Here is a 55822-nt window from a genome sequence, read left to right as displayed (position 1 = left end):
ACCCACGCACCGGCGGCCAGCTTGCGGCCCACGGTGACCAGCTGGGTGCCGCTCAGGCTCTTCATGCCGTTGGCGAAGTTGCTGGCTTCACCGCTCAGCTTCTGGCCTTCGGCAGCGGACGCGACCAGGGCGACCAGGCCGGTGGTGTAGTGCTGCTTGGATTCGGCGCTCAGCTCCGGCTGCGCGGCCACGCGCTCATCGATCGCAGCCTGGGCCGCTTCGCTGACCGACACCGACTTCTTCATCTGGTCCACGTTGACCGAACCGGACGACAGCGCCATGCGCTCGGCTTCCAGCAGCTTGACCTGCTCGGCCAGGCCGAAGGCCTTGGCGAAGGAGGTCTGCGCGTCGATCGAGTGCGACTGCGAGGACACGAAACGACGCACCAGCGCTTCCTGCGCGGCTTCGTCCGGGGCGCCGGCCGAAGCGGCCGCGGCGCTGTTGCCGCCGCCAGCCAGGTCCTTCAGCTTGCCGAACTGCGCGTGCGCCGGGGCGGCGAAGGTCGTGGCGATGGCCAAGGCGATGAGGGTCTTGCGGATCATTGGGTAATTCCTTGTTGGAAAATGTTGGCGCGAACCGGTGGGTACCGACCGTTGGTCGGTACGCCTTAACGCACGGCCTTGACGTTCAATTCGTTGATCATCTGCTGCGCACCCTTCTCGGCGGCGATCTGCAGCGCATTGGTGCGGGCCACGGTCTCGTTCGGACCGGTGCCGGAGAACTGCACCGGGCCTACCGACGACACGGTCTTCGGGAAGCGACCGCTCACGTCCAGCACCTTGCCGGTGACGGTGACGAACACGCGGGTGTTGCCGCTGACCGGATCGCGGTCACGCATGCCCACGTCCAGCGTGCCTACGGCCAGGTACGGGATGTTGGCCGCCTTGATGCCATTGGCGGTATCGCGCAGGGTGGCGGCCGACAGGTCGTTGCCGGTGCTGAAGTCCTTGCGGATGCGCTCGATGCTCAGCAGGCCACGCGATTCGCCTTCCACGTATTCCGCTTCCACCACTTCATAGCCGGCTGCGCTGAACGCGCCGGTCATGGCTGTGTTGATCTCGTTGGCGTTGGCCACCTTCCAGGCGATGTTGTCGCTGCGCGCGGTGGTGCTGCCACCGGCGGTGATCGACACCGACGCGTTCTGGTTGATGCTGCCGTTGGTGCTCACCGAGTTGCCACGGAAGCTGTCGCCTTCGCGGGTCTTCTCGTCGTAGCTCTGGCTGGCGTCGACCCGGCGGTATTCCTTGTCCTGGAACGACTGCACGGTGTCCTGCGAGCGCGCCATGAACAGGAAGGTCAGCATCGACCGCTCGTTGCTGCGTGCACCGGCGGTGGCCGAGCCGGCATCCAGCTTGGTCTGCAGCAGGGTGGTATTGATCTCGGCGCGGACGCTGACGGTGTAGGTCTTGGCCTTCTTGTCTTCGGTGTCCGACAGCGGCACCGCCGACAGCACGTAGCGGTCGATTTCACCGATGAACTCGGCGCGGCGGTCTTCGAACAGGCGCAGCTTGGCCGCGCCGGATTCGGCGATGTACGCCTCCAGTGCATTGACCTTGGCCTTGTTCAGGGCCTGGGCGCGGGTATCGGCACTCAGGCGCAGGCCATAGCTGGCCGAACCGGTACCACGGGAGCTGGCGGTCTGCGCCGCAACCGGCGCGGCAACCATCAGTGCAATGAGAATCAGCAGTACGGCACGAATCAACGGCATGAGGTGATCAACTCCTGGAGGGCTTGGGTCTGTTGCTGCAGCGGCTTGCCGCCGGGCTTCTGTTCGTCCAGCCACGCTTTCGAATCCGCGCGCTTGGCGGCGGCGCCGGCGAAGGCGTCCAGGCCGGCCAGCGTGGTTTCGTAGCTGGCCGACCACTGGTCAACGTGCCACTGGGTCGACGGCACCACCTTGGTGGCGCCCTTGCGCAGCGGCTGGTCGAAGAACACCTTGCCCGAGAACGGCTCCACCACCGTGGCCTGGAAGAACGCGCCGAACAGCATCGTCTTCATCGCCGGGGTTTCATTGATCACGCCGTTCTTCAGCGCATCCAGGCGCAGCTTCACCACGTAATCCGGCTCGGGGATCTTCAGCTGGTACACCTTGCCGTCGGCAAAGCGCGCGGCCATCGCACCGCCGATCGCCTGGCCGGTGGCCGGCGGCAGCAACCCGATGCCGGTGTTGGACGACAGCGTCTTGGACAGTTCATGGGCCAGCGTGGCGCGCAGCACCTGCTCATCCACCGCATCGGGCAGCTTGGCGCGCACCGCATCGGAAAGGGTCACCTCGCCCACCTGCAGGCGGCGCGTCGACGCGGCCGGCAGCTTCGCCTTGGCCAGCGTATCGGCCAGCACCTGCGGCAGGCCGGTGGCGGCCTTGCCGTACAGCAGGTCGGCCACGATCGCGTCGATGTCGTCCTCGTCCGGCAGGAACTCCATCACGTCGATGCGCTGCAGCGTGATCGGGTAGGACGCCACCACCTGGCGTTCGCGGAAATCGAAGAACAGCGCCTGCAGCGCCACTTCCACCAGCACCTTGTACTGGCCACCGATCGGTTCGATGGACACCAGCTCGCGGTCCAGCGCGGTGGCCAGCACCGTGGCACTGGTGGTTCCATCAAGCATCGCCAGCGGCTGGTCGATCAGTTCCAGGCTGGCCGGGCGCTGCGCCTGCAGCCGGGCCCACAGGGCCTGGTTGAGCGGGGCCAGGCCACGCGCCTTGAGCACGGCGGCCGCGCGCGGGGTGCTGGCTTCAACGGCGCTCTGGTCGGCGGTGTAGGCAAAACCGGCCCAATAGGCCTGCTGCGATTTGTCGGCGGCCTGCGCGGCGCTGGCGAAGGTGGCAGTGCCAACCAGTACGAACCCGCACAACAACAGCCACGCGCTACGCGCGCGCGTACGCTTCTTCCCTGAAACCATCGTCCCGCAATCCTTCTCGAACGGACCCGGCAAGGCGCCCGGTCACTTTTGTGAGGCGCCACCATAGTGCCTGTTCAGGTTTCGGGCAAGAGGAGAATTGTGTCAGTCCGGCTGCAGCTGCGCCGCCCGCGCCTGCAGCAGCGCGCGTTCGCGCGCGTTGGGAGTAAGCCGCGCCGCCCGCGCAAAGGCATCGGCCGCCTCTGCGTGCCGGCCCATCTGCGACAAAAGGTCACCCTGCACCGCCGCCATCGGCGCGTAGTCGCGCAACCGTGGATCGTCGGCCAGCTGCTCCACCAGCGGCCATGCCGCTGCCGCCCCTTCCGCGCGCGATACCGCCACCGCGCGGTTGAGTTCCACCACCGGTGAGGGCTGCACTTCCGCCAACCGCGCATACAGCGCGGCCATGCGCGCCCAGTCGGTCGCATCGGCGTGGCGCGCGCGCGCGTGGCAGTCGGCGATGGCCGCCTGCAGCACGTAGCCATCATCGGCCCCACCCAGCGCCACGGCCTGCTGCAGCGCCGCCTGCCCGCGCGCCACCTGCAGGTGGTCCCAGCGGCTGCGGTCCTGGTCGGGCAGCAGGATCGGGTTGCCGTGCACATCCACGCGCGCGGCCGAGCGTGAGGCCTGCAGTTCCATCAGCGCCAGCAGGCCGTGCACCTGCGGCCAGGTCGGCAGGCGCTGCTGCAGCACCCGGCCCAGCCGCAGCGCCTCCTCGCACAGCGCCGGACGCATCCAGTCATCGCCGCTGCTGGCCGCGTAGCCTTCGTTGAAGATCAGGTACACCACCGCCAGCACCGAGCCCAGCCGTTCCGGCAATGCCGCCTGGCGCGGCACTTCGAACGGCACCTGCTTGTCGGCCAGCGTGCGCTTGGCGCGCACGATGCGCTGGGCAATGGTCGGCTCCGGCTGCAGGAACGCGCGCGCGATCTCATCGGTGGTCAGGCCGCCCAGCAGGCGCAGGGTCAGTGCCACCCGTGCATCGGCCGACAGCACCGGGTGGCAGGCCACGAACATCAGCCGCAGCAGGTCATCCCCGATGTCGTCCTGCAGGGCGTCGCTGTCGTCGGGCAGCGGCAAGGGCTGCGGCTCCAGCTCGCTGCCCCATTGCGCATGCTGGCCGGCCACGCGCTGGTGCTGGCGCAGCACGTCGATGGCGCGATTGCGTGCAGTAGTCATCAGCCACGCTCCCGGATTATCCGGAACGCCCTGGCTGGGCCAGCGCTCCAGCGCGGCCAGCCAGGTGTCCTGGGCCAGTTCTTCGGCACGCCCGATATCGCCGCCCAGCATCCGCGCCAGGCGTGCGATCAGCGCCGGCGACTCCATGCGCCAGAGGGTATCCAGTCGTTGTGTCAGCGCAGCTTCCATGCGGCGAATGAGAGCATCCGTCACCGCGCCGCACAAGGTGCGGCGCGGCACTTGGCATCAGCCGGGTTCGCCATCCATGTGCGCCACTTCCCACAGGTGGCCATCGAGGTCCTCGAAGCTGCGCTGGTACATGAAGCCGTAATCGCGCGGCGGGGTCGGTTCACTGCCGCCGGCCTTGAGCACCTTCTCCAGGGTTTCATCCACCGCCGGGCGGCTGGGCGAAGACAACGCAAGAATCACCTGCGCCTGCTTGCGCGCATCGGCGATGGGCCGGTTGATGAAGGTGGCGAAGAACGGCTCCAGCAGCAGCATCAGCATGATGGTGTCGCTGATGTTGAACGAGGCCGCCTTGTCATCGGTGTAGGTCAGGTTGGGCGTGAAACCCAGCGCGGTGAAGAACGCCTTGCTCCTGTCCAGGTCGCGGACGGGCAGGTTCACGAAGATCATCTGGGGCGTGTCGGACATGGTGGGTTTCCCGTAATCAGTAGGGTTTCATGCAGTTGACCATCCACGGCTTGCCGTAGCGGTCTTCCAGCATGCCCCAGCGCTTGGCCCAGAACGTTTCGCCGATCGGGAACGTGACCTTGCCGCCCTCGGACAGCGCCTTGAACACGCGCTCGGCTTCTTCCTCGGTTTCCACCTCGATGTTGATCGTGGTGGTGCCTTGGCCCGAAGAAGGCGGGCCATCGGCCGCCATCAGGATCGCGCTGCCCACTTCCAGCTGGCTGTGCGCGATCAGGTTCGGATCGGACGGGCCGGGGTTGTCGCCACAGCCGTCCATGTTGTCGCTGGGCGGCATGTCGCTGTACTTCATTTCCGAGGTGACCTTGCCGCCCAGCACCTGGGCATAGAACGCCATGGCTTCGTGGGTCTGGCCGCTGAAGCCAAGGAACGGGATCAGTTTCATGGGAATCTCCTGAAAAGCACGGGGGGGGTGGGTCAGTCGGCCTGGCCGATCTGCTCGCGCAGACGCTGTTCCTGCGCACGTAATTCCGGGGTGAAAACCTCGCCAAAATCTTCTTCGGTATAGAACGGGCGGATCTCCACCACGTCGCCGGGCAGGAACGGGGCGCGCTTGAGCCATTCGGTGGCTTCGTCCACCGAACGCACCTGCCACAGCCAGAACCCGGCCACCAGCTCGCGGGTTTCGGCGAACGGGCCGTCGATCACCTGCGGTGCCGTGCCTGTGTAGGCGACCCGGCGGCCGTGGCTGCTGGGGCGCAGGCCATCGCCGGCCAGCATGATCCCGGCCTTGACCAGCTCCTCGTTGAAGGCGCCCATGTCCCGGAACTGCGCCTCGGTGGGCAGCACCCCGGCCTCGGTGGCCTCGGTCGCCTTCACGATCACCATGACTTTCATCGGCTTTCCTCGTTGTCGGCCCGGTTGGCGGGCCCTTCATGAGATACGACGCCCCAGTGGAACGGAAATCGACAAGCCTGCCAAAAAATATTCCGATGCCGGCAGCTGTTGACGGTCACGGCCCTGAACGGGCCAGCAGCGCTGCACTGCAACAGGACCGCAGCGCAGGCTGGGGCATCATGGGCATCCCCTGCCCAGCGGTGCGCCGGCCATGCAATTCCTGCTGCTGATCTATATCGACGAAGCCCTGATCCAGGACGTGCCCGCCGAGGAATACGACGCCATGATGCGCGGCTGCATCCAGCATGCTGACAAGCTGAAGGCCGAAGGCACGCTGATCGCCTCGCAGCAGCTCGAGCCGGTCGCCCAGGCGCGCACCCTGCGCACGCGCCAGGCGCAGGCGCGCATCACCGACGGCCCATTCGCCGAAACCCGCGAACTGCTCGCCGGCTTCAACCTCATCAACGCCAGCGACCACGATGAAGCCCTGCGCATCGCCCAAGGGTTCCCGTGGTCGCGCTACGGCAGCATCGAAGTCCGCCCGGTAGCCGACTTCGAAGCAGAACGCCGCCGGGTCGGCGCCTGAGGTTGCCTGGAAATCACGGCAACACCGTGACCTTCAACTCGCGCTCTCCGATCGCCTCGTTCCCGCTGTAGTCCCGCGCGCTCCCACGAATGATGTAATCCCCCGCCGGCAATGCCTCCGGCTGCCAGCGCCCGGTCTCCACCAAGCCATCGCGCACGGTATTGGTCACCAGGTAGCGGAACCGCGTCACCGCACTGCCGTGCACGGTAATCCCACTGTCCGGCGCATACGCCACCACCGTGGCACTGTCCTCGCGCGGCATCCGGTTGAACACGATGTTGAAGCGCGGCTGCTCGTACCCCGCCAGCGGCGTACCAGCCGCGTCCAGGATCTGGTACCCCACCTGATACGCCCCCAACCGACGCCGCGGCAGGTTGTTGTCCACCTGGTCCCACGCCTCCACCACGATCTGCACGCCCGGCCCGACGCGCGGAATCGGCACGCGCCCGTTCGCCCCGGCCTTGATTGGCTGGTCCAGGTCATCCAGCACCGCGACGTCCGTAATGCGCGGCGCAAAGCTGTCGGCGTAGCCCACGAAGCCCAGCGCCACCGCATTGCGCTGGAATCCACCCGCGCCGACGCTCAAGTGAACGTGCGCCATGCGGTTGATGCTGCCCAGCGGCTCGCCGGCCTTGAAGCGCGTGCCCCGGCGAACGCGTACCCGCTCCAGCTTGCCGTCCAGGTCGCGCAGCTGCGGCCAGCGCGCGTCGAACGCGCGGTCACGCGCATCGCGGCCCACCTTCATGTGGATGTAGCGCAGCCGGTCCAGCGACAACCCTTCTGCCTGCCCGCCCACCGACCAGCTCGGGAAGGGACTGCTCACCTTCGCATCGGCCATCGCCAGCACCGTCTGCCCGACATCGCCACGGATATCAAAGCCATCGTGCAGGTGGTGGCGGCTCTCACCACTGAAGTTGCCGCGCACCTCACCCAGCGTGCCCACCACCTCATGCCAGCCGAGCTGCGGAGCCAGTGGCCAGCGCCCACCGGTGTGCGGCAGCGCGGCATCGGCGGCCGGACCGATCAATGACGGCGCCGGCGTGGCGCCGGCCGCCAGCGCACGCAGGCGATGCACGCGGTATGACGCCGCATCGGACACATACAGCCCGCCATCGGCATCCAGCGCCAGCCCGCCCGGCCGCGAGAAGCGTGGCTGCGCCGACGCGCCGGTGAGGTCCACCACATGGCCCAGTGCCGACAACTGCACTACCTTGCCGTCGAAATCGCTCACATACACCACGTCATCGTGGGTCACCGCCAGCGCCAGCGGCCCGTTGAGCAGGCTGCCGCGGGCCAGCAGCGTATCCAGCGTGCCGTCCGGCGCCAGCCGGCGGATCGCGGCGTTGAGCAGATCGGCGATCAGCAGGTTGCCGTGCGAATCCAGCGCCAACGCCACGGGCGTGTCCAGCCGCGCACCCACCCCTGCCCCATCCACGTTGCCCGGCGTATCACCGCCGGCCAGCGTGCGCACCTGGCCATCGGGCTCGATCACGCGGATGCGGTCGTTCCAGGTATCGGCCACGAACACACGGCCACCGGCATCCACCGCCACGCCCATCGGCCCGTCAAAGCGCGCCTGTGCGGCCGGGCCATCGGCGTAACCGGCGGTGCCATCACCGGCAATCGTGCTGACCACACCATCGGTGCCGATCCGTCGGATCACATGGTTGCCGGTATCGGCGACGAACACATTGCCGGCACCATCCAGTGCAATGCCTGACGGCGTATTGAACTGCGCCTGCAGCGCCGGGCCATCGCGCCAGCCCTCGCCCTGCCCGGCCAGCGTGTCCACCCGCCCATCGGCAAACACCCGGCGGATGCGATTGTTGTCGCCCGCATCGGCCACATACAGCACGCCGTGCGCATCCAGTGCGAGGCCATAGGGATCAGCAAACTGCGACTGCGCCGCCGCGCCATCGCGCAGGCCGCCCACGCCGTCACCGGCCAGCAGGCTGACCTGCGGGGTCCAGCCCAGCACCGTGGCCACCGGGCCCGGCGGCGGAGCCGGCGCGGCCGGTTCGCGCAGAAAGGTCCACGTCAGTGCCGCTGCCACCGCCACGCCTACCAGCGCCACCATTGCCCATCGTGCGCGCGTCATCGCTGTCCTTGCCTGCTACCCGTTCGGGACACGACCTTAGCCGCTCGCCGCGTGCCTGCAAACCCTGCGTGCGTCCGCATCGACTTGTGTGGATGCCGCGTTCCGGTTTCAATCGTGGCTCAGACCAAGGAAGGAAGCACCGCATGACCTGCCATACCGGCACTGCCCTCGTCCTGCTGCTCTTGCTGTGCGGGGTGCCGGCCGCAGGCGCGGCCGCCGTTGCCAGTGGCGCTACCCTGGATGCTTCCACTCTTGAGGCATCGCCCGCCAACGCCACGTTCCTGGCCGAAGTAGGCGCCGCCCTGCAGCAGTCCGACGCGGGTGACAGCCTGGGCGCGGCCATTACCCTGGATCGCCTGCTGGTCGATCCGCGCATGGCGCAGCTGGAGGTGGCCCAGCGCAGCGACGTATGGGCATCGGCGGCCATGGTGTCCGGTGCACAGAAGCAGGACGACATCGCCCTGCAGCGCCTGCAGCAGGCGCTGGCGATCAATCCACGCAACGCCTACGCGCGGCTGCGGCTGGCGTGGACGCAGATGGTCGATGGCACGCCGGAGAACGCCGCCGACAACGTCATTCTCGCGCTGGCCGATGGCGAAGGGCAGCCGGACATGTCCGCCGAGATGGTGTGGCAGCTGGACACGGACCTGAAGCACCTGCCGGCCAAACGCCTGGCTGTGCTGCAGGGTCTGTTCGACCGCGAGTGGAAGATCGACGGCATCGAACCGGTTGAACTGTGGTCCATCCTGGCCATCCTCCAGGTCGAGGCCGGCCAGACCGACAAGGTCGCTGCCACGCTGGAGCGCATCGATGCACCGATCCCGCTGGTGCGTCTGCGCGCCGACAAGCGCTTTGACCGCTTCCTGCGCCGCGATGATCCCCGCTACGACCCGGTGGCCGCCGCACGTCGCCATATCGACCGGCTTCGCGTGGACACCATGCTGTCACCGGGCGTGAATGAAACCGCCGTTGAACTGACCTCGGCGCTCATGGTGGCCGGCGAGCTGCAGGAAGTAGTGGGCATGACCGCACCCATCGCCGAGGCTGCCGCAGCCGCGCGTTCGGCGCCGCCGGAGATGGCGCGCCACATTGCGTGGATGCTCGACACCCGCAGCCGCGCCTACCGGCGCCTGGGCAAGGCCGACGACGCGGTAGGCGCGCAGCTGCTGGCGATCCGCATGGCTGACCCCGAGGGCGATACGGTCAGCCAGCGCCTCAACCTGGCCAACCTGTATGCCGCACTGCACCGTCCGTTGATGGCACGCGAAACGATGCAGGGCCTGGACAACATGAGCACGTATGGCCGCAGCACGAAGGCGGTGATCGAACTGCAGGCAGCCCTGCAGCTCGACGATGCCGCCGCAGCGTCGCGCGCGCGCGAGCAGCTGTTCACCAGCCGCGTTGAAACCCCCGGCCACTACCGTGAGGCGCTGTTGCTGGAGGATCGGATGGATGAAGCCGCGGCCGGACTGATCGCCCAGCTGCAGGACCCGATGGACCGCAGCGATGCCCTGCTTGAGCTGCAGGACACGCGCGATGCGCCACCGCTGCCGGAGGAAGTCCTGCTTACGACGCGTTGGAAGCAGCTCAAGCAACGTGCCGATGTGCAGGCTGCGGTGCGTCGTGTCGGCCGCATCGAGTCCTACCCGCTGTTCACCTTCTGAGCGCAGGTCAGCGCGCCGGGGTTTCCGTCTTGAACCCCATCGCCTCGCGGTAGCGCGCGTACAGCGCGCCCACCTTCTCCACGTAGGCCAGCGTTTCGGCATACGGCGGCACGCCCTTGTAGCGGGTCACCGCACCGATGCCCGCGTTGTAGGCGGCCGCCGCCAGCGTGCGGTCGCCTTTGTAGCGCGCCAGCAGCGCCTTCAGGTACCGCGCGCCGCCATTGATCGACTGCTCGGCGGAAAGCGGATCGGACACGCCCAGTTCGGTGGCGGTATCGGGCATCAGCTGCATCACCCCCTGCGCCCCCTTGGGCGACACTGCGCCGGCATCGAAGCCACTTTCGGCATGGGCGATCGCGCGCAGCCAGGCATCGTCCACGCCCGTGGCCCGCGCCGCCGCCTTGAACTGTTTCGCATGCCGGTTGAGCTGCGGCGCGCCGACCTTGCCCAGCCCTTCATGCGCGGGTTCGCCCGGTGGCGTGGCGACGGTGAATTTCAGGAACACCCGCGAACCGGGCAGGTTGCGGGTGGAGTACACCAGCTGCCCATCCTGCTCGCGCTCATACAAGGTGCCGCTGAACACCCCCATGTTGCCCCACAGGTTGGGCGCCCGCACCGCGTTGTCGTCGATCTGCTGCGCCTTGCATTTCGAACCCGGCTCCGGCGCCGTGGCCAGGCTGACGGTGTTGTTCTGTACGCAGCGATACACCGTGCGCGCGGCCACCGTGCCGGGCAACAGCAACGGCAACAGGGCCAGCACGGCAGGCAGCAGGGGCTTCATGGCTCCGGGGCCGCCCGGGGGCGGCCAGATCGAGGGGTGGCGCGATCATCCGGCGGGCAGTGCGAACCGCAGGTGAAGCCTATGCGGGTGGTGAAGAATATTCTCCTGTTGGCCGACGGGGTGGACGAAGCAAGCCCCAGCCATGGCTGCCGGGGTGACGGCTTCACCTCCCCCTTGCGACCTGATGCCGACACTGGGGAAATACCGACAGGAATCTACGTGAAGCCCTGTTCCAAACGGGCGTTCCAGATGGTCATATAGGGCTCAATCCACGCCCGCCGGGCAGAGAGGTCCGCTTGAAGCGCGCCAGCACCATCGCCGCCATCGCGCTTGCCGCCCTTCTGGGGGCCATCCTGCCTGTGGCCGCGCTGGTCTACATCAGCTGGAGCCGCGCCCAGGTCGCCGAGACCGACCGCCTCGAGCGCACCGCCGAACGTACCCTTCAACGTGCCCACCGCGCCTACGAGGCCGGCCTGCTGGCCCTGCGCAAGCTCAACCAGGCGCAACTGCCCGGCTGCTCGCCCGAGCACCTCAAGCTGATGCGCAGCCTCACGCTGAGCACCACCTCCGCCGAACAGGTGGGGTATTTCGAGGAAGGCCGGCTGCGCTGCACCTCCTGGGGCATGGTCGAGGACCTGGTACCCGAACCCACCCCAGACCACATCACCGCCGACGGCGCTTCCATCACCCTGGGCGTGCGGCCGGTGGCCGGCGATGGTGCCGCCTCGCTGCTCTCCCTGCAGCTCGGCCGCCACGACATCCTGATGGACCCCTCCCGGTTCGTGGATGTCATCGCCGAACCCAACGTGCGGCTGGCGGTGGCCACCCCCGATGGCCGCCTGATCGCCCAGCAGCCCATGGCCGACCCGGAACTGCTGCAGCGGCTGCTGCGCGAACCGCATAACGGGCATACCCCACGCACGCTGTTTGCCAGCGCGCAGGACCAGGAATGGCTGGCCATCGCCATCGCCCCCCGGGTCGGGCTGCTGGCCGCCTTCCAGCAGCAGCTGTGGCAGCTGGTGCCGCTGGGCCTGGTCGGCGCGGTGCTGGCCAGCGTCGCCGGCGTCTGGCTCTCGCGCCGCCGCCTGTCGCTGCGCAACGAACTGGCCAGCGCGGTGCGCCGCCGTGAGTTCCGCATGGACTACCAGCCCATCATCGAACTGGACACCGGCATCTGCGTGGGCGCCGAAGCGCTGGTGCGCTGGTCGCGCGCCGACGGCACCCAGGTGCGGCCGGATCTGTTCATTCCGGTCGCCGAAGAAACCGGCCTGATCGAAGCGCTCACCGACCACGTGATGGACCTGGTGATCAGCGACATGCGTGAGCTGCTCATCCATGATCGCAGCGCGCATATCGCCATCAACCTGTCCGCCGGCGATGTCAGCAGCGGGCGGGCATTGAAGGTGCTGTCCGGCAAGCTGGTCGGCAGCGGCATCCACCCGCAGCAGATCTGGCTGGAAGCCACCGAACGTGGCTTCCTCGATATCCAGGGCGCGCGCACCTCGCTGGCTGCCGCGCGGCGTGCCGGGCACTGCGTGGCCATCGATGATTTCGGCGTTGGCTATTCCAGCCTGCAGTACCTGCAGCAGCTGCCGCTGGATGCGTTGAAGATCGACAAGTCGTTCATTGATTCCATCGGCACCCACAGCGTGACCAGCCCGGTTACCTCGCACATCATCGACATGGCCAAGACGCTGGGCCTGTTCACCGTGGCCGAGGGTATCGAAACCTCGGCCCAGCTCGCCTACCTGCAGTCGCGCCAAGTGGAGTTCGGCCAGGGCTGGCTGTTCTCTCGGCCGCTGCCAGCCCCGGAGTTCGTTGCCTTTCATGAGCAGCGGCGCATGCAGTATGGGAAGGCGCCGGAGGACATGCAGAACCCCAATTCGATCACCGAATAGCGGGTTCATCGGCCGGTTGGAATGCAGCCCTATAATGGGCACGCGGCATCCAGCCGCCCCCGTCATGAGGTGTGCCTGCATGCGCCAGTAATGCCGCCGTCGTTGGACGGCCAGTCTCCTTCCCGCCCTGTTCGCAGGGGGAGTCCTTGGCATTGCTGGAGGTCGCATGACCGCATTCACCCTCACGCTCGACCGCGTGACATTCACCCTGCCCGATGGCCGGGTGCTGTTCCCTGAACTTTCTGCCTCGTTCGATACCACCCCTACCGGCCTGGTGGGTCGCAACGGCGTGGGCAAGAGCGTGCTCGGCCGCCTGCTGGCCGGGCAGCTGCAGCCCAGCAGTGGGCACATCCAACGGCAAGGCCACGTTCACCTGCTTGCCCAGCACAGTGGCGTGCTGCCCGGCCGCATCGCCGACCTGGCCGGCGTCGCCCCGCAGTTGGATGCATTGGACCGGATCGAAGCCGGCAGCGTGGACCCGCACAACTTCGCCGTGGTGGGCGAACGTTGGACCCTGCGCGAGCAGTTGCAGGCGCAATGGCAGCGGCTTGGCCTGCCCGAACTGGATCCTGCGCAACCGGCCGCCACGCTCAGCGGCGGCCAGGCCATGCAGGTGGCGTTGGCCGGTGCCCTGCTGTCAAACGCGGATGCACTGGTGCTGGACGAGCCCAGCAACCACCTCGACAGCGCACATCGCACCCGGCTGATCGATGCGCTGGCGCAGTGGCGTGGCGGCCTGATCGTCATCAGCCACGACCGCGCGTTGCTGCGGGAGATGCGGCGCGTTGTCGAACTCACGCCCAGCGGGTTGCGCAGCTACGGCGGCAACTACGACCTGTATGCCGCGCAGAAGCAGGCCGAACAGACCAGCGCCGAAGCCGAGCTTGCCCTGCGCAAGCGCGAGCGCCGGCAGGAGCAGGCGGCACTGCGCGAACAGCGTGAGCGGCAGGAACACCGCCAGTCACGCGCCCAGCGCGATGCCCGCACCGCCAACCAGGCACCCATCCTGCTGGGCGGCATGAAGAACCGCGCCGAGCACAGCGCCGGCCGGCTGCAGGCGCAGCAGCTTGAACGGCGCGCAGCGGCCGACAACCGGGTACGGGAGGCGGCAGCGGGGGTTGATGAGGCGGCCCAGGTTGCGATGCTCGGGCCCAGCCTGGCCGCGCCCGGTCCGCAACAGGTCGCCACGCTCACCAACGTGCACCTGCCATGGGTGGAGGCGCCTTGGCAGCACGTCACCCTGCACCTCCAGCGCGGCGACCGCATCGGCGTGCGTGGCCGCAACGGCAGTGGCAAGTCCACCCTGCTGCGGGTGCTGGCCGGTGAGGTGGCGCCGCTCAGTGGCGAGGTCAAGCGCGCGGCCAGCATCGCCCTGCTTGACCAGACGTTGTCCGCGCTCCCCGCGCAGGATTCCGCGCTGCAGCTGTTGCAACGCGCGAACCCGATGGCCAGCGAGGGCACCCTGCGCACCCGGCTGGCCCTGCTCGGCCTGGATGCCGAGCGCAGCCTGCGCCCGTTGGCCAGCCTGAGCGGTGGCGAACGGGTCAAGGCCGCGCTGGCGGCCGTGCTGTATGCGGACGTCCCGCCGCAGCTACTGCTGCTCGACGAGCCGGGCAACCACCTGGACCTGGCCTCGCTGGCCGCGCTGGAGCAGATGCTCAATCAGTACCGCGGCAGCGTAGTGATCGTCTCGCACGACCAGGCCCTGCTGGATGCGGTGCAGCTGACCCATCATCTGGATGCCGGCGAGGAGGGGTGGCAGTTGAAGCTGCTGTAGTCGCGTACCTCAAGCACGCACCCAGGCAACCGGCAGGCGGGAGTCGAAAGGGATGGCAGAGGCAGTCATGGTGGCGAAAGCCTGGAAGTGGATTGCAATGTTACTATATAACACCCACCGTTCCAGACCCTTCCTCCATGAAGACCACCAACGCCCTGCTCGACGCCGGCGCCATCGCCCTTTCCAGCCTGTGCCTGCTGCACTGCCTGGCCCTGCCGCTGCTCGCCGCCGCCCTGCCGCTGATGGGGGTGTGGGCCGAAGCGGAGTGGGTGCACATCGTGTTCGTGGCCATCGCCGCCCCGACCACCGGCTTCGCGCTATGGCGCGCCCACCGCAAGCAACCGCTGCCGGCCGCGGCGATCGTCAGTGCAACCGCCGGTCTGCTTTTGCTGCTGGCGGGCGCAGCCGGGTGGCCGAGCCACGAAGCGGAGACGCCGATGACGGTAACCGGCAGCCTGCTCCTCGCCAGCACCCACATCTGGAACGCCTGGCGCCGCCACCGTCATTGAATCCGCATGGCCCCACGCCGCATGCTTGGCGTTACAGGCGGAGCAGCATTCCCGCCAGGAACAGCAGCAGCGGCAAGGCGCTGATGATCGCGCCCACAATGCCCACCCACGGCCAGCGCTCGCGGCGTACGCGCGAGCCGATGGTCAGCAGCAGGCCCAGTACCGACGACGCCAGTACGCCCACCGCTACTCCGGCACTTCCGACCAGTAGGCGCCCCATTTCAGGTGATGCCTGCGCCACTGCATAGGCCGCCGCCAGAATCACCGGGGCCACCAGCCAACTGGCGGTGCCAAGCAGCGGCCAGCGCTGGCCAGCGGCGCGGGAATCGACACGGGTGTGCAGCGGCTGGGAAGTCGGTTGCGTCATGTACGTGCTCCGTAGGTCTCTCCCACCGTACACCCAACGCAACGCGTACACACCGCCTGCGCAGGTAAAGGCTCACGATGCCCGCAAACCTGTCCCTGGGGGGATCCGCCATGCGCACACTACCGTTCATGCTTCTGCTGCCCGGCCTGCTGCTGCTCTCAGCCTGCGGCGACCGCGACAATGCCGCCGGGATGTTCTCTTCCGACCCGCTGCTGGGCTGCTTTGCCACCCACCCCCGCAAACCGGCGGAGTTCCGCATCGAACAGCAGCAGGGGCAATACTTCGTTTCCTTCAACCGCGACGAGCAATGGCAGCGTGACGCCACGCCGCTGCAGCTCTCCTCGCGCGCCGATATCGCCCGCTTCTTCAACGATGATGCCGACCAGATCGACAAGGCGCTGGTGCGCCCAACGGGCGGCTTCGGCATCTTTCACTTCAATCCCGGCGCCACCCTCAAGGGCAAGGACAAGGACAGCGACTACATGGCGCTGGTCCTGATCGGTGCCGGCCCGGTGTTCCAGGTGACCTGCCCTTGAGCGCCTCACCCAAGGCGCCGCCCTGCGGCGAACCGCGGATATGCAGTTGCCGCCGGGGTTTCCTCGTCGGCGCGGATCCCCACCGCACCAAACCCCGGGCTGACTTCCGCACGTAGCGGCGCGTATTCCGCCGTGCTCCCGCTCCCCTGTACCGCCGACCCGCCCAACGCCACGTACGACCCCGTTGCACGGCCACCCCCGGTAGCGGCATACGGCGGCGCGCGTCCCTGCGCACGGGACGCGCCAGCCATCCGAGTCGCCCACCCACCATCCAGCGCACGCCGCGCGGCACGGCCCGCCCGTACTTCAGCATGGCCCGCCCTCCCTGGCACAACGGCGGTGGATGGAACTGTAGGGCCACTCGCAGGCCTCGCGCACGAACCCGTGCTGCACGGGATAGCTGTGCACGTAGGCGATGTGGCGCTGCACGTCATCGGCGTCGACCAACCGTCGCTCACGGAAGTCGGTGTGCCATAGCGGCCGAACCGTGCGGTCACGGCGCACCATCGCGCGCGGTGGATGACCCGGCAGCTGGCGGTCGAACACGGCCTGGATCTGCAGCCATCGCCGGTGGCCCTCTTCGTCCCCATCCGGCAGCGTCCACACGCCGTGCAGATGATCGGGCAGCACCACGATCGCATTGATCCGGAACGGCCGCGCCTGCTGCGCTATCCGGAATGCCAGCCGCAGTAACTGCGCGTGCTCCACCAGCAGGCGGCTGTAGCGATCACGAAGATGCGCGCTGAAGAAGTACGCGCTGCCGGGTTGCCAGGAGGGGTTTTCAGTAGCCATGCGCGCAGTGTGCAAATCTGCGCGAGCGCGAACGATCGGGGCAGGCCGCACGCAGGCGTCAGTGCGCCGCCCGGCCCGCGGTCAGGATGCGGCGCGTGGCGGTCCCAGTTCGCTTTCACATGCCTGTTGAGCTGCGTGCCTGATCTGCTCGCCCAGCATCAGGGCGTTCTCTTCGCCCAAGCGCTTCGCCGCCAGCGAAGCAGGCGGCAGCAGACGCCGCAGGGCATCGCTGACCGGCACCGACCAACTGCGCGGCGTGGAGGGTACATCCACTTCCGGCAGGTCACCCAAGGTCCACGGCAGCATCTGCAGCTTCTGCGATCGCGACGAAATGACCTGATCGGGCGCGTCGCGGAAACGGATGACCACGCGCATCATGGGGTAGTCGTCGGTCCATTCCATCTGCGTGTAGTACGTATCCAGCTGCGCTCGCAACGCGCTCCCCTTCATGAGGTCGAACATCCGATTGCGGATGTTTTCGGCGGTACACGCAGGTACGTTGCGGCTCGCGCTGGGCGCTGCGCTTTCCAGCATCCCGAGCGGGCGCACCCGCCGCGCCATCACCTGCATACCCCGCTCGCGCGGCCAGGGTGGTGCCGACAGCGCCCACACCAGCTCGCCCACCCGCTGCGCCGGCACCGTGGCCTGCGTGGTTTCCACTCCCTCTGCCGTTTCCACTTTCGAGGTACGGGTAAACGCACGTTGGCCACCGCTGCGCTGCAGCCGGTGTACTTCGTCCGCACGGCTCCAGCCGCTGTACTGGTACTGGATCTCCACCGAGCGCACGTTGTCTATTGCAGCGGGCGGCGGCCCGCTGCCCGGTACCGTGCACGCCACCAGCAGCAACACGGGAATGCCGGCAAACAGGCGCAACGTGGTAAGGATCGAAGGAGTCATGGCGGCATTCTAGACCTGCGTGAACCAGCCCGGCGGCCATCTCGGTTACGATGCCCACCCCTTCCTGTCCGTCGACCGGCTGCCCCGCAGCACGGTCCGCCCTGATCCCGTGACGCACTACACCGGCCCCCTGCTCACCCGCCCCCTCGCCGAATCCCTGGTCCGCGCCCGCGATGCCGGTGCGACCGAGTGGACCGGCTCGCTCGATCTGGCACGCTCCACCGGTACGGCCACGCTAGGCGCGAAAAGCTGGCAGTGGAAGGGTGAAACCTACGCCTACCCGGGCAAGACCAAGGACCGCACCCTGTACTACTGGGATGGCGAGGAATTCCTGGCGGTATCCCGGTTCGGCTCGGCGCTGATCAAGCTGGTGCCCACCGAGTGGGACGCGCCCACCTTCGAGATCGACGGCATCAAGATGCTGCCCAGCGCGCAGGTTTCGCCCTACGAGGATGCGCGCCGCAAGGTGGCGCTGGTGGCCCCGGCAGGCAAGACCGTGCTCGATACCTGCGGCGGGCTGGGTTACTTCGCTGCCTGCTGCCTGGAAGCCGGGGTCACCCGCATCCAGTCGTTCGAGAAGAACCCCGATGTGCTGTGGCTGCGCACGCTCAACCCGTGGTCGCCCGACCCGGAAGCGGCCAGCAGTGGTGGCCGCCTATCGCTGACCCACGCCGATGTCTCGCAGGCGATCGAGGGGCTGGAAAGCAGCTCGGTGGACGCCATCCTGCATGACCCGCCGCGCTTCGGCATCGCCGGCGAGCTGTACTCGCAGGTGTTCTACGACCAGCTGGCGCGGGTGATCCGCAAGGGCGGGCGCATGTTCCATTACACCGGCGCGCCCAACAAGCTCACCAGCGGGCGCGATGTGCCGCGTGAGGTCGCCAAACGGCTGGAAAAGGCCGGCTTCAAGGCCGAACTGGCGCTCGACGGGGTGCTGGCGGCCAAGCGCTGAGAGGTACCGGAACCGCACGGGCGGGTGAATGCGCAGGCGCGCCTCTACCCGGACTTAACCCGCGTCCTGCGCAGCTGGCCTAGGCTGGGCCATGCCCTACGCTTCCAAGGTATCTGCATGATTCAAATCGCCAACGGCATCAACGAAACCGAGCGCCAGCGCGCGCTCGACGCCCTGCACATCGTGGGCAGCCTGCCCGAGCCGGCTTACGACGACATCGTCAAGGTCGCCGCTGCCGTCTGTGGCACCCCGATGGCCCTGGTGAGCCTGGTCGACCGCGACCGGCAGTGGTTCAAGGCTCGCGCCGGCTTGGAGAGCGTCCAGACCGAGCGCAACGTGGCCGTGTGCGACCACGCGATCCGGCAGCCCACCCAGCTGATGGAAGTGGGCGACCTCAACCAGGATGCGCGCTTCGCCGACAACCCAATGTTGAAGGACCTCGGCGCCCGCTTCTACGCCGGTATGCCACTGGTAACCGAAGGCGGTGCCGCCGTGGGCAGCGTGTGCGTGATCGACGTCAACCCACGCGAGCTCAACACGACCCAGCGCGAAGCCCTGCAGGCATTGGCCCGCCTGACCATGACCCTGATGGAAAGCCGCAGCCGCGAACGCGAGCAGCAGGTGGCCGCCATCCTGGACCATGGCGTGGCCGAGGAAACCGCCGTTGCCCCCGACGCTGCCGGCAGGTACACCGTGGTGATCCTGGAGCTGCAGGACCTGTCGGAGCTGGCACAGCGACTCGGCGAGCGCACCCTGGACCGCCAGCTGCAGCAGCTGGACCAGGCGCTGGAACACTGCCTGCAGCCAGACCGTGGGGACAGCATCAACCGCGTGACCGGCAGCGGCGAGTTCATCGCTGTGCTCGGCGGCGACCACGTGGACGATACCGTGGAGAAATTGCAGCAGGTGGCTCGTGAAACGAGCCAGAGCCTTGGCAGCCCGCTGCTGCTGGGCGCCGCGTCCACCAGCACTGGCGAAGCCACTACCGCTGTTTTCCTTCGGGCCGACCAGGCATTGAGCGCCGCTAAAGACGCGCTACGCGCCTGAGGAAAGACCACCATCGTTGAGCCAGGCTCTGCCTGGCTTCGCGGTGCCGGAACGGAAGGCTGACACGCATGGCGTGTCACCACGCGGTTTCGTCCCCGCATTACGTGGTTTAGTCCCCAAAGGCCGCATTTCAGTCTTCGGGTGGCGTGTTTTAGTCGCCGCGTGGGAGCTTCTTGGCCCACATGTTGTCGACCAGATTCGGGTACGCCCGCCCGTTCTCTTCAGCCCGCTGCCGCGCCGCCGCCTTTTGCGACGGCGACAGCGGCTGCGCCTTCTTCCCCTTGGGATTGGGCTTATCCCACGGCGGCGTTACTGTCTTTCGCATTCAATCACCTTTGCAACCCGACCGGCCTCACCGCGCCAGAAACGCAACCAACGCCGCATTGAACTGCTCGGCATGGCTGGCATTACACCCATGCGGTGCATCCTTCAGCAGCACCACCTCGCTGCCGCGAATCGCCTCATGCGTACGGCGGCCCGAGCCTTCATACGGCACCGTGCCGTCGCTGTCACCATGCAGCACCAGCGTGGGCACCGTAACCTTCTTCAGGTCCTCACGGAAATCGGTGGTGCCAAACGCCTTCATGCAGCCCAGCGCCGCAGTCTGATCCGACTGCTTGCACAGTTCGATCGCTTCCTGGCGCTGCTTTTCAGTGACCTTCAACTCGCCCTTGGCGCTGAAGAAGTCCTTGGTGAACCCGTCGAAGAACTCGTCACGGTGGTTCTCCAGCCCCATCCGCATCTGCTCGGCCTTTTCTTCGGTCAGCGGGCCGTCCGGGTTGTCGGCGGTCTTGAGCATGTAGGGCGGCACCGCCGCAGCGAATACCACGCTGCGAAGGCGCTGTTCCCCGTGGCGAGCGATGTAGCGCGCCACCTCGCCGCCGCCCATCGAGAAGCCCACCAGCGTCGCGTCCTGCAGGTCCAGCTGTTCCAGCACCCCGGCAAGGTCGTCGGCCAGCGTGTCGTACTCATAGCCATCGGCCGGCTTTTCCGAACGGCCGAAGCCACGGCGGTCATAGGCCACCACGCGGTAGCCCGCGGCCTTCAGCACCGGTACCTGGGCGCGCCAGGATTCGGCCGACAGCGGCCAGCCGTGGATCAGCACAACCGGGCGACCGGTGCCGCCGGTGTCTTCAACGTGTAGACGTACGCGTGTTGCAGTCATGGATAGCTCCAGATTCGCCAATGGACGGCCCATGCTAATCCGCTGATGCGGGCGCGACGTGAGCATTTCTTTGCTTTGAACTTACAGACTGTGCACAAAGTGCACGCGCGTTTTTACCAAGCTGATTTCAGGCATCTCATGGCGGCAGAATGGTGACGGCCAAGTGCTGCCGCTCAGCGCGGGGCGGCTCGTGTCACCGGATATCAATGGCTGCAGGTGGAGGCCCATCGCGATGCGCGCGGGCAGGTGAGCGCGCTGAGCGTGGTGCATGGGGAGGCGCGCGTGCGGTTTGTGCGGAAGCGGACGTAACGGGCAGGGCATTACCCCATTCGCCGCACGGCAGCCTCACGCTCCTGCGATTGCGTCTGTTCGGCCTGCGCCGCCAGCTGCTGGGTCTGCTGGTTGGCGTTGGCCAACTGCTCGCCACGTTCCAGCGAAGCTTCAACCGGGGTCTGGGCGGCCTGCGCGGTGGGCATGGAAGCGCGCAGATGCGCTGGGTCGTTGCGCTCGCCCTGCACGACGAAGATGTTTTCAGCTGCCGTCGCGTTCGGGGTGCGCTCACTGAGCATTACGTGGTCCACGCGCGATAGCCCATTTTCCTTGGCGAGCACATACAGGCTTGCGCTGACCCGCTCACTGGTGGGGTCGAAGGTTCGGCCATTGCCGGCGTCCAGTTCTGCCACCTTCTCCCGGATCTGCGACAGCATGGGGTCGCCCCTGATGCCTTCGTAGGAATCATTCTCGGAGATCAAGCGCTGCAGCAGCGTCCGCTTTGGAAGGTCATTGTTGATTTCGGTGTTGAGCTTGCTGCCCGGAACGGGATCCGGAATGCTCTCGATTTCACGCTTGTTGTTGAGTGGTTTGACCGCCCCCTCGAAACCTTGATCCTGCCCCGATCTTGTTTGACGGTGCAGGCCCGCGTGATTGAGTGCACCCCAGGTAAAGTCGATGCAGCTGTTGGACAGGCCGCCGTACTCCATGCTGAACCCATGTTTGGCAGGATCTTTACCGTACTCAACGATGCGATCGAACTGTTGCTTGGTGATCTCCATTGTCCGCGCGTAGTAGGGATTCTGGTAATTCTGGCTATCGCGGTAGGTGATCGCACCCGGGCCGCTGGTAGCGCCATGCTCGATCGGTGCGAAACCATAACTGCGTGACCAATCGCCGTGCTCAACCGACAGATACATGTGTCCTGCGGCTGATGTCCCTCCCCCGTCCAACGGCGTCCCGGGCGCGGCAACGTAAACGGTAACGGTATAGGGTGCGTCCTTGCTCATCGGTCACTTTGCCTTCTTGAAATAAGCGACAAGCAGCTCAGCGGTATCGTCGCGGAACTCCGGATGCTCGCCCGTCAGCTCAATGGTGAGGCGATAATGTCCAGGCTTGATGTTCTCTGCATACGCAAACTGAAGAACGTCATAGTAGAGCGCGGCATCAACAAGGCCGGCGCTCTCGAGCAGTGACGGTTCAACTCCCGACATGGTCAAGCCAGGTACGGTTCCGTCAATGGGGACCGCTATCCGTTCGCGAAGATTCGCCGCATCCCTCGTCAGGGGCACTGTCTTGATTGCACCTTCCTCCATGCGAATCAAGCTGACTCTGGCAGCGATCCCTGCTTCGACGAGCCTGATGGAAAGCGAGGTGCCGGATTCCGCGTCCGGCCTCACCAACCGCACACCCAGCATCAACTCGGGTGAGGCGTTGGGTCCGGGCGCTGGAAGCTCAAACTCCACATTTGCTACCTCGCCCGCCTTGTCCAAGGCAATGGGCCGGGTAAGAGGAACCTCAGTTCGCATTGCAGCGTTCTCCTTGTTTGCTTCCACGCTGGGCTTGGCGGTTTCCGCTTCCCGCCCGCACGCGGCGAGGCCGGCAATGACGAACAGCGTCCCGGCGCCCATCAGCATCGATCTTGTTGCCCAAAGCTTCATGGTCAATTCTCTTCCTGGTAACGAGCGCCCTTCACGCCTCTTCAGCGGTCTCCTGGGTCTTCTTGTACGAATCCCCCCAATCCCGCATCGCCAACAGCACCGGCACCAGTGTCCGGCCCAGCTCCGAGAGCCGGTACTCCACCTTCGGCGGCACCTCCGGGTACACATGCCGCACCACCACGCCATCGGCCTCCAGCTCTCGGAGCTGGCTGGTCAACATCGATTGGGTGGCGTTGGGGATGAGCCGGGTCAGCTCCATGAATCGCCGGGTGCGTGACACCAGGTAGAACAGGATCACCGGCTTCCACGTCCCGCCGATGACCGACAGCGTGGCTTCCACGCTGCAGCCGGTTTTGCCATATACGCGCCGCGCCATTACGGGATACTCCTGAAAACCATAGTACCTACGGGAAAGCATAGTTCTTGTGGCAACCACGGTGCGACCATAGCATGCAGGTCATGTCCCCCGAGGTGATCGATGCCCATGAAATTCAATGCCCTGCTGGCCACCAAAGAAGACGGCCAGGTCTCCACCCAGCTGGTGGCCTTTGACGAAGCCGACCTGCACGAAGGCGATGTGCTCGTGCAGGTGGACTACTCCACCCTGAACTACAAAGACTCGCTGGCGATGACCAACGCCTCGCCGGTGATCCGTACGTTCCCGCTCATTCCCGGCATCGACCTGGCCGGCACCGTGCTGGAATCGGGCAATGCCGGCTTCCGCCAGGGCGACCGCGTCGTGCTCAACGGTTACGGCCTCAGCCAGACCCACCACGGCGGGCTGGCCCAGCGCGCGCGCGTTCCCGGGGAGTGGCTGGTGAAGCTGCCGGACAGCATCAGCAGCAAAGACGCCATGGCGATCGGCACGGCAGGCTACACCGCCATGCTGTGCGTGCTGGCGCTGGAACACGGCGGCGTGAAGCCCGAGCACGGCGACATCCTGGTGACGGGTGCCAACGGCGGCGTTGGCTCCATCGCCTTGGCCATCCTCTCCAAGCTGGGCTACCGCACGGTGGCGTCCACCGGCCGACCCGAACATGCGCAGTACCTCAAGGACCTGGGCGCCGACGAGATCATCGACCGCGCCACGCTGGCCGAGCCGCGTACCCGCCCGCTGGATGCCGAACGCTGGGCCGGCGTGGTGGATGTCGCCGGCAGCCACACGCTGGCCAATGCCCTGGCGCAGACGAAATACCGCGGCGTGGTGGCGGCTGCCGGACTGGCGCAGGGTACCGACCTTCCCACCTCTGTGCTGCCCTTCATCCTGCGCAACGTCACCCTTGCCGGTATCGACTCGGTGCAGGCACCGCATGCCGTGCGTGCTGAAGCCTGGACGCGTCTGGCGACCGATCTGGACCTGGGCAAGCTGGCCAGCACCGTTGAAGTGATCGGACTGGAAAGGGTACTGGACGTGTTCCCGGCATTCCTTGAAGGCAAGGTGCGTGGCCGGCTGGTGGTGGATGTGAACGCCTGAGCATTTCGCCGTAACATCGAAGCAAAGAGCACCGCGGCGCCTTCGAACCAGGCCGCACCACGGTAGGGTCGCACCCCCGTCGACTGCACGTAACCGTGCAACAACCGATTACGGCATGACCCGCAACGAAGGCGCCGCACCCCAGGCAACCACGGAGACCGCAGGTGGCAAAAGCTAAAGGATTAGCAGTACTACTCACCACAACAGCACTAACCGCAGCCTGCATATTCCCAACCCTGGCCGCCCCGTCTTCGCGCGCAAAGGGAACGCCAGACGTACGCGAGACCATCCTCAAGCTGCTCGAACAACGCGCGTTCCACAGCGACCAGATCGATTGGCCTGCAGCACGCCGGCAGCTCACGCAGGCCAGCAGTACGGACGAAGCCGACAAGATCGTCACCGAACTGATCGCCCGCAGCACAGCCAACCACGGCCACTGGATCCGCACACAGGCGGTGCCCGGCGCTGCTGAGGAGAAGCCGCGATCTGCCAGCAGCCAACAGGTTCGTCAGCGCAATGCGGAAGCAGATCCACCCGGGCCGACGCGTGGTCCTGAGGATGCAAACGACCCCATCGGCTGGATCCGCGTACCGCCTTTCCTGGACAACCCTTCAGCGCCGCGAGAACTCACACGTCAGCGGCGTCAGGCCTTCGCACAGATGCTGCAGTCGTGGCTCCGTAGCGAGGACCAGCGCCCCTCTGCGGCTGGATCGTGGACCTCAGGCAAAACGGCGGCGGCAACATGTGGCCCATGCTGGCCGGCATTGCACCCCTATTGTCCACAGACCCGAAGCATCGCGAGGTCATCGGCGCCTTTGTCCGTGGCGCGGAGCACCAGACCTGGAGTGTCGAATCCGGGCAGGTCCTGCTCGGAGATCGCTCACCCGTCAGCTTGGATTCTGCGGCTTATGTTCTGCGGCAGCCCGCCCCGCCGATAGCCGTCTTGTTCGGACCCAGAACCGCAAGTTCCGGGGAAGCACTGGCATTGGCCTTTAGGGGCCGGCCTGCTACGCGTAGCTTCGGTGAGAAGACAGCCGGCTATTCCACGGCCAACGTGCCAACGCCACTTCCTGACGTCAGCAGGTTGCTGCTTACCGTATCGGTTTCTGTCGACCGTAACTTGAAGGGCGACGGCGGGAAGCTTACGCCGGATGAGAAAACCAGCGACGCGGAGGTAACCGAGGCCGCAGCACGCAAGTGGCTACTACAGCAGCCAAGGTGTCTCGCGACAGGCTGAGGGTCGCAAATGACGCGATTGGTTCGCACCCGAGAACACTCCTAACCGGTATTCCTGAAGCGGTTCGCAGCCATTCGTAACATCAATTTGAACCATAACATCTGCAGATGCTACGGTTGATTCTAGTGTTACGCAGCGTGTACCCATAGCTATTCGACGACCACTCGACGCGCACATTTCCTTCAGGAACTTGAGCTACTTGAGCCGCCATCCAATCCGTAAGGTGCTGGTTCGCGGCAATGAACGCCGAAGGAAACCCATCTAAACGGAGCAAAGAATGACGCCAGACCGTCCTCTTCCGCATATCTACTTCATGGATGCGCTGAAGTTTGTTAGGCAACACAGCTGGATTTCAGGGGCCGCAGCTACACTGCTACTGCTTACTCACTTCTCCAAAATTGGGTACCTTCCGGCTCTATCGTTAGCGGATTTTGGCTTGGTTGGCGCGGCGATTCTCGCCTTCACAGTCATCACTGCCTGCCTTTTCGTCACGGTGTACCTGCTTCCGGGTGCCTGCTACGAAGCTTGGGGTTCTGCCCGTCTCATTCCCCGACAAGAGCTCCCCAAGAAGGGGGCGAGATACCAGCGCCTCAACTCTCGAAAGGGTGACCCAGGCGCTGATTCGTCGAATCCTGGGTCAACCAGCACACCGAGCAGAAAGTTCAGCATGCTCGCCGTTCTAGGAATTTCCTACGCCGGATTCTTCCTGGCTGTGATATCGCTGGCTTCGACGATGCTCGCTCCAGACAGCATGCGCGACAACCTCTTCGTGGCCTTCTTCTTGGTGTGCTTTGGCCTATCAGCGGCAGTCGCAGCGCAAAGCAGAGGCAAGTTCACTCGTGGCGTCCGAAAAAGCCGGTTCGACTGGCGCTTGCGCCTTCTACTCTTTACATGGCTGCTTTATGGCGCTGCTATCCCTTTCGCACTGATCATGCTCAGCGTTCTGCCATCTGCAGACGTTTTCAAAGTGCAGCCCATGGGAGTAGTTGCACTTTTGGCACTTCCGCTCGCCCACTTCTGCTTCTACTCAACTTCGCGCCTTCCAAACCCAGTCCGGGCGAATGCACTCATATTTGTAGGCATTTACATTGTGGTCTCCCTCGGGGTTGCATCCGCCGCGATCGATACTGCGGCGTCGCGCCTGCGCGTAGGTATGATGAACAATCAGACGGTCATCTTGACCGTGCGTGGGTGCAGCGCCTTGATGGCGGCACGCATTACGGAGAACTGTGCAGTAGTCCCAGGCGAATCGACACTCAGATCCGCAGGCCCCGTCGACATCCTTACCCGCTTGGGCAGCCACGTGGTGATAAGTCAGCCTGGCTGGAGTCACAAGGGCAAGAAGATTTCTGCGCCGATCAAGGCGTCTGAAGTCGATACCTGGTTCCCAGCTCCGGAGCTAGAAGAGCCCAATGAGAGTGCGCAGACTCAGAATTGAAGCCACACCCCCGCCGACATCGATACGCCTGCATTTCCTTTGAGCCAGGCCGCCCCGCAAGGCGGCCCGGAACGTTCAGAGGTTAAAGCGCAATCCGCGCCACAGACTCCTCACTTCCCTTCTCGTCCTTATCCCCATTCTTGATGGTCACGTACAGGACGTTCTTCTTCGCATCCAGTGCCAGGCTGTTCGGGTGGGTCGGCACGTCATAGGTGCCCACCTGCTTGTAGCTCTCGCTGTCATACGCGGTCACCGTGCCCGCTTCGCGGTTGGTCACGTAGAGCCGCTTGCGCGGTGCATCGAGCAGCAGGCCCAGCGGGCCGGCATCGGTGGCGATGCTGGCCAGTTCCTTGCCGGTGGTCGGGTCCACCACCAGCACGCGCTGGCCCGGGTGCTTGGAGACGAAGCCCGGAATGCTGCTGCCCTGGTACTTGCGGATCATCTCCAGGCCCTGGTCGGTCACGAACAGGCGCTTGCCGCTCGGGTCCAGCGCCAGGTTCATCGGCTGCTCCGCACTGACCTTGAAGCGCTGCTCCACCTCGCCGGTGTCGGTGCCCACGGTGACCACTTCGCCCAGCAGGTTGGAGGTGAGCACGCGCTTGTTGGCCGCATCCAGGGTGAGGCCCGGTGCCTTGGCATTGCCCAGGCCCGGAATAGTGTTGATCAGCTTGAGCGACTGGGTATCCACCACGAACAGGACGCTGCCTTCGCCGGAGTGGCCGGTCACGTACAGGCGGTTGTTCGGGGAATCCACCACCAGCTCGCGCAGGTCGTGGGTGTAGCCGGCCTTGCCGTCCTTGCCGACCTTCTTCTCCATCAGCTGCACGATTCCCACGGCCTTGTTGGAGGCGGTGTCGACCACGGTCACCGAGGTGTCCACGGTGTTGCCCACGTACAGGCGGTTATGGGCGTCATCGAGCACCACGCCGAAGGCTTTGCGTTCCAGCGGGATCTTCGCCTCAACGGTCAGCGAATCCGGATTCAGGCGCAGCACCTGGGCCGGGCCGGCGGCATCGCCGAAGCCGCCCGAAGAGGCCACGAACAGCGCGTTCTGGGTGGGGCTGAAGGCCAGCTCGTACAGCCCCTGGGCAACGGCGGCGCGCTGCACGGAGGAAGCGGCGGCGGTGGCGGCGGCCTTTTCAGCGGCAAAGGCAGACGGGGCGCCAAGGGTCAGGCTGACGGCCAGCGCCAGGGCGGCCGAACGGAACAGGGAACGAGGGTGCATGCGAGCGTCCTTGTGAGAGGCAGAGGAAGGATCCTGGCTCGCGTGGCCGCTGGGAGGAGCGGCCAACCACACGGTCGAATGACGTGGGAAGGCTGGCTGGCCCGGACATCTTAACAGGGGTGGCCAGCGGCGGGATTCCTCCGTCCCACGCCGTGAGACGCCCCTGCGCGATCCTGCGATCCGCTTCGGAGGATCAACATGAACAAGATCGACCTTGATTGGCTGGAAGAGTTCGACCAGGCCATGCTGGGGCTGTACGCCATCAACCACAGCGACGCCGGCATGGACGAGCAGCTGCTGGTGAGCTACTACGACCTGGAGCCGCGTGAGGCGGCGCTGGCCTTCGGCAATGACTACGACCTGGACCGGATGAATCCGCTGTGGCCGCCGATGGGGCTGGCGTTGAACAGCTGAGCGCAGTGGACGACGGCGCGAGGCTCAGCCCTCGATCAACCGCAGTATCTCCGTCACCCGGCGCTCCAGATCCCTTCGCTGCGCTTCGTTCATCATCTCCCGCTTGAGGTAGGACTCGAAGCCCTCCCCCGTGCAAGCGTTCTGCAGCAGGCACAGCGTTCCCATGAATTTCCCGGTGGGCCCGCAGTCGTATCCCATGCGGCAGCCAGCCACCATCCATGCCTCGCCGGCATGATCCCCGGTCATCAAGCCCGCCGCCAGCCCTTCCGCGCTGGCGGGGTAGTTGCTGTGCAACGTGCTGCCCATGGCAAACACGGCCGCTGGATCATTGGAGCCCAATACCTCTTCAAGCTGCTCGGCAGCTTCAGCCGTATCCAGCCTCCTTCGCTTGAACGCGTTGTCCATCAACCGGGCGGCCAGGTCACCGTTCTCGGCGGCCTGTGCGTACCAGCCCGTGATGAGCTGCATCGGCACGATGGCGCCACCGTCCACTGCCCCGCATTGTGCGAAACGTTCGTCCGCTACCTGCTCCAGCACAGAGAGCTGCGCGGGCGCCCTGATCATCTGCTTGTTGAAGTCGAGACTGCCCATGAACCTGTCGCGGTCGATATTGACGAAGTAACAGCCCTCATAGGTATCGGCCAACAGGCGCTGGGCCACGGCATCACCCGCCTTGGCCCGCTGCTTCAGGTCTTCGAAGGCCTTTACCCGGTCTACTTCGGCAGGGCGGGCGTGGCTGGGACGGGCTACGGTTCCATGGGCGCGCACTTCGGCCGCAGCGGGCACCTGTGCCGCCTGAGCTGCCTTTCCCGGTGCGTCACGCTGCGTCGCTGGAACCACCTGCCACAGCGCTACTCCCGCCAGCACGGCGACCGTGCCAACCGCCAACCAGAGTCTGGCTCTTCCATCCATGATGCATGGCTCCCTTTGCCATCGCGGCTACAGCGGTTGAATACCACGGAAGGGCAGCCTCAAGCACCCCACTCCTGTCCCGTTGACGCAGCATTCCCTATAGTTGACCCCAACCACTGCAATGGAATGGCCCATGAGCGTGATGTCATCCGGCCGGTGCCTGACAGTTGCACTCGCCGTCGCCCTGAGCGCCAGCGCCTGCGCACGGACGCCGCCCACCGAACACAAAGGGACTTCGAACATGTCGGAAGCCACAGAAACCGGCCGCACCCTCAACGGCCATACCTACACCGATGCACCGGTGGACGTGAAGCTGGGGCCGAATACCTTCCGCATTCCCGCCAACTACCTGGACAGCCAGATCGCACCGTGGCCCGGCGAGGGCGTGAGCCTGGTGATCGAGTGGCCGGACATGAAACCCACGCCCCCGGGCGCCCGCGCCAACCCCCGCACCAATGATTTCCGCAAGGAGATCCGGATCCTGGTTGACCACATCGACCGGGTGCCGATCGACACCCTGCTCCAGCGTCAGGTGAGCAACGACGCCATCACCGTAGAAGGCTCATTGGAGCGCAATGACCCTTCCAAGCGGCTCGACCTGCGCGTTGCCCAACCCGAGCAGCTGGGGCTGACCCCCTATGCCATCAACGAAGCGCTGATGGCCGATTATGCGCGCGCCTATGAGGTCAAACATGGCGCTCCGCATCCCCGCAACCCCGCATACGAAGATGACTGGTACATCGGCCGCGACGCAGCCGGCCAGCTCAGCACCTTCATCAAGTGCGACAGCCGCAAGCATCGCGAGGACGGGCTGCAGATCAACGGCAGCGAGGTCGTCAACACCGATTCAAGGACGGTTGCCAGCTGCACCCACTACATCGTGGATACCGAAAACAGCCTGTCAATCAGCCTCCACTACAACCGCGTGTTCCTCAAAGACTGGAAGGCCATGGAAGTGGCCGTACGGGACGTCTTGAACCGCTCCAAGGTCAAGTAGTCCCGATAGATACAGGAGTTTTCCATGAGTGGATTGACTGCAGACAACCTGCGCGTGCTCGGGCATTACGCCGCCACCGGCAACCGCGAGCTGTACTGGAACTACCTTTCCCAGCTGCCCGGCGCCGATGGCTACGGAACGCTGGCGCTCGGCGTGGTGCGCAACGACAGCCTGCCCGGCCGGGTGGCAAACAGCTATGCCCAGTCGCACGCGTCAAGCCAGGGCGATTCGGGCTCGCAGTTCGCCAACGCCAACCTGAGCGAGCGCGAATGGGAAGAGTTCGGCCAGACGCTGCTGAAGAAGGACCTGGAGCTGCGTTCGCAGCAACTGCAGGCCGGGCGCGGCGACCTTGCGCTGAACCTGCCCGGCAAGGACGTCATGCTGGCCCATGACCAGGCCTTCGTGGAGCACCGGCTGGACCCCAACTGCTGGACGCCCCGCGTACTGCTTCAGGCAGCGCGTGAGAACAGCGGGCCGGAAAAGGTCGAGCAGATATGGGCCAACATGCTGGATAACGGCTACGCAGGCGCAGTGCGCGTCGGCAAGACCAGCTACGACACCTTCGCCCAGATGGGCGCGGCGGAGGGAGGCAAGTACCTGGCCAAGCTCACCGCCATTGAGGCCACCCAGTTCCTGGAAGGCCGTTCGGCCGTGGATCCCAACGTCATTGGCGGCAACAGCCACTACGCCATGTACTTCGAAGCGGACCAGAAGTGGGCGAACGTCAGCACCGGCGGCGGCCACGTTTCCATGCGGGAAGAGACCAACCCCAGCCGCATTGCCGAACTCAACGACGCCCGCGCCGTGCGCCTGGAGCGCCAGCAGAAGGCCACCCAGTTCCACGAGGATGACCCGTACCGCACCATCACCCGCAGCCCGTTCACGGCCTCGATAGACGGCGCGCCGGGGGACCGGCAGCAACCCCCCACCCGCCTGGCCGACATCGGCCCGGGCCATGCGGACTACGCACTGGTGCAGCAGGTACGCGAAGGCGTGGCCGCCATCGACGCCAGGCAGGGCCGCGCCCCGGATGAGAACAGCGAACGGCTCACCGCCAGCGTGGTGGCACTGGCCCGCCAGAACGGGCTGGACCGCGCCGACCACGTGCTGCTGAGCCAGCAGACCGCCGACAGCCCGGCCGGGCGTAATGTGTTCGTGGTGCAGGGCGACCCTGCCGATCCGGCGCACCGCCGCGCCGCCATGCCCACGGATGTGGCCGTGCAGACGCCGGTGGAGCAATCGCTGCAGCGGTTGGACGAGGTGGGACAGGAGCGCCAGCAGCAGATTCTGGCCCAGGCCCAGCAGCAGGAGCAGGACACCCGGGTGCGGGAAACGCAGTCCCCGGCGATGCGCATGGGCTGAGGAAAATTGCCTATAGTTCGCCTACCGGCACCCCGGCCCAGCACAAGGAACTGCCATGGCCCTCCCCACCCAGGAAGCGTCCGTCGCCATCCTGATTGACTGCGACAACGTGTCACCAGATATCGTTGATTTCGCGCTGTTGATGGCAGCGCAAGCAGGCCGCGTGACAGTTCGCAGGGGCTACGGAAACCGGACAACCCTGGGCGCCAGCTGGGAACATACGCTGGTGCGCCAGGCATTTACACCTTGCCTCCAGTTCCAATACGCCGCAAAGAAGAACACTTCTGATATCGCGTTGGCACTGGATGCGCTTGAGGCGCTTTTTGACAAGCGTGCGGACACATTCTGCTTGGTGACGAGCGATAGCGACTTCGCCTACCTATGCCGAAAATTGAGGGAACGGGGTTCAACTGTCTACATCGTGGGTGAAGCCAAGTGCCCCGATGCGTTGCGCAATGCGTGTGACCAATTCTTCGAGTGGACGCCGGAAGCGCAGAGCGACCCGAAAGCCAAGGATCTCGATACACCCGAAGCCAAGCCAGCGGTCCCAGTGCAGAAGCAGGAAGCTAAGGCCGCTCCATCTGGACCGCTGCCAAAGCGACGCCCGGGCTTCGTTGTCAAAGCGGTAGCGTTGCTCGCGTCTTCCAGCCCGGATGGCAGGGTAATGCTGACCTCTCTGGGGGCTTACCTAAAGCGCGCTGACCCGGCCTTCAATCCCTCCGCATACGGCCATTCCGGATTGCTGAGCATGGTGAAGACCTACGACCTTCTGACACCGCATCGGGAAGAGGGCGGCCACTGGACGGTGAGCTTAGCGTCCCGGCCAGAGCCTTGACGTTGAACACGCCAACGGCGGCATTGCGCCGCAGCCCACCGTCAACCCGCAGCGAGCTTTGACGCCCACTTGAACTTCGGATATGAATGCCGACAAGCGCTCACAAGGAAGGGAAGATTCAATGTTGAAGAAGCATGCGTTTCTCGAGTTCGGCGTAGCCCTGCGGCCAGATATTTCCTCAGTCTCGGGCTTTACAGAGTCTCCCAAAGAACTCGTGGTTAGTCTCTGGTCACATGATTTTTCAGAAGACATGACCAGATACAACGGACGAATCTCAAACTGGAAGGGTCCGGGTGAGAAGAAGTTTCGAAAGCAGGTCATGGAGGCTAATCGCGAGCGCTGTCCCATTCGCGTTGTCCTTGCCACCTCACAGCAACCCGAGCTAGTGAGGGCTGGCCGCGCTACCGAAGCCGACAACGATTTTGCTCCTCGCTTCGACCTGATTGGGCGCCTGATAGGGCTGGACCGAGATGTTGTTGAGTTTGCATTCGAGAGCGGCGGCCTCCCCCCGCACGGACTCAGACCCACTGCACCCGCGAGCAGCTCTATCAACCGCAAGCCGGATTCCAGTACGGTGACTGATGGATCGGCAAAGACCACTCGCGCACGGTACTGGCGTGTCGTTGAAGCTGTTGAGGCCCTCGGCGAGGCAAGCGTTGCCGAGGTGGTCTCCTGGCTTGAGGATCGCTACCCGGGTGATCCATTGGGGGATCCACGTGCTGACCTTGAGCATGTAACCGTGAACTCTGCTAGCCGACCTCACTACGACACTGCCAGATCCAACTGGCGAAGTGACAGTGGTCATGAGCGCGACCGCCTGTTCAAGGTCCATATCCTAGATACTCTGGAAGCTCGCTACGTTCTGTTCGATCCATCTGTCCATGGCCACGTGGACTTGGAGCAATCGAAAGATGGAAAGTGGCTGGTTGTAAGCCTAATGTTGGGGGCGCTTGCACAAGCGGAGAGAGAGGGTTTTGGACAGGTACTGCGGCCGCCTATCGATTCTGATCATGATTCTCGTGTATGGATGATGAGAGCTATCGCGCAACGACAGGGTCAAATCGCCTTCAGAGCAGACCTGGTGGAAGCATATGAGGGCCGCTGCGCGGTCACGCGGTCGAACGCAGTAGCAGTACTGGAAGCCGCACACATCCGGCCCTATCGGGGCGAGCACACCAACCGGGTGGATAATGGCATCTTGCTGCGCAGCGACATCCACACCCTTTTCGACCTCGGCCTGATCTGGATCAGTTCCGAAAACCTCGTATGTACTGCTCCCTCCTTGCGAGGCACGGAGTACGAAAAGATGAGCGGACAGCCGCTCTGGCTACCTCAACGAGCTGATCAGCGCCCCGACCCAAGACATTTGAATGAACATGCTCGCCTATCGAAGGGGCGCAACGGAGTGGGCTAATGATGCACGCGCGGGAGCTGGAGCGTCCCACCGGTCTACTGGGACTTCCTTCTCGAGCGCCATCAGGTTCCTGAGATGAAGCCTGGTCCTTCATAGCAGGGCGGGGAGCTACGCTACCCACGCGCACGCAGCAGAACCAGCAGGAACTGGAAGCCCGCAGCATGCGAATGGGGTGAGGCCATCATCCCTCCGGAAGCCACGTGCACATGGCTTCGCGGAATTACCCATCAGGGCCGGTGGCGCAGGCCGGCCCGCCACCCGCTCAGCGGGGCCTGCCCTGCCCCTTCGGTACTTCGCTCCCCACCGGGAACGAATCCCCCCAAACGTAGAGATCAACGCCTTGGGCGCTCCGATCCAGGTTCACGCAATCCTGGATCAACGACCGCAGCACGTTCGTTGGCGAACGCTCGCTACGCCACGCCGAAAGCTGAAAGGCGCGGCGTAGATCGGGGTCCAGCTTCACCCTCATGTACACCTGCTTCTTCATTGGATCACGTCCTCGGGGACGAACTGCCCCGACTCGGAATTGATCTCACCGTGGTAGATCGTGCGCTCCACGAACCGGGGCACCCGTGGGTCTTCCACCGCCGGCGGACCCAGCAGCTTGATGGTGATCACCCCAGCGCAGGCTTCGATCTGCAGCTTGCGGCCCACGTCGAAGCCCATCTGCCGCAGCCAGCGGCCGCGGATCTTTAGGTAGGGCACCTTCAGCTCCTCGTGGAACTCCGGCGGAGGTGAGCAGGCTGCTGGCTTTGCGGTGCCGGCCAGATGCGCCCGGCGCGCGCGCCGGCGTGAGGGCAGTTCATCGAAGGACATGTCGTCCCAGTGCGTTTGCATGTTGGACCTCCTGTAAGGATCGCCCCTCGTCGGGATGGCGAGGGGGTCGGGAGGTTAGAAACCGACTAGCGAGATGCGGCGGGCGTATTTCCACGAGGGTGTTGTATTAGCCACCCTCCCGACAAAGGGACGTGCAACATTGTCTCGCTAGAGGAGTTTCTACGCTCCGAGGCACACCATGCATGGAATTGCCAACGATTAACAATCGTTTGTCTCTCTCGATTTGCCAAGCTCGGTTGACGCAGCCTAACCCCCCCTACAAATGACCTACATACGTCAGCCAGTGTCGTACTCTGCTTGGTGGTGTTATCTTTGCGTGCATCTCTCTAACGCGGATTTCTAGTGGATCTACCTTTCGAGATTGGCGCGCTTTACAGCAGGCGCGCATTCATCCATCCGCTTCTTGGTGGACAGCAGCAGGGAGGCATCTCTACCCCAAGCAATTACCCAGTGGTCCTAGCATTCACGGGTGAGGCCGGCGTCGCTCACGGATATCGCGATTTCTGGGATGACGATGAAGTTCTTCACTACTATGGCGAAGGCCAAAATGGTGACATGCGATTCACCGCGGGCAATCGTGCGATAGAGAATCACGTCAGTGAGGGCAAGCATCTGCTTCTCTTTCAAATGATGGGGAAAGGGCGCCCTTACCGATATCTGGGGGAGTTCGAATCGCTTTCGTCATATCTGCAGCCTGATACACCGGACACTCTCGGCCGGGGTCGAGTTGGAATTGTTTTCCGGCTGCGGCGAGTTGGAAGCCGAGCGACTAGGAACACGTTCTTTGATGGGGCCGACGGGCAGTCCTTTCAGGACTGCGTCGATGTGGGCGAGACGAGCGCCCGTCGAATGGTAGAGGTGCGCACCAAACAGCGCCTCTTTCGGGAGCGACTTATTGGAGTTGAGAGGGGCTGCCGCGTGACTGGCGTTGAGGATTTGCGCTTTCTTCGTGCGAGCCATATTAAGCCCTGGGCATCAAGCACATCCGCCGAGCGAGTCGACGGTCAGAATGGCTTGCTGCTAGCGCCCCATGTGGATCTACTCTTCGATCGTGGGTGGATAAGTTTTGAGAACGATGGGAACTTGCTCGTTAGCAACGATCTACCTGAAGGGATTCGTAGCGCGCTCTCTGTTAATTTGGCCCCCAAGGTTCGCCCCGTTGCGCTGACAGAAAAACAGATAGAACACATGGGTTTCCATCGGGATGTCATATTTCTCCGGTCCACCTAGGTATCAGTAACCCAAGAGGGAACCTTAGGCTCGGCCGCGAAGCAATCATGAAGCAAGGAGCAAACCATGAATTTGAAGGAAGAAGGCGTCGGATTCGTCTCGTACGAATGGGAGGGTGCACCTTCCGGCGTAATTGATGCATCAGCCGGGGGCCAAGCACTCCTCGGACTCGATGATGCAATTCGGTACTTCAATCGCCGACAGAGCCCGGGCTTTGGAGTCACTCCGTACGAGATCCCCGTGCTCACAGGTAGCGGCTCCTGGATTGCTGTTGTCTTAGGCGTAATTGCTATTCCCGCTACAGCGTTCGGAATGGCCTATGCAAAGAAGGCCGGGGAAAAGATGGCGGAGAAGGACTTTGCAGATATCGGGTTCAAAGACGTAGCTTCCCGATCAATGGATGCGCTGGTTAAGCTTGTTCGCCTGGTCAAATCTAAAGGCGGAAAGTTGGATGTTCGAAAGTTGGAAGTAACCTGGTCGAGTGACGCCACGGTGGCTACAATTCGGACGGGCGACGGAGACTCGTTCGTAGTCCCCGCAGAGTACCTTCAATGGTACAGCTCACTACCAGCCACCACGCTGAAAAGATTAACGTCACCCGTAGCACCCGGAAGGCGCATGACGGTGGGCGCCCGTCAATCGGACGGCAGTATCGACACTGTCATTTTCGAGGATCGTGATCGACAGCTGTTGGTGAGTAACGAGCTAGAGATGGAATCCGAGTTTCTTTTTCCCGAGCTCGAGCACGGATTGGAGGTCGTACTCGAAGGGATTGTGACCCGGGGGAATCAATCTACAAACTCAATGGGACTTCAGTATCAAGGCCACATCCTCAACTGTACGCCAGAGACCGGGAGCGTGAAGCGGTTCAAGCCAGCGCTGTTTGAGCAATGCAGGGTGTATGCCACTGTAAATCGGCATGTCTCTTCACTTACTGCGCTCGATTACAGACCTACGCTCTTGGTCAGCGATATCATTTCATTAGAGAGTCCATCAATGCAGGGCGGCCTCTTCTGAAATGGGACTGCAAATGCAGAGGCGCCGCTCTGCAACACCTATCCCGCGCGCAGGTTGTATTTCACAAGAAGTGATCTTTAAACGCAGGCGCATCAGCTTCAAATTGACCTTGTCACCGGATATCAGCCAAGCTGCAACTTTGCTGCAGCACTTGGCGAATTCGAAAGCTCACACCTGTCTAAAGTCAACAACTATTCATCATCACTTGGAAGAGAGTTTAGATACTCAGCTATAATGTCGCCATGACACGCTTCGGGTTTGCAATGACAACCTAGAACCAAGCCACGCAAAGTTCGGATATCACGGTTCCCCTGAGCATCATCAATGAACTTGTTCTTGAAGTATTGACGATATTCCGAAAGAACCTGCTTACGATCCATGCCGTTCTCGCCAATGGCAAAAGGATTTCCCCAAGGCGTGCCCCTACCGATATAGACATCGTGTTCAGCGCCTTTGTCCTTGTTCACTACCCTAGTAGTTTGGACGAAGACTGTCTTGACCGGCTTCCCGCTAACACTCGATAGATGGACAAAATCGGAGATTGAGGCCCCATCCCAGAAGTAGACGAAATGCGACGCCTTGGCTACAAGGCGTCGCTTTTCTCGCAATGGCATGTACGGCGATAATGAATCCTGCTCCCCGCCGTTGAAATAGCGAGAAAGAACTCCAGAAGCATCGTTCAGGAGAATGACATCCGCATTCGCCATTCGAGATAAGTACAAATCCAACTTATCACGAACCAATGCCTCGTCCCTAAATCCGTCCGACACACCTATTAGAACAAATCCAGCGTTCACAAATGTATTATCTCAACCTCTGCATTCGTCATCGACTTAAGAAACTCGGCAGCAATGCGCCGATGGCATTTATGGGGGAGATGCTCACTACAAAGCAAACAGGCGCCATCCAAGCTATTGATGTTGAGCTCTCCCGCCCCCCTTGACTTGATCAGCGTCTTGTAACCGTCTGCGTACTCATCCCAACTTACTTGCTTCTTCTTGTATGCGTCCAGGAGTTCAGCTGTAGGCGCAAGCATCTCCTCCGGACCGTAAGGGATGCCACAAATCCTCCTTAGAAAGTATGGTAGATCCGGCACCTTGGCGAAGCCAGACAATTGTGAATTAGCTCGAAGCCTGACGTCGACCACTCTGGAAACGCCGGCACCCTCCAGCGCCTCAAAGAAGCCCTGCGCAGTCCTCTTAGTAAAACCGATCGTGTACAGCTTCAAGGCGCATAGCCCCTTATCTTGTTCAACTTACTTGGAAATGAGTATATTCCGTTCACCTGCATCCAATATCCATTCCGGCCATCTTGCGCCTTGTAGGCACGACTTACTCCGAGCCTCAGATATATCTCTGTCGCACCGTGGAAATGCGAGTTGACCTCGTCAACTGGATTATTCGAAGAACCATCTACAGCACGAATATATTCATGAAAGCCTAGATCAGTTATCGGAATGTACCTATAACTCGCTCCAGCACTGTCCGTGAAATGTACTTTGTATTTTCCGTAGTTATCTTTGTCTATCCTTATACCGCCGGGCCCAACCTTCACGGTTATTATTGACTTCTGCGCAGCAGTGCCGGGCGGCAAGAATTTGATCCCATCGAAATCGGAGCCAAAGCCCTCCTGCACGCTCGGTGAGAGAGAGGCATCTAGTACACGGCGGAACTCTGCTGCATTCACGGCCCCAGTAAGCTGCAGCCCACGATGGTCACAATCTTCGCGGTGCGGCTTTCCTGCCTCGGCAGAAGAAATGAACTCTCCCTCTATTATCGCACCCGGAATCATTCCTAGCGCTTTCACTCTCTCATAGGTGAAGTATGGGATTGGCCTGACGCATGCGCCTGTCTCGACATCTATAAGTGCGGTGCATACATCCTTGCTGCCTTCCCTAAATCGGGTCAGATCAGTGACGACGTACTTACCCATTCCTTGGCCCCCTTATGCCGTAGGTCGTACAAAGGCCCGTACTACTCTTACGAGCCACTCCAGCCAAGCATGCACAAAATCTGGGATGGGCGAAAGTGCCCTTAATGGATTGGTAGACATACGCCCAACCTGGCGCAGGGGTTCCCATGGCAATCGAAGTAGTCTGCATGAGCTCCATGACGTAGGCGACAGCTGATGAAAGTTCAACTTCCCGAAGACGCCGCGAACGAGTGGCCGGTGTCTCGAGTCGTACGGCCCTTTCCTACGCGCGAGCCTGAAGGGGTGTCGAGCTTAGGGGTGTCGATGCAAGCCGACACAGTACCGTTTTTACGCCACTGATCCGTCAATCCCCGCCTGCGCCTCTTCGGGCGATTTGGAGAACCAAATCGCATAGGCATCTGGATCATAGAAGGAGGCGGATTCAACTTCCTTGATGCTAATTACTTTGATCCAATCCTCCACGTCAAAGTCCTTTCTACCTTGGAATTTGTCCACCACCTCGGCTGCATCCTTACGCTGCGACTCAAGCATTCTGCGGGCGCGGCGCAAGAACTTCGCTGCCACAGTTGCGTCGAGCTGGGAACTGATCATCTTGGAGTACAACTGAGCTGACTTGAGATCGAAGAGCCGGATGTTCTCCTGGAGCGTATAGAGCCTCTGCCTTGCGATCCAAAGTTCGATGACCGGATACTCTGTTCTGGCGCTGCTCATCCGCAGACTGTCCTTGTCGCGATAGGCAGAGAATGACGGCAGAAGCTCGATACAAGCATCCGCAGCATCGATATTAGGCGGAACTTCAAAGACCCGTCCGCAGTAAATCTTTCTAGACTTGAGAGTCAACATCACTAGACTCTGATTATCCGCTGCGCGCCTGAACAATTGCGCCATGGAACTGCCGTTCCAATCCGTCAGGCGATCATAGACTCGCTGCGCTTTCGTTCGGTAGTTGCCCTTCAGAAGCTTCTGCTTCGCCGTCGCAATTCCCACAATCCACACCGAGATCAGATTGAAAATTAGAGCGAGCGCAACCGAGCCAACCAGCGAGAGGATCAATCGGAAGGCGTAAGGGACTGGAATAGACTGATTGACAAACTGTGCAAGCCTCAGGGGCCAAGAATCAGCAGGGAGGTATGGCTTCAGCCATGATACGGCCAGAAAAACCAATGCTCCCAGAAGAATGCCGGATCCCGCCGACATGAAGAACAACTTCTGACCCTCCGCCCGGCTAGAAAAGTACCGAACGGGATGAAAGATCAGGTTGAAGATGAAACCGCTGATCACAAGGACCAGCACCGCTATGGCCGAGCTTCCTGCCCCCATGGAAACGCTCCCTTATTTCAATCGCTGCCTCAACTTCTCGATGGCCCTTCTTCCTTCTGCCTCACTGATCACGACGCGGTCGTGATTGACCTTCAGAGCTCCATTGAAGCTCTGAACGGTCTGGCGCGCCTGAAGCTCCCGCATCACCTCTCCGGCGAAGTCACGCAGATCGCTTTTGATCTTTCGCGTACCCATCGACATACATGCTCCTTCAGTAGGTGGCCCATCACGCAGGGGCAGTGTATGCCCCTGCGTTCTCGCCACTTGAGACGCCTATCGCAGGATAGGCAAACTCAATCAAACCCCGACAGGATTAGCCTTCTCAGGATCAATCTTGTACTGCTTGATAGCCCGGGCCACATCCTTCCCGGTCATCTTCCCGTCCTTGGCCAGTGCCGCAATCGCGGCATGCGCGATGTAGTACCGGTCCACTTCGAAGAAGCGACGCAGGTTCGCACGGGTATCCGAACGGCCGAAGCCATCGGTGCCCAGCACGGTGAAGGTGGCCGGCACGAACGCGCGGATCTGGTCCGCGTACGCACGCACATAGTCGGTTGCGGCAATCACCGGGCCCTGGCGGTCTTCCAGCAGCTCGGTCACGTAGGCCTTGCGCTGCGGCTCTTCCGGGTGCAGGCGGTTCCAACGTTCGGCGTCGAAACCATCGCGGCGCAGTTCGTTGTAGCTGGGGCAGCTCCAGATATCGGCGGTGACGCCGAAGTCCTTCTCCAGCAGCGCGGCCGCTTCAATGGCTTCGCGCAGGATGGTGCCCGAACCCATCAGCTGCACGCGCAGCTCGCCCTTCTTCGGCTTGCCGGCGTCGGTGAGCAGGTACATGCCCTTGACGATGCCTTCGGCCGCACCTTCCGGCATTTCCGGGTGGGTGTAGTTTTCGTTCATCAGGGTCAGGTAGTAGTACTCGTCTACCTGGTCTTCCATCATCCGCTTGGTGCCGTGCTGCAGGATGACCGTGACTTCGAAGCCGAAGGTGGGGTCATAGCTGCGCACGTTCGGAATCCCGCCAGCGGCCAGGTGGCTGTGGCCATCTTCGTGCTGCAGGCCTTCACCGTTGAGCGTGGTGCGGCCGGCGGTGCCGCCGAGCAGGAAGCCGCGGGTACGCATGTCGGCGGCCTGCCAGGCAATGTCGCCCACGCGCTGGAAGCCGAACATGCTGTAGTAGATGTAGAACGGCAGCATCGGCACGTTGGAGACCGAGTAGCTGGTACCAGCCGCCATCCAGGAGCTGATGGCGCCCGGCTCGCTGATGCCCTGTTGCAGCACCTGGCCGCTCTGGTCTTCGCGGTAGAACATGAGCTGGTCGGCGTCGACCGGCTTGTACTTCTGGCCGAACGGCGCGTAGATGCCGATCTGGCGGAACAGGCCTTCCATGCCGAAGGTACGGGCTTCGTCGGCCACGATCGGCACGATGTGCGGGCCCAGTTCCTTGTCGCGCAGGGTGATGTTCAGGCTCTGCACGAAGGCCATGGTGGTGGAGTAGCTGCGCTCGCCGCTGCTCTTGAGCAGGCGTTCGTAGGTTTCCAGCTTCGGTGCGTTGAAGCTCTTGGTAGCCTTGCGGCGGCGCTGCGGCAGGTAACCGCCCAGTGCGGCGCGGCGCTCCTGCAGGTACTTCACTTCCGGCGAATCCGGGCCCGGGTGGTAGAACGGCACCTGGCCATCGGCCAGCTGCGCATCCGTCACCGGAATGTTGAAGCGGTCGCGGAAGTGCTTGACCGCTTCGTCGTCCAGCTTCTTGGTCTGGTGGGTCGGGTTGAGCGCTTCACCAGCGCTGCCCATGCCGTAGCCCTTGACCGTCTTGGCCAGGATCACGGTGGGCATGCCCTTGGTGTTCACGGCCTCGTGGTAAGCGGCGTACACCTTGTGCGGGTCGTGGCCACCACGGTTGAGGCGCCAGATGTCGTCGTCGGAAAGACCGGCCACCATGGCGGCGGTTTCCGGGTACTTGCCGAAGAAATGCTCGCGCGTGTACGCGCCGCCGAAGGCCTTGCAGTTCTGGTATTCGCCGTCGACGGTTTCCATCATCAGCTTGCGCAGCACACCGTTGGTGTCCTTGGCCAGCAGGGCATCCCAGTAACCGCCCCACAGCAGCTTGATGACATTCCAGCCGCCGCCACGGAACACGCCTTCCAGTTCCTGGATGATCTTGCCGTTGCCGCGCACCGGGCCATCGAGGCGCTGCAGGTTGCAGTTCACCACGAAGATCAGGTTGTCCAGGCCTTCACGGCCGGCCAGCGCGATGGCGCCCAGGGTTTCCGGTTCGTCCGATTCGCCGTCGCCGATGAAGCACCACACCTTGCGGTCGCTCTTTTCGATCAGGCCACGGTTTTCCAGGTAACGAAGGAACTGCGCCTGGTAGATGGCGGCCAGCGGGCCCAGGCCCATCGACACGGTGGGGGTCTGCCAGTAATCGGGCATCAGCCACGGGTGCGGGTAGCTGGAAAGGCCACCGCCGTCCACTTCCATGCGGAACTTGTCCAGCTGCTGCTCGTCGATGCGGCCTTCGAGGAACGAACGCGCATAGATGCCCGGGGCGCTGTGGCCCTGGATGAAGAGCAGGTCGCCGGGGTGGTTGTCGCTGGGGGCGCGCCAGAAGTGGTTGAAGCCCACGTCATACAGGGTGGCACCGGAAGCGAAGCTGGCGATGTGGCCGCCCAGGTCGCCCGGCTTGCGGTTGGCGCGCACCACGGTGGCCATGGCGTTCCAACGGATGATGGAACGAATGCGCCATTCCAGTTCGGCGTTGCCCGGGCTCTTGGCTTCCAGGTTCGGCGCGATGGTGTTCACGTACTCGGTGGTGGGAGAGAACGGCAGGTAAGCACCCGAACGACGGGTCAGTTCCACCATGCCTTCCAACAGCTGATGCGCGCGCTCAGGGCCCTCGACATCAATAACGGCCTTCAGCGACTCGATCCATTCCTGGGTTTCCACAGGATTCGGGTCGTTGTTCAGCACCTCGTTCAACCAGTTCATTAGCGCTCCCATGACCGCACGCACGCGCGCGACTGTTTTAGATTTCTAGCCGCAAAGTGTAGCGCACCAATGGGTTTGCTTACTTCGCTACGGGTGCGTATGGAAGTGGTGCGGTTGTGTCTTGGGGACATGAGGCGACAGTGGCGTACTGTCCTGAGGGGGTTCCACGGGCGGTTTCAGGGCACCTGCGTTGGCCAGCGCTGTCATGGTGGGCGTGGAACGTGGGGAGTGTTCTACCTGGGGGACGAACCGTTGTAGGCGGAAGACGGACGTAGAGCGGGGCTCTGCCCCGCTGCCAGGATGTCCGCGCTGCGGGGCAGAGCCCCGCTCTACCTGAACGATGGTCGGAGCGGGGCAGAGCCCCGCTCTACCGTCGGGGCAGTTTTCGATATATCGTTTGCGCACTTAATTCGATATATCGAAATGACCGCTCCCCGTGATCTGGATGGCCCTGCCCGTCCGCTGACGTCCCGGCCGCTCAGCCGCGGCGACCTGCGCCTGCTGGTGCTGTCGCTGCTGGCGGCGCAGCCGCGCCATGGCTATGAGCTGATCCAGTGCATCAGTGAGATGTTCGTGCGGGTGTATACGCCCAGCGCAGGCTCGATCTACCCGGTGCTGGCGCAGTTCGAGGCGGCCGGCTGGGTGAGCGCGCTGGAAGAGGCCGGGCGCAAGCGCTACCAGCTCACCGCACTGGGCCAGGCCGAGCTGGCCGCCCAGCGCGAGGAGGTGGACGCGGCGCTGCACCGGGTGCGCCACAGCGCGCGCTCGATCGCCAAGGCCAACCTGCCGCCGGTGGTGCGCGATGCGATGCGCGAGCTGAAGCAGGCGCTGGGCCTGCACCACGCCCGTTGGCAGGACGACAACGCGGTGGCGGTCGCCCAGGCGCTGCGCGAGGCCGCCGCGCAGATACGCGCGCAGGGCCGCTGAACCGTTCTTCCCCTTGTTCGACCCCGCCCGCGTTTCGCCAGCCAGGTCTTTCCCCCTACGCCGCTGCGGCGGCTTTGAAACAGGTACATCGCCATGGCTCTGCATGAAAACAAATTGGTGCGCCACACCGTGAAGTTCCGCCCACTGCAGGTGCTGCGCACCGAGGAAATCAGCCCGTGCATGCGCCGGGTGATCGTGGGCGGTGAGGCGCTGGAGGGCTTTGAGTCGCCCTCGCCGGATGACCACGTGAAGCTGTTCTTCCCGAATGCGGAAGGCCAGTTCGTGGTGCCCACCATGACCCCGGACGGCCCGCGCTACCCGGAAGGACAGGAGCCCTCGCCCGCCCGCGATTACACGCCGCGCTGGTGGGACCTGGAAGCGAAGGAGCTGGCCATCGACTTCGTGATGCACGGCGACGGCGTCGCCTCGCGCTGGGCGGCCAATGCCATGGCCGGCGATGCGATTGCGGTGGGTGGGCCGCGTGGCTCGCACATCACCGCCGATGACTTCGATACCTATGTGCTGTTTGGCGATGAGACCGCGCTGCCGGCCATTGGCCGATGGCTGGAGACGCTGCCGGAAGGCGCGCGGGCGGATGTGTACATCGAGATTCCGGAAGCGGATGACCGCCAGGAGCTGCCGGAAGATGAACGCATCCGGGTGTCGTGGCTGGAGCGCAACGGGTTTGATGCGGCCACCAGCACCCTGCTGGAGGATGTGCTGACCGATTTCGAGGAGCCGGAGGGCGATACGTTCTACTGGATCGCCACCGAATCGCGCCGGGCGCGGATGATGCGCAAGTACGTGGAGGGGCACCTGGGCGTGCCGAAGGATTGGATCCGGTCGAAGGGGTATTGGAAGGCGCATCCGGAGCACGAAGGCGACTGAGTGCTGTAGCGCCGGCCGTTGGCCGGACCACGCACCGCCTGGGCCGGCCAACGGCCGGCGCTACCGGCGACCGCCCCGCAATCCCCACCGCCCGGTAGGTCACGACCGTTGGTCGTGACCCCCGCCATGCGACAATCGCGTTTTGGGCCGGTGCCTTTCGATGCAAGCAGCTTCTCCTTCGGCACTGGCCGACCTGATCGCGCGCCTGGAGCGCGCCGATGCCACGCTGGATGCCACTCTGGCTGAAACCGCCCCGCAGGCCACCGTGCCCATGCGCGAGGCGGTGCTGCCGCTGGCCCGTGCCCAGCTGGCGCTGGTACAGGCCAATGCCGATATCACCCTGGTGGCCGATGAGCTGCGCCGTTACCAGAAGTACGCGTTGCCGGGTAAGCCGAGCCTGCAGATCGTGCAGCTGCGCAAGCAGCAGGGCGCGGTGAAGCAGACGGCGTTGATTGCCCGGCAGAATTTCGCCCAGGCCACGCACGCGTTCCTGCGCGAGAGCGGGTTGACCGCCCCGGCACGCCGGCTGCCGACGGATTTCGCCACCGGGTGGTTGGCAAAGATCGCCACGGCGTAAGGCCGTGGCGCGGGCGCCATGCACCCACGCCAATAACGTGTGGCACGTAGGGCGGTAGGGTCGCATCCCGATCGACCGCCGTGGAGTCATCCGCGTTCGATTGGGGCATGAACATCGGCGGGGAAGGCCTTTGCTTCGGCACAGGTCATGCGTAACCGAACGTTGCACCGTTACGTGCAGTCGTTTGGGAACCGACCCTACCAGTGCAGCACCCCCTTTTCATTACGCACAAACAAAAATCCCGCCTTTCGGCGGGATTTTTGCGTTCAACATCGTTACCGCTCAGGCAGCCGGCTTTTCGCCGGTGGCTTCGGTGGTGATGCGGATGTTCACTTCATCGCTCACGTTCGGGGCGTATGCACCCACGCCGAAATCGCTGCGCTTGATGGTGGTGGTGGCGTCGAAGCCGGCGGCCGGAACCTTGGCCATCGGGTGCTCGCCGCCGGCGTTGACGGTCACATCCAGGGTCACCGGCTTGGTGATGTCCTTGATGGTCAGGTCGCCGGTCACGGTCAGCTTGTTGGTGCCGGCGGCTTCAACCTTGGTGCTCTTGAAGGTGGCGGCCGGGAACTTGGCGGCGTCGAAGAAATCGCCGCTGCGCAGGTGCTCGTCGAACTTGGCGGTGAAGCTGTTGAGGCCGCTCAGCGGCAGCTTCACTTCCACGGTGGACTTGGTCACGTCGGCGGCGTCGTACACCAGGGTGCCTTCGGCGCCGCCGAAGTGCGCGGTGGGGTGCGAGAAGCCGAAGTGGCTCCACTGGGCCAGCACGTCGGTGTGGCTCGGGTCGAGCTTGTAGGTGCCCGAGGCGATCTGGATGGCTTCAGCGGCCGGGGCGGCAGCGGCCGGGGCAGCGGTTTCGGCGGCCGGGGTGGTGGCAGCAGCAGCCGGGGTCGCGTCGGCGGCCGGGGCGGCGGTTTCTTCAGCCGGCTTGGAGCAGGCGGCGATGGCCAGGGTCAGGGCCAGCGGCAGGAGCAGTTTGCGGGTCATGGTCATGTCGGTTCTCTCTCGAATTCGTAGGGAAAAAGGGAAAAGTAAGGAAACAACCCGTCCGCACGGACGGGCCACATCCGGCGGAAACGCTTATTCGATGCGGGCAGCTTCGTCGAAGGCCAGGCGAGGCAGCCGCGGGAACAGGCCCGAAGAATCACCGTAACCCAGATTGACCAGGAAATTCGACTTGATGGCGGTGCCCTTGAAGAAGGCCTCGTCCACCTTGGCCGGGTCGAAACCGGACATCGGGCCGGCATCCAGGCCCAGCGCGCGGGCGGCCAGGATCAGGTAGGCGCCCTGCAGGCTGCTGTTGCGGAACGCCGATTCATGGCGGCCTTCACGCGGGCCGTCGAACCATGCCTTGGCATCGGTATGCGGGAACAGGTACGGCAGCTTTTCGTGGAAGTCTTCGTCAAAGCCGATGATGACGGTGACCGGGGCGGCCAGGGTCTTGTCGTGGTTGCCTTCAGACAGCGCCGGGGCGAGCTTGGCCTTGGCTTCGGGCGACTTCACGAACACGAAACGCGCCGGGCTGCCGTTGGCGGCCGTGGGGCCCCACTTCAGCAGTTCGTACAGCGCCTTCAGCTGGCTGTCTTCGACCGGCTTGTCGAGGAAAGCGTTCTGGGTGCGGGCGGTACGGAACAACTGGTCAAGCGCAGCATCGTTGAGCACGTCGGACATGAAGCCTCCAGAAGAACACGTTGGATGAAGAAGGAATCCCGCACGCCGTGCGCTACCTTTACGGGGCACTGCGCGGTCGGCGAAGGCTGGCAGTGTAGAGTGTCGCGACTGTTGCAACACCCAGCTTGGCTGAAACGAATTAATGCCACACGTGAAACGATGGAGTCCGCCCTGGACGATCACTGACGGCCGTGCCGGCAATGTGCGGCAGGCAGTGGCCCTGGCCACGGCATTGAAGCTGGGGGTGCACCGCCCGCTGGTGCTGCTGCCGCGCGCGCCCTGGAAATGGGTGGCGCCGCGCTGGTTGCCGGGCATGGCCGGGGGCTATGGCGAGGCGTTCGCGACATTGACTGCGCAACCGCCCGAGCTGGCGGTGGGCTGTGGGCGCCAGGCGGCCGGGGCGCTGCGCGAGCTGCGCCGGCGCGGCAGCAAGGTGGTGCAGATCCTGGACCCCCGGCTGGGCACGCGCCATTGGGACCTGCTGGTGGTGCCCGAACACGATGCCCTGCGCGGCAGCAACGTACTCACCCTGCTGGGCAGCCTGAACCCGGTGGACGACGACTGGCTCACGGTGGGCCGCGCGGCCTTTGCCCCCTTCGGCGAGCTGCCTGGGCCGCGCACCGCGCTGTTGGTGGGCGGGCCTACCGCGCACGCGCCGTGGCACGAGCCGGACATGGTGAAGGTGTTCCAGCAGCTGGCTGAGCAGCTGCGCGCGGAGGGCGGCAGCCTGCTGGCCACCACCTCGCGGCGCACGCCGCCGGCACTGGTGGGCGCGCTGCGTAGCGCGTTCGCCGATGTGCCCGGGGTGATCTGGGGCGATGGCGGCGATGGGGTGAACCCGTACGCGGGGCTGCTGGGCTGGGCCGACCGCATCGTGGTGTCACCCGATTCGGTGAACCTGCTTTCTGAGGCGTGCGGTACGCGCTTGCCGGTGGCGGTGGCGCTGGAGCAGCAGGCGCAGGGAAGGATGGTGCAGTTCCAGCAGGCGCTGCGTGCACGCGGGCGCTTGCAGGAGCGTTGGTTGGATTGGGGTTATCCCGGGCCGATCGAGCCGCTGCGCGAGACCGGGCGGATTGCCGCGCAGGTGCGCGAGGCTTTGGGTATCCCGGCTTAACGGCGATGGGTGCGAGGCTACCGATGCGGCGGTGATGCCGTTAGATTCGGGGTTCACCAGGGAAGGAGCGTGCGTATGCGCAGTGCTGTAGTGGCGTTGATGGTTGTGTTGATGGCGGGGTGTTCGAGCATGCCTGCCGGGCAGGATGCGGTGTCGTGGAGCTGCCATAAGGAGCTCACCGCGTACCGGAACCAGCCGCCGCGCACGGACGAGCAGAAGAAGGAGCGGTGGCCGCCCGAGGATCAGCCGGCGCCGGTTAGCGAGCCTTGTGCGCGGGAGCTGAGCCGGTAACGCAGCGTATAAGTCGGCATGAACCCGGTAGCGCCGACTGTTGGTCGGCACACGGCCTGATACCGCTATGATGCCGACGCGGCCCCGTACCGCTGGAGACTGAATCGCAATGGATCTGCCCTGCCCCGGTTTGCCTGAGCACCCGCCGTTGAAGCGCATCGCGCTGCCGGCACTGCTGTGCGCGGCATTGCTGCTGGCCGCGCCTGCGGCACAGGCGCAATCCCAACAACCCGAATGCATGGAGCGCCACCCTACCCCGGCTGCGCTCGCTTCGATGTTCGATGTGGCCCAGCGCGCCGATGAAACACTGGAAGCGCTCGACGACGTGGATGTGGTGATCATCGCGCGCGGCGGCCAGGATCTCAGCAGGTACGGCCTGCGCCACAGCCACTTGGCCTTCGCGGTGCGCGAAAGCGATGGCAGCTGGCGCGCGGTGCATCTGTTGAACCACTGCAAGTCGCCGGAGTCTTCGCTGTTCCATGAAGGGTTGAGCAACTTCATCGGCGAAACCGGCACGCATACCGATCTGCGCGTGGGCGTGCCCACGCCTGCGGTGCGCGCGGCCTTGAAGGCCATGCTCACCGCGCCGGGCATCCAGGCCAAGGCGTTGCACGAGCCGCGCTACAGCGTGGTGGCCTACCCCTTCAGCGTTGAATACCAGAACTCCAACCAATGGGTGCTGGAAGTGCTGGCGGCGGCGATGGCGCAATCGCGCGACGGCACGCTGCTGGTGCGCCGTGCGCAGGTGCAGGCGTGGCTGAAGGAGCAGCGGTACCAGCCCAGTTCGCTGCACATTGGCGTGGGCAAGCGCCTGGGCGCGCGCTTCTTCTCGGCCAATGCAGCCACCACCGACCACCCGGCCAGTGAGCGCATTTCCGGCGACTATTCGGTGGTGACGGTGGAATCGGTGTTCGATTTCCTGCAGCAGCGCAAGGTGCTGGAGCAGGAGCTGAGCGTGGCGCACGTGCCGGTGGCCGGGATGGCGGCGCCGAAGCCGTAACGATTTTTCCCTTTGCAGAAGGAGTTGGCATGAAGCGTTATTCGATTCTGGCGGTGGCCCTGAGCGTGGCCATTGCAGCACCGCAGGCCGGTGCGCAGAACTTCACCCCCAGCCAGCAGTCGGTGAGCTACGCGGCGATCAGCGCGTATGTGAGCATCGCGGTGGTCACCGCGCCGATCTGGCTGACGGCGGCGGGCTTCAAGGGCTCGGCCAAGGGCTCGGAGCGGCGCAGTGCGGCCAAGGACAAGGGCACCGGCGCCGCCGGGGCGAAGGCCGGGCCGTTGCCGCCGCTCACCGTGGAGAAGGTGGAGCGCCAGGCTGACGGCGCTTACCAGGTGGCACTGAAGAACCCTGATGCCCCCGCCGACCTGGCCGTGGTGCAGTGGCCGGCGCGCGACGACAACCCCGCGCAGGCGCTGAAAGCCGGCGATGTGCTGGCCTTCACGCCCACCGAGGCCGGCGCCGGCTGGATGGTGGCCGATGCCCAGGGCACGCAGCTGGCGTTCCTGCCCACCACCGATGCGGCGGCGAGCAACCTGAGCGAACGCTGGTGACTGAACCGGCCCGGGGTGGCTGTAGCCGCCCCGAGCCGGGATAATCCGCCGCCATGAACGCGCGCCCTGCCATCGTGTTTGCCCCGTTGACCCTGCGCTCGCTGCTGCTGGCGGTGCTGGCCATGGGCGCGGTGGTGCTGGGCTCGAACGTGCTGGTGCAGTACCCGATCAACGATTGGCTGACCTGGGGCGCTTTCAGCTACCCGGTGGCGTTCCTGGTGAGCAACCTGATCAACCGCCGGTTTGGCCCGGCGGCGGCGCGGCGGGTGGCGTGGGCGGGGTTTGCGCTGGCGGTGCTGTTGTCCATCTGGATTGCGACGCCGCGCATTGCGGTGGCGTCGTGCCTGGCGTTCATTGCCGCGCAGCTGCTGGATATCACCGTGTTCGACCGGCTGCGCCGGGGGCACTGGTGGCGCGCGCCGATGGTGGCGACCACGTGCAGTGCGACGTTGGATACGACGATTTTCTGGAGCATCGCGTTTGCCGGCTCGAGTCTGCCGTGGGTGAGCTGGGCGGCGGGCGACCTGGCGGTGAAGCTGGCGATTGGTGTGTTCCTGCTGGCGCCGTTCCGCGCGTTGTTGTGGAAGATGGCGCCGCGCACCGCGTAGGGTCGCATCCCAATCGACCGCCGTTACGCTGCCCGCGTTCGGTTGGGCATGAACGTCGGCGGGGATGGCGTTTGTTTTTGCCCGGGGTCATGCGTTACCGGACGTTGCACCGATACGTGCAGTCGTTTGGGAACCGACCCTATGTATGGACTCGCCCCCACCCGTCAAGCTGCTTTTTCGAAACCGGGAACCGGCTGCATCTATGTATCAGGCCTTTGATGGCAGGCGCGTACGCCTGCCGGCCAAAATTGGTTGAGCTCGCGATCTGCCGATTACCAAGAGGCCTCGAGGGCCGGTAGGGTCGTAGGCATCATGTCGCGACGGTCTGACCTGTTTCCCATGTTTTAAAAGCAGCGGGGTGGGTGCTGGGCACCCGGTGGCGGAAACGGTTTTTGGTCTGTTCTGCTCGTCCTTTTTATTGGCGGCGGTATTCGCTCTGGGTGGTCATCACCACCCATGCGATGCGCAGATTTCGGTTGGCCAAGCGGATGGCCGCGCCCTTTTTGCCGTGTTGACGGCACCAGCGTTGCAATCGTTTGTCATCGGTCTCGGTCGCATCGGCCTTGACGTGGTGTAGGACCGACTGGGCCCCAGTTACTGCCAGACTTCGGATGTAGGCGTCACCCCGCCGGGTCATTCGACCCAGGCGCACCTTGCTGCCGCTGCTGTGCTGGTCCGGCACCAGCCCAAAGTAAGCCGCAAACTGGCGGGCATTGGGAAATCGCTCCGGCTGGCTCTGCTTGGCGATCAGGGCCGTCACCATGATCGGACCAAACCCGCGGATGGTCATCAACCGGCGTGCCAGTTCATCGCTTTTGGCAGTCTGTTCCAGCTGCTTGTCGATCCGCTCGCGGCGCTGCGCCAGATGCCCCCACTCAGCCCACAGATCTGCAATCAGTTCGCGCAGCATCGGCGGGATCGGATAGCTGGCGTCGGTCTGGATGCGGCCCACCCAAAGCGACAGCGCTGCGTTGGACTTGGACACGGCAATGCCATTTTCCATCAGCAGGCCACGCAGCTGATTGCTGATGAACGTCTGCCGCCGTATGTAACCGGTGCGGATCCGGTGCTGGGCCTGCATGCCCAGCGCCTCGATCGATTTGACCGGAACGTCATGGAGCATCTCGTCACGACCGGCACGCAGAATGGCCAGGCAATCATTGCGATCATTCTTGGCCCCGCTGCGATGCTCGGCCACCCGCTGCGCCGGCAGAATCCGCACCTTGGCACCGACGCCCTGAATCAGCCGGGCCCATGCCTGGGCGCCCGGACCGGTCTCCAGCAGCACCTCAACCTTTGGATCCAGGCCCTCCAGCAATTTGGTAAACGCGGCACGGGATTTCACGCGTTCCTCGTACACAACCCGGCCGCTGGCGTCCTCACCAGCCAAAAACCTGCTTGGCAAGATCCACCGCCAAGCGCACATAAGTCAGCGTAAGCTTGTTCATGGGCTCGTCCCTCGCTGTCGTTGGCCATAGCGTGCCACCGTGGCGCCCAGACGCCTCGGCGAGGGGCGAGTCCATCCAATTACCGACGCGTGCGCCGGCTACCCCGTGGTAGGGTCGCATCCCTATCGACCGCCGTTACGTTGCCTGCGGTCGGTTGGGCATGAACGTCGGCGGGGATGGCGTTTGTTTTTGCCCCGGGTCATGCGTTACTGAACGTTGCACCCATACGTGCAGTCGTTTGGGAACCGACTCTACCGACGCGTGCGCCGACTACCCCGTGGTGGGGTCGCATCCCTATCGACCGCCGTTACGTTGCCTGCGTTTGTTTGGGGCATGGACATCGGCGGGGATGGCGTTTGTTTTTGCCCGGGGTCATGCGTTACCGGACGTTGCACCGATACGTTCAGTCGTTTGGGAACCGACCCTACCGACGCGTGCGCCGGCTACCCCGTGGTAGGGTCGCATCCCTATCGACCGCTGTTACGTTGTCCGCGTTCGGTTGGGCATGAACATCGTCGACGCGTGCGCCGACTACCCCGTGGTAGGGTCGCATCCCTATCGACCGCTGTTACGTTGTCCGCGTTCGGTTGGGGCATGAACATTAGCGGGGACGGCGTTTGTTTTTGTTCGAGGTCATGCGTTACCGGGCGTTGCGCCGTTATCGGCGGTCGTTTGGGAACCGACCCTACCAAAAGGTAGCTCTGCTGCTTCGCAGGTGGCCGCTATTACCCGTTTCGCTTCTTCCAACGCGGGGGTCAGCACCGCCAGGCGCGGCCTTCTGTCCAGCGTGCACGCCAACCCTACGTCCAACAGCGCGGCGTGCGCTTCGTGCAGCGCGTCGCGCGTGCCGCCCGGCAGCCAGGCAATGCCGGCCAGCTGGTCGATCAGGCTGGGGGTGTCGCGCGGCTCCAGCACCTGCGGGTGCGTGCCAGCGCTGTCCAGTACGCCCGTCTGCAGCAGGAACTCCAGGTCCACGATGCCACCGGCGCCCTGCTTCAGATCCCAGCGCGCGGCATCGCTGCGGTCCAGTTCGGCGCGCATGCGGCCGCGCATCTTCACCACATCGGCGTACAACACCTCGCGCTCGCGCGGGCGCGCCAGCGTGGTGGCACGGATGTTTTCGAAGTCGGCCAGCAGGCTGGCATCGCCAGCAATGCCGCGCGCGCGTACCAGCGCCTGGTGTTCCCAGGTCCATGCACGCTCGCGCTGGTATTCGGTGTAGCTGGCCAGCGAGGACACCAGCGAGCCCTTGCCGCCATCCGGGCGCAGGCGCACGTCGATGTCATAGAGTCGGCCGGCGGCGGTGACCGCGCCCAGCAGTGCCATCACCTTCTGCGCCAGGCGTGCGTACCAGCGGCCCGGGTCGAGCGGGCGGGCGCCGTTGCTGCTGTCCTGGTCGGCCGGGTGGTCGTGCAGGAACACCAGGTCCAGGTCCGAGCCGAAGCCCAGTTCCAACCCGCCCAGGCTGCCGTAGCCGATGATGGCGAACCGGCCGCCCGGCACTTCGCCGTGCGCGCGGCGCATGTCCGCATCGGCCATGGCCAGCGCAGTGACCACCACCGCCTGCGCGAGCTGGGCCAGCTGGCGGGTGCTGTCCACGGCGCGCTGGCGGCCATCCAGCGTGGCCAGGGCCATGCGGAAGCTCAGCGCAAGCCGGGTTTCGTTGAGCAGGCGCAGCGCGGCTTCGGGGTCGTCCACGGCCAGCGCGGCATCGCACTCGGCCTGCATGGCGGCGGCATCGGGCATCGGGCCGGACACGCGTACGTCCAGCAGTTCGTCCAGCAGCAGCGGGTAGGCGGCGATGCGTTCGGCCAGCAGCGCGCTGCGGGCGAGCACGTCCACCAGCCTGGCCAGTGCGCTGGGCTGTTCGTCGAGCAGTGCCAGGTAGCTGGTGCGGCGCAGGATGGCCTGCAGCAGGCCGAGCACGCGCTTGAGCGCGGCATCCGGCTGCGGTGAGCGCGTGGCGGCGTGCAGCAGTGCGGGCAGCACGCGGTCGAGGCGGGCGCAAGCGTTGTCGCTGAGCGACTTCACGCCCAGGGATTGGGCGAAGTCGCGCAGCGACTGGTCGGCGCCGTTGGGATCGTGGAAGCCGGCGTTGGCCAGCACCTCGGCATCGCCGCTGTCGGGCAGGCCGCGCCAGTAATTGGCCAGTGCATCGGGGGCGGCCTGGCCCGCGCGCGGGGCGAGCAGTGCGGCGAATTCGGTGCTGACCCGGTCGCGCTGCACATCAAGTGCGGCCAGCAGCGCGTCCCAGTCGGCGTAGCCCAGGCCACAGGCGATGCGCAGGCGGTCGGTGGGGTCGGTGGGCAGCGCGTGGGTCTGGGCGTCGCGCAGCATCTGCAGGCGGTTTTCCAGGCGGCGCAGGAAGCGGTAGGCGTGCAGCAGGTCTGCGCCATCCTCCGGCGCCATCTGCCCGCAGGCGACCAGGGCGGGCAGCGCATGCAGCAGGCGGCGCTCGCGCAGGCTGGCTTCGCGGCCACCGCGGATGAGCTGCAGGGCCTGGGACAGGAATTCGATTTCGCGGATGCCGCCGGGGCCGCGCTTGATGTCATCGAACATGTCGCGGCGCGAGACTTCGGCGGTGATGGCCGCCTTCATTTCGCGCAGGCCATCGAGCGCGGTGAAGTCGAGGTAGCGGCGGTAGACGAACGGGCGCAGGGTCTGCAGCCACGCTTCACCGGCGGCGATGTCGCCCGCCACGGCGCGCGCCTTGAGCCAGGCGTAGCGTTCCCAATCGCGGCCTTCGCGCTGGAAGTACTGGTCCATGCCAGCGAAGGACAGCGCCACGCGGCCGGCGCTGCCGAACGGGCGCAGGCGCAGGTCGACGCGGTGGCTGAAGCCGTCCACGGTGGTTTCGTCGAGCAGGCGCGCCAGGCGCTGGCCGAGCCGGGCGAAGTATTCCTCGGCGGCGAGCGGGCGCGGGCCATCGGATTCGCCGCCCTGCGGGTAGGCGTAGACCAGGTCCACGTCCGAACTGAAATTGAGTTCGCCGCCGCCCAGCTTGCCGAGGCCGAACACCACCAGCTGCTGGGTGCTGCCATCGGCGGCACGGACCACGCCGTGGCGGGTGGCGAATTCCTGTTCCAGCGCGGCCAGGGCCAGCGCCAGGCATTCCTCGGCGAGGCGGGTGGCGCCGGCCAGGGTGGCGGGTACGTCGTCGAGGCCTTCGAGGTCGCGCCAGATCAGCCGGGTGGAGCAGGCGGTGCGGTAGCGGCGCAGGCGCGCCGGCCAGTCGGCGGGCTGCTGGGGATCCAGTTCCGGGAGCGGCAGCGGCGGGCAGTCGGTTTGGGTCAATTGCGACAGAAGCCCGGGCTGCCGGCACAGGGTGTCGAGGGCGAAGTCGCTGGTGATGGCGAGCAGGCGGAGCTTGGCGAGGACCGGTTCCGGCGGCGGCCAGTTGCCTGAGTCGTTCAGGCTGAGCGCAAGACGCGCAAGCGCGCGGTCGACGAGCGGGACAAGGGCGGCGGGAACGGCATCGGCGGAAATC

Annotated in this window: 54 protein-coding genes and 1 pseudogene (2 of these 55 running past the window's edge); 25 read left to right on the top strand and 30 right to left on the bottom strand. The window is 64.5% G+C overall.

What is annotated here, in order from left to right; all coding sequences use genetic code 11:
- The 7 genes from AC06E7_RS13070 to AC06E7_RS13040 form a co-directional block, all read right to left on the bottom strand.
- Positions 1–542, bottom strand: partial view of a hypothetical protein gene (locus AC06E7_RS13070; protein WP_068848935.1) — the 5' portion only. It extends 124 nt beyond the left edge of the window; the window shows 542 of its 666 coding nt (coding positions 1–542); the start codon lies at positions 540–542; its stop codon lies off the left edge, out of view.
- Positions 543–607: 65 nt separating this feature from the next.
- The gene (locus AC06E7_RS13065; RefSeq protein ID WP_068848933.1) at positions 608–1708 is read right to left on the bottom strand and encodes a hypothetical protein; all 1101 of its coding nucleotides are present in this window, start codon (positions 1706–1708) and stop codon (positions 608–610) included.
- Positions 1699–2904, bottom strand: a complete 1206-nt coding sequence (locus tag AC06E7_RS13060) for a hypothetical protein (protein WP_237334311.1) — start codon at positions 2902–2904, stop codon at positions 1699–1701. Before AC06E7_RS13060 ends, AC06E7_RS13065 begins: the two co-directional genes overlap by 10 nt.
- A 102-nt stretch (positions 2905–3006) precedes the next feature.
- The gene (locus AC06E7_RS13055; RefSeq protein WP_478065015.1) at positions 3007–4269 is read right to left on the bottom strand and encodes an RNA polymerase sigma factor; all 1263 of its coding nucleotides are present in this window, start codon (positions 4267–4269) and stop codon (positions 3007–3009) included.
- Between the two features lie 57 nt (positions 4270–4326).
- Entirely contained in the window at positions 4327–4734 is a 408-nt protein-coding gene (locus AC06E7_RS13050) for a VOC family protein (protein ID WP_307107520.1), read from the bottom strand.
- A gap of 16 nt (positions 4735–4750) precedes the next feature.
- Complete coding sequence (locus AC06E7_RS13045) at positions 4751–5176, bottom strand: VOC family protein (RefSeq protein WP_068848927.1); 426 nt, start codon at positions 5174–5176, stop codon at positions 4751–4753.
- Positions 5177–5208: 32 nt separating this feature from the next.
- Positions 5209–5628, bottom strand: coding sequence for a YciI family protein (locus AC06E7_RS13040; RefSeq protein ID WP_095364561.1), 420 nt, complete (start codon positions 5626–5628; stop codon positions 5209–5211).
- A gap of 211 nt (positions 5629–5839) precedes the next feature.
- Here AC06E7_RS13040 and AC06E7_RS13035 point away from each other — a divergent pair, with 211 nt between their 5' ends.
- On the top strand, positions 5840–6214 hold the full coding sequence (locus tag AC06E7_RS13035; RefSeq protein WP_478065014.1) for a YciI family protein: 375 nt from the start codon (positions 5840–5842) through the stop codon (positions 6212–6214).
- A gap of 13 nt (positions 6215–6227) precedes the next feature.
- Here the strand turns inward: AC06E7_RS13035 and AC06E7_RS13030 are convergent, their stop codons facing one another.
- Positions 6228–8312 carry an NHL repeat-containing protein gene (locus tag AC06E7_RS13030; RefSeq protein ID WP_478065013.1) on the bottom strand — a complete coding sequence of 695 codons (2085 nt, stop codon included), beginning with the start codon at positions 8310–8312 and terminating at the stop codon, positions 6228–6230.
- 143 nt (positions 8313–8455) lie between these two features.
- Between AC06E7_RS13030 and AC06E7_RS13025 the strand changes: the two genes are divergently transcribed.
- Positions 8456–9976: a tetratricopeptide repeat protein gene (locus AC06E7_RS13025; RefSeq protein ID WP_478065012.1), complete on the top strand. Its 1521-nt coding sequence runs from the start codon at positions 8456–8458 to the stop codon at positions 9974–9976.
- Positions 9977–9983: 7 nt separating this feature from the next.
- Here AC06E7_RS13025 and AC06E7_RS13020 read toward each other — a convergent pair whose 3' ends face one another.
- Complete coding sequence (locus tag AC06E7_RS13020; protein ID WP_478065011.1) at positions 9984–10757, bottom strand: lytic transglycosylase domain-containing protein; 774 nt, start codon at positions 10755–10757, stop codon at positions 9984–9986.
- 296 nt (positions 10758–11053) lie between these two features.
- Here AC06E7_RS13020 and AC06E7_RS13015 point away from each other — a divergent pair, with 296 nt between their 5' ends.
- The 3 genes from AC06E7_RS13015 (at position 11054) to AC06E7_RS13005 (ending at position 14941) form a co-directional block, all read left to right on the top strand.
- Positions 11054–12655, top strand: coding sequence for an EAL domain-containing protein (locus AC06E7_RS13015; protein ID WP_478065010.1), 1602 nt, complete (start codon positions 11054–11056; stop codon positions 12653–12655).
- Positions 12656–12821: 166 nt separating this feature from the next.
- Positions 12822–14432 carry an ABC-F family ATP-binding cassette domain-containing protein gene (locus AC06E7_RS13010; protein WP_478065009.1) on the top strand — a complete coding sequence of 537 codons (1611 nt, stop codon included), beginning with the start codon at positions 12822–12824 and terminating at the stop codon, positions 14430–14432.
- Positions 14433–14569: 137 nt separating this feature from the next.
- On the top strand, positions 14570–14941 hold the full coding sequence (locus tag AC06E7_RS13005; protein ID WP_210132108.1) for a MerC family mercury resistance protein: 372 nt from the start codon (positions 14570–14572) through the stop codon (positions 14939–14941).
- A 31-nt stretch (positions 14942–14972) separates the two neighbouring features.
- Here AC06E7_RS13005 and AC06E7_RS13000 read toward each other — a convergent pair whose 3' ends face one another.
- On the bottom strand, positions 14973–15308 hold the full coding sequence (locus tag AC06E7_RS13000; RefSeq protein ID WP_478065008.1) for a hypothetical protein: 336 nt from the start codon (positions 15306–15308) through the stop codon (positions 14973–14975).
- Between the two features lie 110 nt (positions 15309–15418).
- Between AC06E7_RS13000 and AC06E7_RS12995 the strand changes: the two genes are divergently transcribed.
- The gene (locus tag AC06E7_RS12995; protein ID WP_093533034.1) at positions 15419–15844 is read left to right on the top strand and encodes a hypothetical protein; all 426 of its coding nucleotides are present in this window, start codon (positions 15419–15421) and stop codon (positions 15842–15844) included.
- Positions 15845–16150: 306 nt separating this feature from the next.
- Here AC06E7_RS12995 and AC06E7_RS12990 read toward each other — a convergent pair whose 3' ends face one another.
- Complete coding sequence (locus AC06E7_RS12990) at positions 16151–16636, bottom strand: REP-associated tyrosine transposase (RefSeq protein ID WP_217539100.1); 486 nt, start codon at positions 16634–16636, stop codon at positions 16151–16153.
- An 81-nt stretch (positions 16637–16717) separates the two neighbouring features.
- Positions 16718–17533: a hypothetical protein gene (locus tag AC06E7_RS12985; RefSeq protein WP_478065007.1), complete on the bottom strand. Its 816-nt coding sequence runs from the start codon at positions 17531–17533 to the stop codon at positions 16718–16720.
- A gap of 109 nt (positions 17534–17642) precedes the next feature.
- On the opposite strand from AC06E7_RS12985, the gene AC06E7_RS12980 reads away from it, so the two are divergent.
- Complete coding sequence (locus tag AC06E7_RS12980; protein WP_478065006.1) at positions 17643–18485, top strand: class I SAM-dependent methyltransferase; 843 nt, start codon at positions 17643–17645, stop codon at positions 18483–18485.
- Positions 18486–18602: 117 nt separating this feature from the next.
- Complete coding sequence (locus AC06E7_RS12975; RefSeq protein WP_478065005.1) at positions 18603–19532, top strand: GAF domain-containing protein; 930 nt, start codon at positions 18603–18605, stop codon at positions 19530–19532.
- A gap of 151 nt (positions 19533–19683) precedes the next feature.
- On the opposite strand, the gene AC06E7_RS12970 is transcribed toward AC06E7_RS12975, so the two are convergent.
- The 5 genes from AC06E7_RS12970 to AC06E7_RS12950 form a co-directional block, all read right to left on the bottom strand.
- Positions 19684–19857 carry a hypothetical protein gene (locus tag AC06E7_RS12970; RefSeq protein ID WP_478065004.1) on the bottom strand — a complete coding sequence of 58 codons (174 nt, stop codon included), beginning with the start codon at positions 19855–19857 and terminating at the stop codon, positions 19684–19686.
- Positions 19858–19884: 27 nt separating this feature from the next.
- Positions 19885–20697: an alpha/beta fold hydrolase gene (locus AC06E7_RS12965; RefSeq protein WP_449324845.1), complete on the bottom strand. Its 813-nt coding sequence runs from the start codon at positions 20695–20697 to the stop codon at positions 19885–19887.
- 320 nt (positions 20698–21017) lie between these two features.
- Positions 21018–21977 carry an XVIPCD domain-containing protein gene (locus AC06E7_RS12960; RefSeq protein WP_478065003.1) on the bottom strand — a complete coding sequence of 320 codons (960 nt, stop codon included), beginning with the start codon at positions 21975–21977 and terminating at the stop codon, positions 21018–21020.
- Positions 21978–21980: 3 nt separating this feature from the next.
- Positions 21981–22628: a hypothetical protein gene (locus AC06E7_RS12955; protein ID WP_478065002.1), complete on the bottom strand. Its 648-nt coding sequence runs from the start codon at positions 22626–22628 to the stop codon at positions 21981–21983.
- A 31-nt stretch (positions 22629–22659) separates the two neighbouring features.
- Complete coding sequence (locus tag AC06E7_RS12950) at positions 22660–23004, bottom strand: winged helix-turn-helix transcriptional regulator (RefSeq protein WP_068848894.1); 345 nt, start codon at positions 23002–23004, stop codon at positions 22660–22662.
- Positions 23005–23112: 108 nt separating this feature from the next.
- Between AC06E7_RS12950 and acuI the strand changes: the two genes are divergently transcribed.
- From acuI to AC06E7_RS12935, 3 genes are all read left to right on the top strand, one after another.
- Positions 23113–24102: an acrylyl-CoA reductase (NADPH) gene (gene acuI, locus AC06E7_RS12945; RefSeq protein WP_478065001.1), complete on the top strand. Its 990-nt coding sequence runs from the start codon at positions 23113–23115 to the stop codon at positions 24100–24102.
- Positions 24103–24814: 712 nt separating this feature from the next.
- Positions 24815–25339: a S41 family peptidase gene (locus AC06E7_RS12940; protein WP_478065000.1), complete on the top strand. Its 525-nt coding sequence runs from the start codon at positions 24815–24817 to the stop codon at positions 25337–25339.
- Between the two features lie 277 nt (positions 25340–25616).
- Entirely contained in the window at positions 25617–26777 is a 1161-nt protein-coding gene (locus tag AC06E7_RS12935) for a hypothetical protein (protein WP_478064999.1), read from the top strand.
- An 82-nt stretch (positions 26778–26859) separates the two neighbouring features.
- Here the strand turns inward: AC06E7_RS12935 and AC06E7_RS12930 are convergent, their stop codons facing one another.
- A complete protein-coding gene (locus AC06E7_RS12930; RefSeq protein WP_478064998.1) occupies positions 26860–28002 on the bottom strand; it encodes a YncE family protein in 1143 nt (380 codons plus the stop codon).
- A gap of 198 nt (positions 28003–28200) precedes the next feature.
- On the opposite strand from AC06E7_RS12930, the gene AC06E7_RS12925 reads away from it, so the two are divergent.
- Complete coding sequence (locus AC06E7_RS12925) at positions 28201–28416, top strand: hypothetical protein (protein WP_083214053.1); 216 nt, start codon at positions 28201–28203, stop codon at positions 28414–28416.
- A 24-nt stretch (positions 28417–28440) separates the two neighbouring features.
- Here the strand turns inward: AC06E7_RS12925 and AC06E7_RS12920 are convergent, their stop codons facing one another.
- Complete coding sequence (locus AC06E7_RS12920; protein ID WP_478064997.1) at positions 28441–29328, bottom strand: hypothetical protein; 888 nt, start codon at positions 29326–29328, stop codon at positions 28441–28443.
- Positions 29329–29461: 133 nt separating this feature from the next.
- On the opposite strand from AC06E7_RS12920, the gene AC06E7_RS12915 reads away from it, so the two are divergent.
- From AC06E7_RS12915 to AC06E7_RS12900, 4 genes are all read left to right on the top strand, one after another.
- A complete protein-coding gene (locus tag AC06E7_RS12915) occupies positions 29462–30325 on the top strand; it encodes a Smlt3025 familytype IV secretion system inhibitor (protein ID WP_478064996.1) in 864 nt (287 codons plus the stop codon).
- 24 nt (positions 30326–30349) lie between these two features.
- On the top strand, positions 30350–31687 hold the full coding sequence (locus AC06E7_RS12910; protein ID WP_478064995.1) for a Smlt3024 family type IV secretion system effector: 1338 nt from the start codon (positions 30350–30352) through the stop codon (positions 31685–31687).
- A gap of 55 nt (positions 31688–31742) precedes the next feature.
- Positions 31743–32522, top strand: coding sequence for an NYN domain-containing protein (locus AC06E7_RS12905; RefSeq protein WP_478064994.1), 780 nt, complete (start codon positions 31743–31745; stop codon positions 32520–32522).
- An 82-nt stretch (positions 32523–32604) separates the two neighbouring features.
- Entirely contained in the window at positions 32605–33936 is a 1332-nt protein-coding gene (locus AC06E7_RS12900; protein WP_478064993.1) for an HNH endonuclease, read from the top strand.
- A gap of 483 nt (positions 33937–34419) precedes the next feature.
- On the opposite strand, the gene AC06E7_RS12895 is transcribed toward AC06E7_RS12900, so the two are convergent.
- Positions 34420–34773: a SymE family type I addiction module toxin gene (locus AC06E7_RS12895; RefSeq protein ID WP_478064992.1), complete on the bottom strand. Its 354-nt coding sequence runs from the start codon at positions 34771–34773 to the stop codon at positions 34420–34422.
- Positions 34774–35115: 342 nt separating this feature from the next.
- On the opposite strand from AC06E7_RS12895, the gene AC06E7_RS12890 reads away from it, so the two are divergent.
- Positions 35116–36003, top strand: coding sequence for an HNH endonuclease (locus tag AC06E7_RS12890; RefSeq protein ID WP_478064991.1), 888 nt, complete (start codon positions 35116–35118; stop codon positions 36001–36003).
- Between the two features lie 66 nt (positions 36004–36069).
- Positions 36070–37020 carry a hypothetical protein gene (locus tag AC06E7_RS12885; protein WP_478064990.1) on the top strand — a complete coding sequence of 317 codons (951 nt, stop codon included), beginning with the start codon at positions 36070–36072 and terminating at the stop codon, positions 37018–37020.
- A 191-nt stretch (positions 37021–37211) separates the two neighbouring features.
- On the opposite strand, the gene AC06E7_RS12880 is transcribed toward AC06E7_RS12885, so the two are convergent.
- The 6 genes from AC06E7_RS12880 to aceE all read right to left on the bottom strand — a co-directional run bounded on the left by AC06E7_RS12880 (position 37212) and on the right by aceE (position 43257).
- Complete coding sequence (locus AC06E7_RS12880) at positions 37212–37817, bottom strand: DUF4326 domain-containing protein (protein ID WP_478064989.1); 606 nt, start codon at positions 37815–37817, stop codon at positions 37212–37214.
- Positions 37814–38248, bottom strand: a complete 435-nt coding sequence (locus AC06E7_RS12875; RefSeq protein WP_478064988.1) for a DUF488 domain-containing protein — start codon at positions 38246–38248, stop codon at positions 37814–37816. Before AC06E7_RS12875 ends, AC06E7_RS12880 begins: the two co-directional genes overlap by 4 nt.
- Positions 38245–38952, bottom strand: a complete 708-nt coding sequence (locus AC06E7_RS12870; protein ID WP_478064987.1) for a hypothetical protein — start codon at positions 38950–38952, stop codon at positions 38245–38247. Before AC06E7_RS12870 ends, AC06E7_RS12875 begins: the two co-directional genes overlap by 4 nt.
- 327 nt (positions 38953–39279) lie before the next feature.
- The gene (locus AC06E7_RS12865; protein ID WP_478064986.1) at positions 39280–40272 is read right to left on the bottom strand and encodes a hypothetical protein; all 993 of its coding nucleotides are present in this window, start codon (positions 40270–40272) and stop codon (positions 39280–39282) included.
- Between the two features lie 12 nt (positions 40273–40284).
- Positions 40285–40473: a hypothetical protein gene (locus AC06E7_RS12860; RefSeq protein WP_478064985.1), complete on the bottom strand. Its 189-nt coding sequence runs from the start codon at positions 40471–40473 to the stop codon at positions 40285–40287.
- Between the two features lie 96 nt (positions 40474–40569).
- A complete protein-coding gene (gene aceE, locus AC06E7_RS12855) occupies positions 40570–43257 on the bottom strand; it encodes a pyruvate dehydrogenase (acetyl-transferring), homodimeric type (RefSeq protein ID WP_392919758.1) in 2688 nt (895 codons plus the stop codon).
- A 423-nt stretch (positions 43258–43680) separates the two neighbouring features.
- Between aceE and AC06E7_RS12850 the strand changes: the two genes are divergently transcribed.
- The 3 genes from AC06E7_RS12850 to AC06E7_RS12840 all read left to right on the top strand — a co-directional run bounded on the left by AC06E7_RS12850 (position 43681) and on the right by AC06E7_RS12840 (position 45649).
- Positions 43681–44184, top strand: a complete 504-nt coding sequence (locus tag AC06E7_RS12850) for a PadR family transcriptional regulator (RefSeq protein WP_068848838.1) — start codon at positions 43681–43683, stop codon at positions 44182–44184.
- A gap of 93 nt (positions 44185–44277) precedes the next feature.
- On the top strand, positions 44278–45072 hold the full coding sequence (locus tag AC06E7_RS12845; RefSeq protein WP_478064984.1) for a siderophore-interacting protein: 795 nt from the start codon (positions 44278–44280) through the stop codon (positions 45070–45072).
- A 160-nt stretch (positions 45073–45232) separates the two neighbouring features.
- The gene (locus AC06E7_RS12840; protein ID WP_478064983.1) at positions 45233–45649 is read left to right on the top strand and encodes a hypothetical protein; all 417 of its coding nucleotides are present in this window, start codon (positions 45233–45235) and stop codon (positions 45647–45649) included.
- Between the two features lie 282 nt (positions 45650–45931).
- On the opposite strand, the gene AC06E7_RS12835 is transcribed toward AC06E7_RS12840, so the two are convergent.
- Complete coding sequence (locus tag AC06E7_RS12835) at positions 45932–46642, bottom strand: YceI family protein (protein WP_478064982.1); 711 nt, start codon at positions 46640–46642, stop codon at positions 45932–45934.
- Positions 46643–46729: 87 nt separating this feature from the next.
- Complete coding sequence (locus AC06E7_RS12830) at positions 46730–47320, bottom strand: malonic semialdehyde reductase (RefSeq protein WP_392919773.1); 591 nt, start codon at positions 47318–47320, stop codon at positions 46730–46732.
- Between the two features lie 142 nt (positions 47321–47462).
- Here AC06E7_RS12830 and AC06E7_RS12825 point away from each other — a divergent pair, with 142 nt between their 5' ends.
- From AC06E7_RS12825 to AC06E7_RS12810, 4 genes are all read left to right on the top strand, one after another.
- On the top strand, positions 47463–48434 hold the full coding sequence (locus AC06E7_RS12825) for a mitochondrial fission ELM1 family protein (protein ID WP_478064981.1): 972 nt from the start codon (positions 47463–47465) through the stop codon (positions 48432–48434).
- A gap of 400 nt (positions 48435–48834) precedes the next feature.
- Positions 48835–49725, top strand: a complete 891-nt coding sequence (locus AC06E7_RS12820; protein ID WP_478064980.1) for a DUF2145 domain-containing protein — start codon at positions 48835–48837, stop codon at positions 49723–49725.
- 29 nt (positions 49726–49754) lie between these two features.
- Complete coding sequence (locus AC06E7_RS12815) at positions 49755–50279, top strand: hypothetical protein (protein WP_478064979.1); 525 nt, start codon at positions 49755–49757, stop codon at positions 50277–50279.
- A 53-nt stretch (positions 50280–50332) separates the two neighbouring features.
- A complete protein-coding gene (locus AC06E7_RS12810) occupies positions 50333–50887 on the top strand; it encodes a queuosine precursor transporter (protein ID WP_478064978.1) in 555 nt (184 codons plus the stop codon).
- Between the two features lie 415 nt (positions 50888–51302).
- Here AC06E7_RS12810 and AC06E7_RS12805 read toward each other — a convergent pair.
- Together AC06E7_RS12805 and glnE are read right to left on the bottom strand one after the other, a co-directional pair.
- A pseudogene (locus tag AC06E7_RS12805) lies at positions 51303–52335 on the bottom strand (IS110 family RNA-guided transposase).
- A 633-nt stretch (positions 52336–52968) separates the two neighbouring features.
- Positions 52969–55822: the 3' portion of a bifunctional [glutamate--ammonia ligase]-adenylyl-L-tyrosine phosphorylase/[glutamate--ammonia-ligase] adenylyltransferase gene (glnE, locus tag AC06E7_RS12800; RefSeq protein ID WP_478064977.1), read on the bottom strand. It continues 5 nt past the right edge of the window; the window shows 2854 of its 2859 coding nt (coding positions 6–2859); its start codon lies off the right edge, out of view — the gene reads right to left on this strand; its stop codon occupies positions 52969–52971.

The sequence above is a fragment of the Stenotrophomonas sp. Steno-Z4 genome (assembly GCF_056393145.1).
This window is presented reverse-complemented; position numbering and strand designations above follow the sequence as displayed.

Coding starts and splice junctions, on each gene's coding strand:
- AC06E7_RS13065 (WP_068848933.1), bottom strand. CDS start 1,708: ATGCCGTTGATTCGTGCCGTACTGCTGATTCTCATTGCACTGATGGTT.
- AC06E7_RS13060 (WP_237334311.1), bottom strand. CDS start 2,904: ATGGTTTCAGGGAAGAAGCGTACGCGCGCGCGTAGCGCGTGGCTGTTG.
- AC06E7_RS13055 (WP_478065015.1), bottom strand. CDS start 4,269: ATGGAAGCTGCGCTGACACAACGACTGGATACCCTCTGGCGCATGGAG.
- AC06E7_RS13050 (WP_307107520.1), bottom strand. CDS start 4,734: ATGTCCGACACGCCCCAGATGATCTTCGTGAACCTGCCCGTCCGCGAC.
- AC06E7_RS13045 (WP_068848927.1), bottom strand. CDS start 5,176: ATGAAACTGATCCCGTTCCTTGGCTTCAGCGGCCAGACCCACGAAGCC.
- AC06E7_RS13040 (WP_095364561.1), bottom strand. CDS start 5,628: ATGAAAGTCATGGTGATCGTGAAGGCGACCGAGGCCACCGAGGCCGGG.
- AC06E7_RS13035 (WP_478065014.1), top strand. CDS start 5,840: ATGCAATTCCTGCTGCTGATCTATATCGACGAAGCCCTGATCCAGGAC.
- AC06E7_RS13030 (WP_478065013.1), bottom strand. CDS start 8,312: ATGACGCGCGCACGATGGGCAATGGTGGCGCTGGTAGGCGTGGCGGTG.
- AC06E7_RS13025 (WP_478065012.1), top strand. CDS start 8,456: ATGACCTGCCATACCGGCACTGCCCTCGTCCTGCTGCTCTTGCTGTGC.
- AC06E7_RS13020 (WP_478065011.1), bottom strand. CDS start 10,757: ATGAAGCCCCTGCTGCCTGCCGTGCTGGCCCTGTTGCCGTTGCTGTTG.
- AC06E7_RS13010 (WP_478065009.1), top strand. CDS start 12,822: ATGACCGCATTCACCCTCACGCTCGACCGCGTGACATTCACCCTGCCC.
- AC06E7_RS13005 (WP_210132108.1), top strand. CDS start 14,570: ATGAAGACCACCAACGCCCTGCTCGACGCCGGCGCCATCGCCCTTTCC.
- AC06E7_RS13000 (WP_478065008.1), bottom strand. CDS start 15,308: ATGACGCAACCGACTTCCCAGCCGCTGCACACCCGTGTCGATTCCCGC.
- AC06E7_RS12995 (WP_093533034.1), top strand. CDS start 15,419: ATGCGCACACTACCGTTCATGCTTCTGCTGCCCGGCCTGCTGCTGCTC.
- AC06E7_RS12990 (WP_217539100.1), bottom strand. CDS start 16,636: ATGGCTACTGAAAACCCCTCCTGGCAACCCGGCAGCGCGTACTTCTTC.
- AC06E7_RS12985 (WP_478065007.1), bottom strand. CDS start 17,533: ATGACTCCTTCGATCCTTACCACGTTGCGCCTGTTTGCCGGCATTCCC.
- AC06E7_RS12975 (WP_478065005.1), top strand. CDS start 18,603: ATGATTCAAATCGCCAACGGCATCAACGAAACCGAGCGCCAGCGCGCG.
- AC06E7_RS12970 (WP_478065004.1), bottom strand. CDS start 19,857: ATGCGAAAGACAGTAACGCCGCCGTGGGATAAGCCCAATCCCAAGGGG.
- AC06E7_RS12965 (WP_449324845.1), bottom strand. CDS start 20,697: ATGACTGCAACACGCGTACGTCTACACGTTGAAGACACCGGCGGCACC.
- AC06E7_RS12960 (WP_478065003.1), bottom strand. CDS start 21,977: ATGAGCAAGGACGCACCCTATACCGTTACCGTTTACGTTGCCGCGCCC.
- AC06E7_RS12955 (WP_478065002.1), bottom strand. CDS start 22,628: ATGAAGCTTTGGGCAACAAGATCGATGCTGATGGGCGCCGGGACGCTG.
- AC06E7_RS12950 (WP_068848894.1), bottom strand. CDS start 23,004: ATGGCGCGGCGCGTATATGGCAAAACCGGCTGCAGCGTGGAAGCCACG.
- acuI (WP_478065001.1), top strand. CDS start 23,113: ATGAAATTCAATGCCCTGCTGGCCACCAAAGAAGACGGCCAGGTCTCC.
- AC06E7_RS12935 (WP_478064999.1), top strand. CDS start 25,617: ATGACGCCAGACCGTCCTCTTCCGCATATCTACTTCATGGATGCGCTG.
- AC06E7_RS12930 (WP_478064998.1), bottom strand. CDS start 28,002: ATGCACCCTCGTTCCCTGTTCCGTTCGGCCGCCCTGGCGCTGGCCGTC.
- AC06E7_RS12925 (WP_083214053.1), top strand. CDS start 28,201: ATGAACAAGATCGACCTTGATTGGCTGGAAGAGTTCGACCAGGCCATG.
- AC06E7_RS12920 (WP_478064997.1), bottom strand. CDS start 29,328: ATGGATGGAAGAGCCAGACTCTGGTTGGCGGTTGGCACGGTCGCCGTG.
- AC06E7_RS12915 (WP_478064996.1), top strand. CDS start 29,462: ATGAGCGTGATGTCATCCGGCCGGTGCCTGACAGTTGCACTCGCCGTC.
- AC06E7_RS12910 (WP_478064995.1), top strand. CDS start 30,350: ATGAGTGGATTGACTGCAGACAACCTGCGCGTGCTCGGGCATTACGCC.
- AC06E7_RS12905 (WP_478064994.1), top strand. CDS start 31,743: ATGGCCCTCCCCACCCAGGAAGCGTCCGTCGCCATCCTGATTGACTGC.
- AC06E7_RS12900 (WP_478064993.1), top strand. CDS start 32,605: ATGAATGCCGACAAGCGCTCACAAGGAAGGGAAGATTCAATGTTGAAG.
- AC06E7_RS12895 (WP_478064992.1), bottom strand. CDS start 34,773: ATGCAAACGCACTGGGACGACATGTCCTTCGATGAACTGCCCTCACGC.
- AC06E7_RS12885 (WP_478064990.1), top strand. CDS start 36,070: ATGAATTTGAAGGAAGAAGGCGTCGGATTCGTCTCGTACGAATGGGAG.
- AC06E7_RS12870 (WP_478064987.1), bottom strand. CDS start 38,952: ATGGGTAAGTACGTCGTCACTGATCTGACCCGATTTAGGGAAGGCAGC.
- AC06E7_RS12865 (WP_478064986.1), bottom strand. CDS start 40,272: ATGGGGGCAGGAAGCTCGGCCATAGCGGTGCTGGTCCTTGTGATCAGC.
- AC06E7_RS12860 (WP_478064985.1), bottom strand. CDS start 40,473: ATGTCGATGGGTACGCGAAAGATCAAAAGCGATCTGCGTGACTTCGCC.
- aceE (WP_392919758.1), bottom strand. CDS start 43,257: ATGAACTGGTTGAACGAGGTGCTGAACAACGACCCGAATCCTGTGGAA.
- AC06E7_RS12850 (WP_068848838.1), top strand. CDS start 43,681: ATGACCGCTCCCCGTGATCTGGATGGCCCTGCCCGTCCGCTGACGTCC.
- AC06E7_RS12845 (WP_478064984.1), top strand. CDS start 44,278: ATGGCTCTGCATGAAAACAAATTGGTGCGCCACACCGTGAAGTTCCGC.
- AC06E7_RS12840 (WP_478064983.1), top strand. CDS start 45,233: ATGCAAGCAGCTTCTCCTTCGGCACTGGCCGACCTGATCGCGCGCCTG.
- AC06E7_RS12835 (WP_478064982.1), bottom strand. CDS start 46,642: ATGACCATGACCCGCAAACTGCTCCTGCCGCTGGCCCTGACCCTGGCC.
- AC06E7_RS12830 (WP_392919773.1), bottom strand. CDS start 47,320: ATGTCCGACGTGCTCAACGATGCTGCGCTTGACCAGTTGTTCCGTACC.
- AC06E7_RS12825 (WP_478064981.1), top strand. CDS start 47,463: ATGCCACACGTGAAACGATGGAGTCCGCCCTGGACGATCACTGACGGC.
- AC06E7_RS12820 (WP_478064980.1), top strand. CDS start 48,835: ATGGATCTGCCCTGCCCCGGTTTGCCTGAGCACCCGCCGTTGAAGCGC.
- AC06E7_RS12815 (WP_478064979.1), top strand. CDS start 49,755: ATGAAGCGTTATTCGATTCTGGCGGTGGCCCTGAGCGTGGCCATTGCA.
- AC06E7_RS12810 (WP_478064978.1), top strand. CDS start 50,333: ATGAACGCGCGCCCTGCCATCGTGTTTGCCCCGTTGACCCTGCGCTCG.